Here is a 57,671-nt window from a genome sequence, read left to right on the forward strand (position 1 = left end):
CATTGGTATCGATGGCCGGTTCGCCATTGAAGCTGTCATCGGAGACATCGTCATTGTTGATCAACAGATCCATGATGATGCGGTTGTCAGGCGTGATCTGCGGCGTCACTTCCAGCGCCAGCACCGCTTCCTTGAACTCGATGTTGGTCGCACCGCTGGAGGTCGCCTCCTCGTAGGGAATTTCCTGCCCCTGCTTGATGACGGCCTTCTTCTGGTTGGCGGTGATGATCTTGGGCTGGGAGATGGTCTGGCTCTTGCCTTCGCTTTCCAGCGCCGAGAGCTCCAGGTCCAGCAGGATATCGCCGGACAGGTAACCGAAACTGAAGGTGCTTCCCGGACTGCTGTCATCACCCAGATCTACGCTCAGACCACCGTTGCTGGTCGTACCGGTCGACGCGCCTTCCAGGCCGAACTTGCCGTTGCTGCTGTTGGAAAGCCCCCAGTTGACACCGATCTCGCTGGAGACGCTGCTGCGCGCGATGACGATGCGCGCCTCGATCTGCACCTGACGCACCGGGATATCGAGATATTCCAGCGTGCCGCGAATGGACTCGAGCGTATCGCGGGTATCCTGGATCAGCATGGTGTTGGTGCGCTCATCGACCATCACGCGTCCCCGCTCGGACAGCAGACCGATACCGCCTTCACCGCGCAGCAACGCCGCCAGGTCCGCCGCCTTGGCATAACGCACCTGGATGTATTCGGTGGTCATCGGCGCCAGCTCCTTGACCTGCTGGTTCGCCTCGAGCTCCTTGCGCTCCAGTGCCGCCAGCTCTTCGGCCGGCGCGACCATCAGCACGTTGCCCATGCGACGACTGGCCAGACCGTTGGACTTGAGCACCAGATCCAGCGCCTGATCCCAGGGCACTTCCTTCAGGTTCAGGGTCACGTTGCCGGTGACGTTGTCACTGGCGACCAGATTGAGCCCCGTGAAGTCAGCGATGATCTGCAGCACGGAGCGCACTTCGATGTTCTGGAAGTTGAGCGAGATCTTCTTGCCGGTGTAGGGGAACTTGTCCTTGATGCGCTCCGCCTGCTCTTCGCGCGTCAGCGGCTTGACCTCGAGCACCAGCTCGTTGCCTGCCTGGGTGGCCAGCTGGGTGTAGTAGCCACTGGCATCCACCACCATGCGCACGCCATCACGGGTACGCTGCGGATCGATACGCGTCACCGGCGTGGCGAAATCGCCGACATCCAGCACCTGATTCATCTCCGGCGGCAGCTTCACGCCCTTGATGTCGACGTAGATCTTGCGCCCGCGCTCGGTGACGCGCGACTCGACGTTGGAGCGGTTGAAGTTGATCACGACGCGACCTTCACCGTCCGTGCCACGACGGAAATCGATGCCACTGACGGCCGGCTCGCTGGCCACTTCCAGGGCACGATTGTCCGGCGGCACGTTGGCGGCGTTCGCCTGGGAGGCAGCCGCAGGCTGAGCGCCCGGCGCACCGCCCTGCTCGCCGATGATGACGTAGAGGCTGTTGCCCTCGGTGCGCGTGACGTACGGCTTGGACTGGTTGAGCTTCATGACCAGACGCGTGCGCGAGCCGGCCTCCAGCGCCACCAGTTCGTCCACGCCGCTGAGCCCCAGATCGAAGCGACGCTTGTCGAGCTGGCTGCTGGTATCCAGGAGGTCGATGGTGATGCGCGGCGGCGTCTCGATACGGTAACCCTTGACCTCCGGCACTCCGCCGACGAAGTCGAGCTTGAGCTCCATACGGTCGCCCCCGAGGGCGGTGAAGTTGAGGTCCTGCAGCGACGATGCAGCCATCGCCACATTCGCCATCAGGCTACCGACTGCCGCCAGCCCCAGCAGACTCATTCGTTGCAATCGCGTCATGTTCCCTAGTCCCCTGTCTCGCCGTGGCTCCGTTCAACCGTCGGGCTGATCGCGCCTTATTCTTATCGAAGCGTTATGGTGTCGGTCGCCAACTCTTGCGGGTCGACCGTTCGTCTTCCGTGACAATATGGCTACTGCCAACGCCAGTGATCTCAACCACCTTGCGACACGGGCTCTTTCAGCGCCATGGCGCGAGACCGCTCTATCCAACCGCCCTGACCATTGGGCACGATTTCCACCATATCGATCTGCGTATCACCGATACGGGTGATCCTGCCGAAGTTGCTGCCCATATGGTTGCCGACCCGCACACGCTGGACTTCCTGCTCCGGCGTCAGAATCAACGCCGAACGCGCGCCATCGACATCCAGCGTCCCGACCATGCTGAGCTGCTCCATCGGCCAGGCTTCCAGGGGTTCACGAGGGCGATCGAGGTCCGGTCGCACACCGTTGTCGACGGCCGTCAACTCCTCTTCGGGCTCCGGCAGGCGTGACTGGAAAGGACTACGCGCATCCGCCATGTCATAGGTGACGGGATGATACTCGGGTTGCGGCGGCAACTCCTGCACCTTGCCGGAAGGACGCCCCCTCAAGGACTCGAGCTCCCCTTCCAGCGCGCCCAGCTGCGGATCCCCACAACCCGCCAGCAGAGTGACCAGCAACGCACTTCCCATCACGGTGTTTCGACGTGTCATCAGGCTCATTGCTTGCCTCCTGACGTTGCCGGGGTCTGGCGATAATTGTAGGTCTTGGCCAGTAGCGACAGCTCGAGATCATCGCTGTTGGCGACCGGCGTCAGCACGAAATCATGCAGCGTCACGATGCGTGAAAGCCCCGCGACCCCGGAGATGAAGGCTGCGATACGATGATAGTCGCCGCGCACCTTGATATCGAAAGGCTGCTCGACGTAGAAGTTGCGATTCTCCGCCGGCTTCAGACGAATGTATTCGACCGCCAGCTGGTTGTTGATCGCCGTCTCGCTGATGTCATCCAGCAGCGCCGGGACTTCCGCGTCGGTGGGCAGCATTTCCAGCAGCTGCCCCATGCGGGACTCCAGCTCCACCATCTGCTCGCGCATGGCCGGCAGGTTGGCGGCCTTGAACGCCTTGCTCTCGAATTGCTGAAGCAGCTGATTTTCCTGGGCACGCAGACGCTCGAGGTCTTCTGCCTTGGGCGCCGCAAGGAACCAATGGGACGCCCAGAACAGGGCGCCCAGCACGATAAGCGCCAGCACGGCCTGCAGCGTGACCGGCCAGATACCGGCTTCCTTCAGGTCAAGATCACGAAAATCCGTCGACTTGAGGCGGCGGATTTCAGCATCGATGAAACTCATCGCCGACCTCCTTTCTTGTCATTTTCCGCATCGGCAGCGCTCAGCGCCGACCCCATCGGGCGCTCCGGAATCATGATGTTGAAGCTGCGCTGATCGTCGTCATTGCTCTGCACATCGGAGAGCGTCGGGGTGCCGAAGGAATCCGACAAGGCAATGGCGCGCATCAGGCCGGAGACCTGACGCGTGCTTTCCGCCGTGCCATTCGCCTTGAGCTGGCGCCCGCTGCGACTGATGCTCTGATACCAGGCGCCGTCCACCAGAGACGTCACCAGCTGATTGAAGACCCGTACCGTTTCCGGACGCGAGAACTGCAGACTGCGGATCAGCTCTATCTGGTCGAGCATCTGGGTGCGGCGTGCCTCGATATCCTCGACTTCCTTGATGTCACGATTGAGGCGGGCCATTTCCTTCTCGATGAAGGCATGGCGCTGCTGCTGCGCCTCGAGCTGGCTCTGGTAATACTCGCTCATGCCATAGCCGCCACCGATACCGATGACAGCCGCCAGCGCCAGTATGCCCATGAAGCGCTTGCTGCGCTTCTCACGCCGGTCTTCACGCCAGGAAAGCAGGTTGATCTCGATGGTCATGAGCGCTTCCTCATCGCAAGACCGCAGGCCGTGAGCATCGCCGGGGCATCGCCCGCCAGCGCCTGGATGTCGACGCGCGGATTGACGCTCATGTGAGTGAAGGGGTTGGCCATGATCACTTCAAGCCCGGTGTGCTCCGCCAGGCCTTCACGCAGCCCGACGATGGCGGCCGTACCGCCCCCGAGCAGGATACGCTGCACCTCGCGGCGCTTGCCGGCGGTGTAATAGAGCTGCAGTGAGCGTGCGATCTGCTGGATGAGCGTCTCGCGGAACGGACCCAGCACTTCGCTGTCATAGGTATCCGGCAGACCGCCACGCTTCTTGGCCAGGCCCGCCTCATCATTGGAGAGATCGAAGCGATTCATGATCTCGTCCGTCAGCTGACGCCCACCGAAGACGGCGTCGCGACTGTAGACGATGCGGCCATTCTGGATGACGTGGAAGGCGGTCATCGTCGCACCGATATCGACGACGGCAACACACTCTTCGTTGTCGTAGGTCGGCGGCAACTGATGACGCAGCTCGCCGAAGGCGCGCTCGAGGGAGAAAGTCTCGACATCGACGGCAGCTGGCTCGAGGCCGGCCTGGGACAGTGCCGAGGTCAGCTGATCGACGTCCAGGCTGCGACACGCCACCAGCAGCAGATCCTGCTGATCGGGATTGCGCGGATTGACGCCCAGATGCTGGAAGTCGAACGCGACATCGTTCAGCGGAAAGGGAAAGTGCTTCTCGGACTCGAGCGCGATGCGCTGCTCGATCTCGTCATCGGCGAGATTGGCCGGGAAGCTCAGTGTCTTGGTGATGGCAGCGCTCGCGGGAACCGCGACCACGGCACGCTTCGAGCGCGGCTGTGCCTGCTCGACCGCGCGCTTGATGGCCAGCACGACTTCGTCCATGTCCCGTATACGTCGCTCGACGACTGCGCCTTCCTTGAGTGGACGCACCGCATAGCTATCGATCTGGTATCGATTTCCTTGCCTGGACAGCTCCAGGAGCTTCACCGTGGCCGACGTGATATCGACCCCGATGAGTCCCTTGCCGGCGGATTTGAGTCCCAGCAATTGGCGTTCCCCTGCTCTGATGACGATCTTGCCAGACTGGCTGGCCGCCGGTTCCCTGACGACGTTGCCGCGACACCCTCTATCATTCCAGGATGTTACATTATGTTTCCCAGAATAACACAACAGACGCGCAAGTCAGGGTTCAACGCTGGCCGCATCTGAACCCGCTACTTATAATGCCCCAGCAATGGAATTGCCAATCCCCGCGCAGCCACTCGCTTTTCTTACCCACGGACCCTGTCTTGCCCATGAAGCTATTGAGACGACTACTTTCGCCAGTGTTCTGGCTGCTGCTATCACTATGTGCCGCGGGACTTCTGGCCATCGTTGGCGCTTCGCTGTACTTCTCGCCGGGCCTGCCCGACGTCCATCAGCTTCAGGATACCAAGCTGCAGACGCCGCTGCGCATCTATACCCGCGATGGCAAGCTGATCGGCGAATACGGTGACCAGCGCCGCATCCCGGTCACCTACGACGAGATCCCCGAGACCTTCGTCGACGCCCTCCTCGCCGCCGAGGACAGCAACTTCTTCTCCCACCCGGGCATCGACCCCAAGGGGCTGGCGCGCGCGGCCGTGCAGCTGGCCTCCAGCGGCAGCATCCAGTCCGGTGGCAGCACCATCACCATGCAGGTGGCGCGCAACTATCTGCTGACGCTGGACCAGACCTTCACGCGCAAGATTCGCGAGATTCTGCTGTCGCTGCAGATGGAAGAGATCCTCTCCAAGCAGGAGATCATGGAGCTCTACGTCAACAAGATCTTCCTAGGCCATCGCGCCTACGGGATCGCCGCCGCTGCGCGCACCTACTACGACAAGTCCCTGGATGAGCTGACCCTGGCCGAGCAGGCCATGCTGGCCGGCCTGCCCAAGGCGCCGTCAAGCTTCAACCCGCTGACCAACCCGCAGCGCGCACTGATCCGTCGCAACTGGATCCTGCTGCGCATGAAGGAGCTGGGTTACATCGAGCCGCAGGCCTATGACGAAGCCGTCAAGGCACCGATCACCGCGGCACGCCACTACTCCCGGCCGGAAGTGCAGGCACCCTACGTCGCGGAAATGGCACGCAGCTTCGCCGTCGACCGCTTCGGCGACAAGGCCTACACCGACAACGTCCGCATCACCACGACGCTGGACAGCTCGCTGCAGCCAATGGCACGTGATGCGCTGATCAAGGGGCTGATCGCCTACGATACCCGCCACGGTTGGCGCGGGGTCGAGGAATCCGACATCGCCGCCTCCCTGGCGGAAGCCCAGGACCAGACCGATCAGGCCGGCCTCGAGGAAGAACTCTCCAAGTCACCGGAAGTGCTGGAAACCGCCAAGCAGGCGGCCCAGAAGAGCGAGAAGCGCATCGCCGGCATCGACCGTGATGTCTCGAACTGGCTGAAAGTGCTCGACCGCACCCCGGATTACGGCCCACTGAAGGCCGCCATCGTGGTCGAAAGCACCGGCAAGCAGATGAAGGCACTGCTGGCCGACGCCACGGTCGTGACCCTCGATTGGGACGGCCTGAAGTGGGCGCGTGAGTACAAGAGCGCCAAATGGCGTGGTGGCGTGCCGGGGTCGGCCGCCGAGATCGCCAAGGCCGGTGATCTGGTACGCGTGATCAAGCAGGACGACGGCTACCGCCTGGGCCAGCTGCCGGACGCGCAATCCGCCATCGTCTCGCTGGACCCGGAAAGTGGCGCCATCCTCGCCCTGCAAGGTGGCTTCAGCTATTCCGCCAGCAAGTTCAACCGCGCCATCCAGGCACGCCGTCAGGCAGGCTCGATCTTCAAGCCGTTCGTCTATCTGTCCGGGCTCGAACAGGCCGGCATGTCACCGGCGACCATCATCAACAACGCCCCCGTCGTGCTTCAGGATGGCGGCAAGGTGTGGCGTCCGGAAAATGCCGGCGGCAAGTTCACCGGCCCGACCCGTATCCGCGTTGGCCTGTATCGCTCGCTGAACCTGGTCTCCGTGCGTCTGCTGCAGACGGTCGGCCTCGACAAGACCCTCGACTTCCTGGTCAAGCTGGGCTTCCAGCGTGACGAGCTGCCCAATGGCCTGTCACTGGCCCTGGGCAGCGCCTCGCTGACCCCGCTGGAGATGGCACGCGGCTATGCCGTGCTCTCCAATGGCGGCTTCCGTGTCGAGCCCTGGTACATCGATACCATCACGCGTGGCGATGACGAGACCGACTATGAAGCGCATCCGCCGGTTGCCTGCGCCAACTGTGCGCCGGGTATGGTCACCGTCAATCGTGACGGTCGCCAGTACCCGCTGGCCGAGCGTGTCGCCTCCCCTGAAGCCATGTATCTGATCCGTGACATGATGCAGGATGTCATCAAGCGCGGTACTGGCCGTGGCGCCCTGGCGCTGGGTCGTGATGACCTGGCCGGCAAGACCGGCACCACCAACGACCAGCGTGATGCCTGGTTCTCCGGCTTCAACAGCAAGCTGGTGGCCACGGTCTGGGTCGGCAAGGACTCCAACGACACCCTGGCCGAGTATGGCGCCCAGGCCGCCCTGCCCATCTGGGTCGACTACATGCGCGGCGCCCTCAAGGGCATGCCGTCCTCCACCATGGAGCGTCCGGAAAACATCGTGACGGCGACCATCGACCCGGACTCTGGCAAGCGCCTGCGCAGCGGTCAGTCCGGCGGCATCAGTGAGCTGTTCCGCAAGGATAATCTGCCGCCCTACAAGGAACGCACCATCCGCAAGGAGCTGGAGCAGGAAAGCGGCTCGGAAGGTACCGGAACTTTCGAGGCCATCTTCTGATCTGATCTCCAGACCTCGCCTGCCAGCCTCATCGGCAGGGGGAGAGCCCAAGGAAGAGCGGCCGCTGGTCGCTCTTCTGCCATCTGAGCATTCGCAAGGCTCCCCCGTATCGCGATCCACTGGTAGCGTCCGGATGACGCGCCAGGCCGCCTCGCTCAGCAAGCGTCATCTCGCAAGCCACATTCCCGATGATGATGTCATGCCTCAAACATGCCGGAGTTCGCATGCTTCACCCATTGCCCACACTGCGCAGGACCGCGTTTCTGTGCCTGGCCCTGCTTCCCCTCGACACGGCTGTCGCAGACGACCTCTTCTATGCACCGCCACCCGCCAGCGAGGACTCTGAGCCCTTCAGCGGCCAGGCCGAGCTGGGCTTCACCAAGCTGTCGGGCAACTCGAACAGCGAGACCCTGCTGGGCAAGACCAGCCTCTCCTGGCACCTGAAGCCCTGGACCCACACCTTCCGTGTGGAGGCCAAACATGTCTCCAGCAGTGGCGAGACCACGACCGACAAGTACCTGGTCGGCCAGCGCGAGCGCTATGACCTCAGCGATGATCACTACGCCTTCGGGCTGCTGCGCTGGGAGAAGGAGCGCTTCTCCGGCTACAACCACCAGGTCACCTCCATCGTCGGTGAGGGCATCACGATACTGGATGGCCCCGAGCACAACCTCTCCCTCGAGGCCGGGCCGGGCTATCGCTTCGATGACATCACGGCGGGGGATCACGAGAACTACCTGCTGGGCTATGGCGCGATGGACTACCGCTGGCAGCTTTCCGACACCTCCAAGTTCGAGCAGCAGTTCTCGGCGGAGGCCACGCGCGAGAACGTGATCAGTCGCAGCTATACCGCGCTGACGGTCGCCATCAATGCAAGCCTCGCTCTCAAGCTCTCGCACGAGATCGAGAACAACACCAACCCGCCCGACGAGTCGGATGCCAAGACCGACACCACCACGGCGGCCTCCATCCTCTACAGCTTCTGAGCACAGGCCTGACGCCTGCCTGCCCAGGCGCTACTCGCTGGTGGCTCGTGGCTCGCGGTTCATGGCTCTAGGCTGAAAGCAGCCACCAACAAAAAGCCCTCGCCGGAATCTCCGACGAGGGCTTTTTCATGTCTTGCGTCGCTTCAGCGACGCCGCCAACCGGCCATTCGACCGCTGACGCTTAACCGTAGACCTGATCCGTGCTGGTCAGCGGGTAGTGCGCCGGGTACGGCTTGCGTGCGACACCGGAATCGATGGCCGCCTGGGCCACGGCGGCCGGCAGACGCTCGAGCAGACGCGAATCCATCGGCGTCGGGATGATGTAACCCGGGCCGAATTCGAGGCTGTCGATCTCGTAGGCATCCAGCACATCCTGGCTGACCGGCTCACGCGCCAGGTCTTTCAGGGCGTGAACGGCGGCCAGCTTCATCTCTTCATTGATGCGCGTCGCACGCACATCCAGCGCGCCACGGAAGATGAACGGGAAGCCCAGCACGTTGTTGACCTGGTTCGGGTAGTCGGAGCGACCTGTCGCCATGATGACATCCGGGCGTGCTTCGCGAGCGGTATCCGGATGAATTTCCGGATCCGGGTTGGAGCAGGCGAAGACGATCGGGTTGGCGGCCATCTTCTTGAGCTGCTCTGCCTTGAGCAGGTTCGGGCCGGACAGACCGACGAAGACGTCGGCGCCATCGATGGCGTCGTCCAGCGTGCGCAGCTCGGTCTCGGTGGCGAACATCGCCTTGTACTGGTTCAGGTCATCACGGCCGCTGTGGATCACGCCCTTGCGGTCGAGCATGAAGATGTTCTCGACCTTGGCACCACTGGCCACCAGCAGCTTCATGCAGGCGATGGCGGCAGCGCCGGCGCCCAGGCAGACGATACGCGCGTCTTCCAGCTTCTTGCCGGCGATATCCAGGGCGTTGAGCATGCCGGCCGCGGTGACGATGGCGGTACCGTGCTGGTCGTCATGGAAGACCGGGATGTTGCACTGCTCGATCAGCGCCTGCTCGACTTCAAAGCATTCCGGCGCCTTGATGTCTTCCAGGTTGATGCCACCGTAGGTGGTGTGGATGCGGCGCACGGTATCGATGAAGGCCTGCGGGCTTTCCGCATCCACTTCGACATCGACGGAGTTGATGCCAGCGAAGCGCTTGAACAGCACGCCCTTGCCTTCCATGACCGGCTTGGAAGCCAGCGGCCCCAGGTTGCCCAGGCCAAGGATGGCAGTCCCGTCAGAGATGACCGCGACCAGGTTGCCCTTGCCGGTGTACAGGTAGGCATTTTCCGGGTCGGCGGCGATTTCGCGGCACGGCTCGGCAACGCCCGGGCTGTAGGCCAGCGCCAGGTGCTTGGCGGTCTCGGTCGGCTTGGTCAGCTCGATGGAGAGCTTTCCGGGAATGGGTTCGGCGTGATATTGCAGTGCTGCTTTCTTCATGGCATCAGACATGCGTGTCATCCGGTATTTTGGCGGGGGGGTTGGCTGCTCCAGAATATAGAAAAAGACACCTCTGAACAACCGACGCAACTTGCTGTTATGCATGACTTTAAAACGATTGTTTAAAAAACATTTTAGCCATTCGTCTAACGTTATGGATGCCCTACCCAGCCATAAACCTTTCCTTATCGCTGACCGGCTTTTACGCCGATTTCGGCCCGAGATGACGCCACGATTCGCGCAAGATCCTCGATTTTCGACCTATCACTGACGCAACCCGCCATTCTGGCGCGCTTGATGCAGAGGCAGAGCAGAAAAAGTGCCAAATCGGAAACAATCTTTCCTTTCAGCAAGCGCAGCGCAGGGGTGACATCACCGCAAGGGCATCACGTCAGACCATCACGACCAGAACATCACGACAAGGGCATCCCGGGCCGGCTGGCGTGGTCGCGGCTCTCTTCAGAGCGGCCTGAACGACAGGCACAAAAAAACCCGCTCGTGAGCGGGTTTTTCGTCCATGACGCTGCAAGATGCGCAGCGCCATGAAAGCGACAAGCAGCTGAAGGTATCAGCGCTTGATGGCAGCACCGAAACGCTTGTTGAAGCGCTCGACGCGACCACCGGTGGTAGCCTGCTTCTGCTTGCCGGTGTAGAACGGGTGGCACTCGGAGCACACGTCAAGCGCGAAAGTCTGCTTGGAAGTGGTACCGATTTCGTGCTGCGCGCCGCAGGAGCAAGTTGCGGTCTGGCGCTGGTAGTCCGGATGGATACCCTGTTTCATGATGTGTAACCTCAGGTCGCTGTGCACCGCCACCTGATCACTTGCCAGGCACCGTACACGGGTTTTGGATTGAACCGGTCATTCCGCCGTTTCCGACGGAAGGCCGCACATTTTACCAGTCATCTGCCGCAAGACCAAACTTTGTGCCGTTTATTGCGGGCAACACTCTGTAGACTGCGTGCCACGGCATATCCTCGTTTTACTGAACGCCTCATATCACCTCATATCCGGATACCTTGCGTGCCTGACACTACCGACAAGACTGCGATTCACCTGCCGGGACGTGTGCTGGGCATCGCGATTCCCGGCCCGCTGCGCGATCTGTTCGACTACCTGCCATCCCGCCAGCCGCCACGCCACGGCTGGCAGGTGGGCCTGCGCGTGCGCGTCGAATTCGGGCGTCGCCAGCTGGTCGGGGTGATCGCCGAGCTGCGCAGCGACTCAAGTTTCCCCATCGACAAGCTCAAGCCTGTCAGCGAAGTCATCGATGACGAACCACTGCCGGCCGACTGGTTGTGGATATGTCAGTTTACCGCGCGCTATTACCAGCACTCGCTCGGCGACACCTTCGCCCAGGCGATGCCCTCGCTGCTGCGTCAGGGGCGCGCCCTGGAGGCGCGTACCCGTGAGCGCTGGACGCTGACCGACAAGGGCCGCGCCACCGAGCCGGCAAGCCTGGGGCGAGCCACCCGCCAGATCGCGTTGCTGGAGCTGCTCGCTCAGCATCGTCATGGCCTGGTGCACAGCGCCATCACCGCCCAGGGCTTCACCCGCCAGCAGCTGGAGACCCTGCGCGGTCGCGGCTACATCGAATCCCGTGAGGAGCCGGTGACCGGCACCACGCCGGAGCAGGCCAACAAGGGCGTGCTCGCCGCACCCGGCCTGGCCCTCAATGATGAGCAGGGCCGCGCCCTCTCGCGTCTGCATGAGGGCCTGAGCCGCTTCTCGCCCACGCTGCTGGAGGGCGTGACCGGTTCCGGCAAGACCGAGGTCTATCTGCAATTGATCGAGGCGGTGCTGGACCGCGGCGGCCAGGCGCTGGTGCTGGTGCCCGAGATCGGCCTGACGCCCCAGACACTGGAGCGCTTCCGCAGACGCTTCCGCGTGCCGCAGGTGATGCTGCACTCCGGCGTCAGCGATGGTGAACGCCTCGATGGCTTCGAAGCCGCCCGCAGCGGCCGGGCGCGCATCGTGATCGGTACCCGCTCCGCCATCTTCACGCCGATGGCCAGGCTCGGCGTGATCATCGTCGACGAGGAGCACGACGGCTCCTTCAAGCAACAGGACGGCCTGCGCTATCACGCCCGCGATCTGGCGCTGGTGCGCGGCAAGCAGGAAGGCATACCCGTGGTGCTCGGCAGCGCCACGCCGTCTCTTGAGAGCCTGCGCCATGCTCGCGAGGGCCGCTTCACGCATCTGCACCTGCATCAGCGCGCCGGACGCAGTCAGCCGGCCCGCCTGCACCCGGTCGACCTGCGCGGCCGCATGACGCTGGGCGGTCTCTCGACCCAGAGTCTGGAGGCGATCGAGAAGCGCCTCGCCCAGGGCGATCAGGTGCTGGTGTTCATCAATCGGCGCGGCTTCGCGCCGACCCTGACCTGCCATGCCTGCGGCTGGATCGCCGAATGCGACAACTGCGATGCCCGCATGACCCTGCATCGCCATCCGCCCCAGCTGACCTGCCACCACTGCGAGCGCACCCGCCCGCTGCCGGATGCCTGCCCGGCCTGTGGCAGCGGGGATGTACGCCCGCAGGGCGCGGGTACCGAGCGCACCGAAGAGCTGCTCGGCGAGAAATTCCCCGACGTGCCGGTGCTGCGCATCGACCGCGACAGCACCCAGCGCAAGGACGCCATGAGCGAGGCGCTGGCGGTGATCCGGCGTGGCGAGCCCTGCCTGCTGGTCGGCACCCAGATGCTGGCCAAGGGCCACCACTTCCCCCACGTCACCCTGGTGGTGGTGGTCAACGCCGACAGCGGCCTCTATGCCGCCGACTTCCGCGCACTTGAGCAATCCGCGCAGCTGCTGGTACAGGTCGCGGGGCGCGCCGGACGCGCCGAGCGCCCCGGCGAGGTATTGATCCAGACCCGCCACCCGGAAGACCCCAACCTGCTGACGCTGATTCAGGCCGGCTACCCGCAGCTGGCGGGGGAATTGCTCGAGGAGCGCCGCATTGCCCAGCTGCCGCCGTTCAGCCATCTGGCGCTGCTGCGCGCCGAGGCCAGCGACCAGCAGCAGGTCGAGCAGTGGCTATTGAAGGTCGGTGGCGCCCTGCGCCAGCACCTCGAGGCTGCCAATCTCAAGGTGGATTGCCTCGGTCCGGTACCCGCACCGATGGAGCGCCGCCAGAATCGCTATCACGCCCAATTGCTGTTGCGCTGTGCGAAACGCGGCCCATTGCATGAAGCGGCGGCCTGGCTGGTGACGCTCTGCGAGCAGGACCGCGACGCACGCCGCCTGCGCTGGTCGCTGGATGTCGATCCCATCGGCATGGCCTGAGTAATACGCAAGCGGCGTGACAGCCCTTCACGCCGCTTGCGATGAACTGACCACTATCCCTGCAGGGCGCGGAATGCGGCGCGATTGATCACGACGGTTTATGCAAGCCGCAGGATCGGTGATAATGCCCGCCATCGTGCAGCGACATCCGCACTCCCCCATTGCCCGCAGGCCTGATGCCTGCAACCGCCTGCTGTATGGCACGCGGTGCGACCCGAGCCGTGAAGAGACCGATATTCCATGAAAGAGACGATCATCGAACTGCTGGGCCAGGCCCTGGAAACCCTCAAGGCCGACGGCACCCTGCCCGCCGACGCCAGCCCGCAGATCAAGGTCGACCCGACCAAGGACAAGAGCCACGGCGACTACGCCAGCAATCTGGCGATGATGACGTCCAAGGCCGCCGGCATGAAGCCGCGCGATCTGGCCGAGAAGCTGATCGCGGCGCTGCCGGCCTCCGATGCCGTCTCCAAGGTCGAGATCGCCGGGCCCGGCTTCCTGAACTTCTTCGCTGATACCGGTGCGGTAGCCGACATCGTGCGTCGCGTCTTCAGCGAAAGCGACAGCTTCGGTCACAGCGACGTGGGTGCCGGCGAGAAGGCTCAGGTCGAGTTCGTCTCCGCCAACCCGACCGGCCCGCTGCACGTCGGTCACGGCCGCGGTGCCGCAGTCGGCGACGTGCTGTGCCGCCTGCTGGCCGCCACCGGCCACGACGTCACGCGCGAGTTCTACTACAACGACGCCGGCGCCCAGATCAACAATCTGGCGCTCTCCGTCCAGGCGCGCGCCAAGGGTCTGGGCCCGGACGATGCCAGCTGGCCGGCCGATGGCTATCGCGGTGACTACATCAGCGAACTGGCCGCCTCCTACATGGCCGGCGATACCGTCGAAGCCGATGGCAAGCAGGTGACCGGCGCCGCGGACCCCGATGACCTGGAGGCCATCCGCGTCTTCGCCGTCGCCTACCTGCGCCACGAGCAGGATCTCGACCTCAAGGCCTTCGGCGTCGAATTCGATGTCTACTTCCTCGAGTCCTCGCTCTACAGCGACGGCAAGGTCGAGGAGACCGTCAAGCGCCTGGTCGACAACGGCTACACCTATGAAGACGACGGTGCCCTGTGGCTGCGTACCACCGACTTCGGTGATGACAAGGACCGCGTGATGCGCAAGCGTGACGGCGGTTACACCTACTTCCTGCCCGACGTCGCCTACCACCTCGACAAGTGGCAGCGTGGCTTCACCCAGGTCATCAACGAGCAGGGCGCCGATCACCACTCCACCGTGACCCGCGTGCGTGCCGGTCTGCAGGCTCTGCAGGCCGACATCCCCAAGGGCTGGCCGGACTACGTGCTGCACCAGATGGTCACCGTGATGCGCTCCGGCGAGGAAGTGAAGCTGTCCAAGCGTGCCGGCAGCTACGTGACCCTGCGCGACCTGATCGAGGAAGTCGGCCGCGACGCGACCCGCTACTTCCTGGCCGCACGTCGCGCCGACTCCCAGCTGACCTTCGACATCGACCTGGCGCGCTCCCAGTCCAATGACAACCCGGTCTACTACATCCAGTACGCTCACGCCCGCGTGCACAGCGTGCTGCGCAAGGCCAGCCGCGAAGAGAAGCCCTTCGACGAAGCCCTGGCCATGGCGCAGCTCTCCCTGCTGACCAGCGACCAGGAAAAGGCCGTGATGAATCGCATGGCGCAGTTCCCGGACGTCGTCGCCCACGCCGCCAAGGTGCGCGAGCCGCAGCAGGTCGCCCAGTACCTGCAGGACCTCTCCTCCGACTTCCACACCTGCTACAACGCGGTGAAGGTGATGGTCGAGGACGACGCGACCCGCAATGCGCGCATGGCGCTGGGTCTGGCGACCGCTCAGGTCATCCGCAACGGCCTGGCCCTGCTGGGTGTCAGCGCTCCCGAGGAGATGTAAGCCATGGCTGCTCGCCGCCCCGCCAACAAGAAGCCCGCCTCCCGCCAGGGGGCGAGCCCCCGTCGGCAACCCGCTGCCAGCCAGAGTCGTGGTCTGCCCGGCTGGCTGTGGGGCATCATCGGTCTGATCGCCGGCTTCGCTCTCGCGCAGTACTTCGAGAAACAGGCCCCGCGTCTGCCGGTCGCGGCCATCGTGCCCAAGGCCAACACGCAGCAGAACGGACAGCAGAACGGGCAGCAGGCCGCCAAGCAGGGCAACCAGCAGCAGAAGGAAGCCCCCGAAGAGTCCGCCGGCAACATGCCGACCTTCGAGTTCTACACCCTGCTGCCGGAAACCGAGGTGATCGCGCCCAAGGTGGATGAGTACAAGTCCACGCCGCGTCCGGGCAGCGCCGAGAGCACCAAGAAGTCCGAGGCCTCGCTGACCAACTACATGTTGCAGGCCGCGTCCTTCCGCGAGATGAGCGATGCCAAGAAGCTGGCCGGCAAGCTCAAGGACCTTGGCCTGCTGGCCAAGGTCAGTGACGTCAATGCCTCTGGCGGTACCGTCTGGCACCGGGTGCAGGTCGGTCCCTACAAGGACACCCGCGAGCTCAATCGCGCCCAGGACCTGATGAACACCCAAGGCATCGAGCCCCTGTTGATCAAGCTGCAGTAAGCCAGGCGTGAGCCTTGCGACAGACGGGCCCGCTCATTTTTGAGCGGGCCCGTTGCATGAGGGCACAGACCAGGGCCGATCACAGTCAACGCTGAGTCGCCGATGACTTGAAACCCGTATCGGCGCCCCCATCTACAGCATTCCGGTGAGATATCAGGCCCGCGTGCCGCCCATCAGGCGGTGCAGGATCGCGGCAAGCAGTGGCAAGCGCCAGGCTGACGATCACCACCCGTTTTACGCGACGAGGCCACGGCCTCGTCTGCCCAGAAATGCCATGCCCGGCCCCGTTCACCTTATTCCAATCGCCGGCATGCTCTCTCAGGAGTTATCCATGACCACGATCGTCTCCGTGCGTCGCAACGGCCAGGTCGCCCTGGCTGGTGACGGCCAGGTATCCCTTGGCAACACAGTCATGAAAGGCAACGCCGCCAAGGTGCGTCGTCTGTATCGCAATCAGGTACTGGCCGGTTTCGCCGGTGGTACCGCCGATGCCTTCACGCTGTTCGAACGCTTCGAAGCGCAGCTCGAGAAGTATCAGGGCCAGCTGGTGAAGTCCGCCGTGGAGCTTGCCAAGGAGTGGCGCTCAGACCGCGCCCTGCGCAAGCTTGAAGCCATGCTGGTGGTCGCCGACAAGCATGCCTCCTTGATCATCACCGGCAACGGCGACGTGGTCGAGCCCGAGCACGGCGTGCTGGCCATCGGCTCCGGCGGCAACTATGCCGAGGCCGCTGCCCGCGCCCTGATCGAGAATACCGAACTTTCTGCCCGCGAGATCACCGAGAAGTCCATCTCCATCGCGGCCGATATCTGCGTCTTCACCAACCACAATGCCATCATCGAGGAGCTGTCCTGAGATGTCCCAGATGACCCCGAAGGAAATCGTCAACGCCCTCGATCAGCACATCGTCGGCCAGCCTGAAGCCAAGCGCGCCGTGGCGGTTGCCATGCGCAACCGCTGGCGCCGCATGCAGCTCGATGATGATCTGCGCCCGGAAGTCACGCCGAAGAACATCCTGATGATCGGCCCGACCGGTGTCGGCAAGACCGAGATCGCCCGTCGTCTGGCCAAGCTGGCCGGCGCGCCCTTCCTCAAGATCGAGGCGACCAAGTTCACCGAGGTCGGCTATGTCGGCCGTGACGTGGAATCCATCATCCGCGACCTGGTCGAGGTCGCGATGAAGCTGGTGCGCGAAGACGCCATGAAGGAAGTGCGCGACAAGGCCGAAGATGCCGCCGAAGAGCGCATCCTCGACGCCCTGCTGCCGCGTGTGCGTGGTGAAGAGTACGACGCTGCCGCCAACAACAGCAGCACGCGCCAGATGTTCCGCAAGAAGCTGCGCGAAGGTCAGCTGGATGACAAGGAAATCGACATCGAGCTGAGCCCGGCCAGCCAGAGTCTCGATTTCGCCACCCCGCCGGGGATGGAAGAGATGACCAGCCAGCTGCAGTCCATGTTCTCCAACATGGGCAAGCAGCAGAAAGAGAGCCGTCGCATCACCGTCAAGGAAGCGCTCAAGCTGGTTCACGAGGAAGAAGCGGCCAGAATGGTCAGCGATGAAGACCTCAAGAGCCGTGCCATCGAGGCCGTCGAACAGAACGGCATCGTCTTCCTCGACGAGATCGACAAGGTCGCCAAGCGCGGCGAATCCGGCAGTGGCGGCGATGTGTCCCGCGAAGGCGTGCAGCGCGATCTGCTGCCGCTGATCGAGGGTTCCACCGTGTCCACCAAGCACGGCATGGTCAAGACCGACCACATCCTGTTCATCGCCTCCGGTGCCTTCCACCTGTCCAAGCCGTCGGACATGATTCCGGAGCTGCAGGGCCGTCTGCCGATCCGTGTCGAACTCAACGCCCTGACGCCGGAAGACTTCAAGCGCATCCTGACCGAGCCGTCCGCCGCCCTGATCCGTCAGTACAAGGCATTGCTGGCGACCGAAGGCGTCGAGCTGAGCTTCGCGGATGACGCCATCGAGCGCATCGCCCAGATCGCCTATCAGGTCAACGAAGGCACCGAGAACATCGGCGCCCGTCGTCTGCACACCGTGATGGAGCGTCTGCTGGAAGAGATCTCCTACGAGGGTGGCGATCAGCCCGGCGAACTCAAGGTCGATGCCGCCTACGTCGATGCCCGTCTGGGTGATCTGGCGCGTGATGAAGACCTGTCGCGCTACATCCTCTGACGACACGCTCACGCGCCTGACAGCCCCTCATGGAAGCCAGTCCCGTTCCTGAGGGGACTTCTGACGCCCGATCCGGCTTGGCCCGGATCGGGCGTCAGTGCATCATGCGCACAAGACACATCGACCGGCCAAGCGCCGCGCTCGACGCCTATCTGCCTTCGCCATGCCGCCCTGCGCCCTACGCCGCCGCGCGGCATGCAAGCCCGAGGATGCCCCGATGAGCCACGACACTCCCAAGGACGCCGCCGCGTCCCACGACGCTGATACCAGCGGTCAGCAGCGCGACTACCGCCTCAATGAGCGCCATGCCCGCGATGGCGAAGAGGCCCCGGTGCCGACGCGCGTGCACTACCACAAGTCAGAGCGCGAACTGGAACTGGGCTACGCCGATGGCCAGAGCTTCCGCCTGAGCACCGAATTCCTGCGCGTGATGTCGCCGTCGGCGGAAGTGCGTGGCCACGGTGTCGGCCAGGAAACCCTGCAGGTCGGCATGCGCTACGTCGGGCTGACCAACATCACCCAGAGCGGCCGCTACGCGCTGAAGCTGCACTTCGATGATGGCCATGACAGCGGCCTGTATACCTGGGAATACCTGTGGGAACTGGCCAATCGCCGCGACGCCATGTGGGCCTACTACCTGCGTCAGCTGGAAGAGGCCGGTGCCTCGCGCGAACCACTGGGCATTCCGCTCAACCAGCTGTAAGCCACTGATGCCACTGGGCGCGGCAAGATGTCCGAGTCGACGTCTTGCCAAAAGACAGCCCGCTGGCTAGCGGTTACAATCGAGCCACTGCGAAAGCTCACCATATTGTGCTGACGTCGCCACGGCGGCGTCACAACAGGGGAAGTCATGGACAAGCGTACGACTCACTTCGGTTATCAGGAAGTTGCCGTGGACGAGAAGGCAGGCCGCGTCGCGGATGTCTTCCACAGTGTCGCCGCCAAGTACGACGTGATGAATGACCTGATGTCGTTCGGCATCCACCGTCTGTGGAAGCGCATCACCCTGGAGCGTGCCGGCGCCCGTCCCGGCCAGTCGGTGCTGGACATCGCCGGCGGCACCGGTGACCTGACGCTGAAGTTCTCGCGTCTGGTCGGCCCGAAAGGCCGCGTGGTGCTCGCCGACATCAATGCCTCGATGCTCAACGTCGGCCGCGACAAGCTGCTCGACCGTGGCGTCGGCGGCAACGTCGAATACGTGCAGGCCAATGCCGAGGCCCTGCCCTTCCCGGACAACACCTTCGACATCATCACCATCGCCTTCGGGCTGCGCAACGTCACCGACCAGGCCAAGGCCCTGCGCTCCATGCAGCGCATCCTCAAGCCGGGCGGCCGTCTGCTGGTGCTGGAATTCTCCAAGCCGGTCAATCCGCTGCTCTCCACCGCCTATGACCAGTACAGCTTCCGGCTGCTGCCCAAGATGGGCGAGATGGTCGCCGGCGACGCCGACTCCTACCGCTACCTGGCCGAGTCCATCCGCATGCACCCCGACCAGAAGACGTTGGCCGGCATGATGGAAGAGGCCGGTCTCGAGCGCGTCGAGTACACCAACCTGACGGGCGGCATCGTCGCGTTGCACCGCGGTATCAAGCTCTGAGGCTGTCATGGCATTGCTGACCCCCCTGCTGTTGGCGACCGCTGAGCGGACGCTGAATCAGCTGCTTGCTCGCGACCCGGCCTCGACGTCGCGCCTGAATGCACTGGCAGGCCGACGCCTGCTGGTGCGTGTCGAACGCCCCGCCTTTGACCTACTGGTGCATTTCGACCTGCAGGGCCTGCACCTGTTGCGCCTGCCCCAGGCCAACGAGAGCGATGGCGATGTGGTGGTGGAGCTCGACATGGAGACCGCCGCCGCCCTGCTGTCCGGTGAATCCATCGAGCGCCTGATGTTCGAGGGCCGCCTCGCCGTGCGTGGCCGTATCCATCTGCTGGAAAGCGCCCGTGACCTGGTGATGGACCTCGACCTGGACTGGGAAGGCGCGCTCAGTGAGTGGTTCGGCGAAGCCCCCGGCCATAGCCTGGCCAGCGGCCTGCGCAGCCTCGGGCGTTTCGGCCTGATCAGCCGCCGTGAGCTGGAGCTGGACCTGCGCGAGTACCTCACCGAGGAGGCGCGCTGGCTGCCCGGTCAGGCGCAGATGCGCGTCGCCCGCGACGAGCTGACCGAGCTGACCCAGTGTCTGGATCGCACCGAAGCGCGGCTGGCGCGACTGCGCCGTCACCTCGAGGCCGCCACCTCTCATCAACCTGCCGAGCGGGAGTGCCAGCCGTCGTGAGACTCTATCGCCTGCTGAGCATTCTGTGGGTCATCGCCCGCTACCGCCTCGACGACCTGGTGCCGCCGGGGCGCGTGCCGGCTCTGCTTCGCCCGCTGCTCAAGCTGTCGCCGCTGCGTCTGTTCCCCATCGGCAGACGCACGCGCGGCGAGCGTCTGCGTCTCGCGCTCGAGGCCCTCGGCCCGATCTTCATCAAGTTCGGCCAGATGCTCTCGACGCGCCGCGACCTGCTGCCGCCGGACATCGCCGACGAACTCAAGCGCCTGCAGGATCAGGTGCCGCCGTTCGAGAACCAGGTCGCGCGGGAGCTGGTCGAGCAGGAACTCGAGATGTCGGTCGAGGAAGCCTTTGCCGAATTCGAGGCCCAGCCTCTGGCCTCCGCCTCCATCGCCCAGGTACATGCCGCACGCCTGCACGATGGCTCGGACGTGGTGGTCAAGGTCATCCGGCCGCGCATCGAGGAAGTGATGCGCAAGGACATCGGCCTGCTCTACATGTTCGCGCGCCTGTTGATGAAGGTCTCGCCGGAAGCCCGTCGCCTGCGCCCGGTCGAGGTCGTCGCCGACTACGAGGCGACGCTGTTCGACGAGCTCGACATGCACAAGGAGGCCGCCAACACCTCTCAGCTCAAGCGCAACTTCCTCGACTCGCCGCTGCTCTACGTCCCGGCCATCCACTGGCCACTGACGCGCCGCCGCGTGATGGTGCAGGAACGCATCCGCGGCATTCCGGTCGCCGATATCGAGGAGCTGACGGCGCAGGGCACCGACCTCAGGAAGCTGGCCGAGCGCGGCGTGGAGATCTTCTTCACCCAGGTATTCCGCGACAACTTCTTCCACGCCGACATGCACCCCGGCAATATCTTCGTCTCGCGCGAGAACCCGCACGACCCGCAGTTCATCGCCATCGACTGCGGCATCGTCGGCAGCCTGACCCGCGAGGACCAGGACTATCTGGCGCGCAACCTGCTGGCCTTCTTCCGCCAGGATTACTACGAGGTCGCGGCGCTGCACATCGAGTCCGGCTGGGTCGGCGAAGGCACGCGCGCCAACGAGTTTGCCGCCGCCATCCGCGCCGTCTGCGAGCCGATTCTCGAGAAGCCGCTCAAGGACATCAGTTTCGGCCAGGTCCTGCTGGGGCTGTTCCAGACCGCGCGCCGCTTCAACATGGAAGTCCAGCCACAGCTGGTGTTGCTGCAGAAGACCCTGCTCAACATCGAGGGCCTCGGCCGCCAGCTGTATCCGGACCTCGACCTGTGGGCCACCGCCCGCCCCTATCTGGAGCGCTGGATGAAGGAGCGCGCCGGTCCCAAGGCGTTCTGGGCCGAGATGGTCAAGCAGGCACCGGAGCTGTCGCATCAGCTGCCACAGCTGCCGGCGATGGCCTTCCAGGCCATGGAGCGCATCGAGGACGAGCATCGCGCCCGTCAACGCCAGACAGAAGCCATCACCACGCTGCGCGACCGGGTCAATCACGCCTCCAGCACCAGCTGGCGACTGCGTGCGGGCTTGCTGCTGGTGGCCGGCGCGTTCGGTTGGCAGCCCCTGATGGCCTGGGCGGAGACCCAGCCCGTGGCGGTACTGGTGGGCGCAGGACTGGGAATCGTGTTATTGCTGTGGCGCTAGCCGCAGGCAGACATGATGGCCTGACTGGCCCGGCGCGCAACGACACTTGCCGCCCCATGGGACGCAGTGCAATATGAATGACATATAACACTTGCATCCTGAGTCGCCTGCCCACGCCGTGCCGTTTGCCGTGCAAGGTGTGCCGTCAGCGCAGAACTCGATGACTTAACGCAAGACCCAAGCTTTCAGGAATGATGATTCATGAGTGATATTCTCAACCGTCTGTCAGTGGTACTGGCAGAACGGCGCGACGCTGACCCGACCTCCTCCTATGTCGCGAGCCTGCATCACAAGGGCCTCAACAAGGTACTGGAGAAGATTGGCGAAGAGGCGACCGAAACCGTACTGGCCGCCAAGGATTTCGCTCACGACGACGTGGACTCGCAGCGTGCCGTGATCGGTGAGACCGCTGACCTGTGGTTCCATTCACTGGTCATGCTGTCGCACCTGGGGCTGGATCATCAGGAAGTGCTGGATGAGCTGGCACGCCGCTTCGGTGTTTCCGGCCATGATGAAAAGGCCGCTCGCGGCCAGTGAAGGACCCGTATTCTTCCGGCGCAAGTCGGCTTTCCGGCAGCGGTGCCAGCACCCTGCAAGTCTCAAGGCCCAATGACCCGGTGTCAGCGGCCCAAATGGAGAATTTCCCATGTTAGGTGGCATCAGTATCTGGCAGCTTCTCATCGTGCTCGGCATCATCATCCTGATCTTCGGGACCAAGAAGCTGCGCAACGTCGGCTCTGATCTCGGCGGTGCCGTGAAGGGCTTCAAGGGCGCGATGAAGGAAGAAGAGAAGAAGAGCGACGAGCCGACTGCCCAGCAGAAGGTCGCGCATGAGGAAAAGCGTGGCGACACCATCGATGTCGAGGCCGAGAGCCGCGATACCGCTGACAAGCGCTCGTAACCCGCATGTTCGATATCGGCTTTTTTGAACTGGCATTGATCGCGCTGCTGGCGCTGATCGTGCTCGGCCCGGAGCGTCTGCCCCGGGCCGCCCGCACTGCGGGTCTGTGGCTGGGACGCATCAAGCGCAGTGTCTCGGGCATTCAGCAGGAAATCAGTGCCCAGCTGGAAGCCGAGGAACTGCGTCAGACGCTCAACGAGCAGAAGAAGCAGCTCGATGAGACGCTCGCTCATGCGCGCAACGAGGCACGCGATGTCGAGCGCGGCATCACCGAGTCCAGCACGTCCCGCGATGCAGGCGCCTCCGGCGCCGAGACCAGCCCCCGCCCTGCCGAGAATGGTGCGCCGGCCACCGAGCCGAGCACTGCTTCCGACACCCGTGAATCACGAGAGCCACGTTCCTGATGAGTGATCCACATGCCTCACCGTCAGGTGGTCAGGGCGACGCCGCACATGCGCCGCTCATCGAGCACCTGATCGAGCTACGCTCGCGCTTGCTGCGCGCCACCCTGGTGGTGCTGGTGGTTTTCGCCGCGCTGTACGGCTTCTCCAACCAGATCTATCTGTATGTCGCCGAACCGCTGATGGCATTGCTGCCACCGGGTTCGCAGATGATCGCCACCGAAGTGGCCTCGCCCTTCCTGGCGCCCTTCAAGCTGACATTGGTGGTGGCGCTGTTCCTGGCGATTCCCGCCGTGCTCTATCAGGCCTGGGCGTTCATCGCGCCGGGCCTCTATGAGAACGAGAAGGCGTTGGCCCTGCCGCTGCTGGCCTCCAGCATCCTGCTGTTCTATGCCGGTGCGGCCTTCGCCTACTACGTGGTGTTCCCGCTGCTGTTCCAGTTCTTCACCACCACGGGCCCCGAGAATGTGGCGATCATGACGGACATCAATCAGTACCTGAATTTTGTCCTCAAGCTGTTCTTCGCCTTCGGGGTCGCCTTCGAGATTCCCATCGCCACCTTCCTGCTGATCTGGACCGGTGCGACCACGGTAGAGGCACTGAGCAAGAAGCGCCCCTATATCGTGATCGCCTGCTTCGTGGTCGGCATGCTGCTGACACCGCCGGACGTGATCTCGCAGTCGCTGCTGGCGATCCCGATGTGGCTGCTGTTCGAGGTCGGCATTCTGGCCTCGCGCCTCTTCAAGCGCCGGCGTGCGGCCTCAGACGATGAGGCATCGCAGGACACGCCCTGAACGAGGCTGCCAGTAGTCGGGCATCAGAATCAGAGCATCAAAACAGAAAGCCCCGCCGAGTCACCGGCGGGGCTTTCTGTTTCTGGGGGCTTTGTGTTTCCAGGGAACTTGCTCACACCAGCCACGTGCTATCACGCCAGACGCACAGGCGTGTCGAGATCAGTCCTGCTCGGCGGCACGCGCCTTGTCGTCCTCGATCCAGCTATCGATGCGCTCGACCAGCTTGAAGATGCCCTGGGCCGCTTCGCTGATGCGCTCCGCCAGCAGGTAGGCCGGGGTGGTGACGACACGGTTGGCGGCGTCGACGACGATGTCCGTCACCTCGCAGCTCTTGTGCAGGCCGCCCTGGGCGCTGATCGCCCCGGAGACACTGGCATCGTTGCCGATGGTGACCGAGATGCCCTCCCCCAGCAGCTTGGGCACCATCACCGGCGCGATGCACATCACGCCGATCGGCTTGCCGGCCGCGTGGAAGGGCTGCACCGCGTCCTGCAGGCCCGCGACGAGCTCGAGGTCCTCACCCTTGACGGCAAAGTCACACAGATTCTTGGCGGCGCCGAAGCCACCGGGCAGGATCAGTGCATCGAAGTCGTCCGCTGACAGCTCTTCCAGCGGGCGCACCTTGCCACGTGCCAGACGCGCGGACTCGACCAGCACGTTGCGGGTCTCCTTCATCTCGTCGCCAGTGCCGTGATTGATCACGTGGTGCTGCGCGACATCCGGTGCAAAGCACTCATAGGCAATGCCCAGCTGATCGAGACGCAGCAGCGTCAGGGTAGTTTCATAGATCTCGGAGCCATCAAAGACACCGCAACCGGAAAGGATCAGGGCTACCTGCTTGGTCATGGGTTACTCCATTGACGATGAGCTGTGCGCGGCGATTGCCGGACAGGTCAGAAAAGACTAATACAAGCGCGTGACTGATTCGAATGCCGAGCCTGATTTCATGCCCAGCGTCATGCCCGGCGTCATGCCAGGCGCGAGACGCTTCAGCGGCACCGAAGCTGCGCGACCACCACGCGGCAGACAGTGACAGGCGTGCAGGCGAGGCATGTCACTGCGCATCCTCTCAAGACTATGGGCGGCCCCGGCACAACTCAAGTGCTGCTCCTCGTCCACTCGTATGCCATCAAGGCTCTGGTGCCGGAGGCTTGCCGCGGTGTCCGGACTCGTCTTGCAGCCCCACACACCCGCCCCATACGGGGTGTGCATGAGGCGCGACACCGCGACACATCTCCTGCGCCTGTGGCCACAAGTCAACGCTGATATACTGGATTGACCCTGCCACAGGGACGACGGCTCCCGTCACGGGCCACCCACTTGCAGGCCGCAAGCCAGGCCTTCTCGTCGCCCGACAGACGCCTTGTCGTCATGTTCAGCCCTTGCTGGCACCTCACGTGACCGGCCTTGCCCCATGACCGCTGGCATCACTGTAATATTAATGAAATATTATAGACCTAGACTGCCTGCGACCATCACGGGAGCGGACCACCCGACCCGGAGAATGTCTCTTGACCCAACGTAGCCCGCGCCAGTTTCCTGCAACCCGTATGCGCCGCATGCGCAAGGACGACTTCTCTCGCCGCCTGATGCGTGAAAACCAGCTGACGACCGATGACCTCATCCTGCCGGTCTTCGTGCTGGAAGGCGCTCAGCGTCGTGAAGCCGTGACCAGCATGCCCGGTGTCGAGCGTCGCTCCATCGATCTGCTGGTGGAAGAGTGTCGTGAAGTGCATGCCCTGGGCGTGCCGGCCATCGCGCTCTTCCCGGTGATAGACGCAGAGGCCAAGAGCCTGCTGGCCGAGGAGTCCTACAATGCCAATGGGCTGGTGCAGCGTGCGGTACGCGCACTCAAGGAAGCCATCCCGACGTTGGGTGTGATCACGGATGTCGCGCTCGACCCTTACACCGTGCACGGCCAGGACGGCATTCTTGACGAAGAAGGCTATGTGCTCAACGACCGCACCGTGGACACCCTGATCAAACAGGCGCTGTCACACGCGGAAGCCGGCGCCGATGTCATCGCGCCCTCCGACATGATGGATGGCCGCATCGGCTCCATCCGCGCCATGCTGGAACAGGAAGGCCTGATCAACACGCGCATCATGGCCTACTCGGCCAAGTACGCCTCCAACTACTACGGCCCGTTCCGTGACGCGCTCGGTTCGAGCGGCAATCTGGGCAAGGCCGACAAGCAGACCTACCAGATGGACCCCGCCAACAGCGATGAAGCGCTGCACGAAGTGGCCATGGATATCACCGAAGGCGCTGACATGGTGATGGTCAAGCCGGGCATGCCCTATCTTGATGTGGTAACGCGTGTGAAGCGCGAGCTGGAAGTGCCGACCTTCGCCTATCAGGTCAGCGGTGAGTACGCCATGCACATGGCGGCTTTCCAGAACGGTTGGCTGGATGCCGACAAGGTCATTCTCGAGTCGCTGATGTGCTTCAAGCGTGCGGGTGCCGACGGCATCCTCACCTATTTTGCTCGCCAGGCGGCCGAATTGCTGGCGCAGAAAAACCGCCTTTGACAACCCCGGCCATTGCGGATGCGGCTGACCGGGATCATGGAGTTGATGATGGAACAGACGCCCAAGCAAGACACCGACAACAACACGGCGACCCTGCCGGAAGTCGCTGACAGTCGCGACAAGGATGCTGCCCCCAAGGCAGCATCCACCCCACGGGAAGGCGAGATCGAGCTGGCGGCGGATGAGCCGCCGGCTCAGGAACCGCTGCCCCTGCGCGTCAACCGGACGCGTACCGGTATCCATGCCAAGGCCACCCCCTCCCCCGAGGCTGATCTCGCTGATCCGGCGCTGTACTTCAATCGCGAGCTGTCCAACCTGCAGTTCAACATCCGCGTACTCGAGCAGGCCAAGGATACCTCGCATCCGCTGCTCAACCGCTTGATGTTCCTGCTGATCTTCACGTCCAACATGGACGAGTTCTTCGAGATTCGCGTGGCGGGTCTCAAGCATCAGATCGCCTTCGATCGCACCGACCCCGGCTGTGACGGCATGCTGCCGAGCAAGGTGCTCGATGAGGTCTCCCGCATCACGCATGAGCAGGTCGAACGCCAGTACCGCATGCTCAACGAGGACCTGATCCCCGCGCTGGAAGAGCAGCACATCCGCTTCCGTCGCCGCAATCAGTGGAACGATGCCCAGAAGGCCTGGGTGCGCGATTACTTCGAGGAAGAGATCCAGCCGGTCATCAGCCCGATCGGTCTCGACCCGTCGCACCCGTTCCCGCGCCTGGTCAACAAGAGCCTCAACTTCATCGTCGAGCTGGAAGGCAAGGATGCCTTCGGTCGTGAAGGTGGCCTGGCCATCCTGCCGGCCCCGCGCTCGCTGCCGCGTCTGATCCGCATCCCGGATGGCCTCGTCGAGCAGGGGTACACCGAATACGTCTTCCTGTCCTCGATGATTCACGCTCACGCCCAGGAGCTGTTCCCGGGCATGAAGATCAAGGGCTGCTATCAGTTCCGCCTGACCCGCAACGCCGATCTCTCGGTGGATGCCGAGGATGTCTCCGACCTGGCTTCCGCGCTGCGTGGCGAGCTGCTGGCACGCCGCTACGGCGACGGGGTGCGTCTCGAGGTGGCCGACAACTGCCCGGAAGCCCTCTACACCTTCCTGCTCAAGCAGTTCGATCTGGAAACGCGCGACCTCTATCAGGTCAAGGGCCCGGTCAACCTCAACCGCCTGATGGAAGTCATCGGCGACGTCGGCCGCGAGGACCTGCTCTACGCCCCGTTCACTCCGGGCATCCCCAAGGCACTCAAGGGCGACAACAGCCTGTTCGATGCGATCCGTCGCGAGGACATCCTGCTGCATCACCCCTTCCAGTCCTTCTCCCCGGTCGAGAACCTGCTCGCCGAGGCGGCGCGTGACCCGAACGTGCTGGCCATCAAGCAGACCCTCTATCGCACCGGCGCCGACTCCAACATCGTCTCCTCGCTGGTGGAAGCCGCACGTCAGGGCAAGGAGATCACCGTGGTGATCGAGCTGCGGGCGCGCTTCGATGAGGCCGACAACCTGCAGCTGGCCTCACGCCTGCAGGAAGCCGGCGCCATCGTCATCTACGGCGTGATGGCCTACAAGACCCACGCCAAGATGCTGCATATCGTGCGACGTGAACACGGCGAGCTGCGTCACTACGCGCACCTGGGCACCGGTAACTACCATGCCAAGACGGCGCGTCTGTATACCGATTACAGCCTGCTGACCGCCAACGAGACACTTTGCGAGGACGTCCACAAGGTCTTCCAGCAACTGACCGGCATGGGCAAGCAGCGCAATATCGAGAAGCTGCTGCACGCGCCCTTCACGCTGCATGAGCGCATGGTGGAGATGATCGACCGTGAAGCGCGCAACGCCGAGAAAGGCAAGCGCGCCCACATCATCATCAAATGCAATTCACTGACCGAGCCCAAGCTGATTCGCGCCCTCTACCGCGCCTCGCGGGCTGGCGTGCAGTGTGACCTGATCATCCGCGGCGTCTGCTGTCTGCGCCCGGGCGTGCCGGGGATTTCCGACAACATCCGCGTACGCTCGGTGATCGGTCGCTTCCTCGAGCACACGCGCACCTTCCACTTCCACAATGCCGGTCAGCCGGAGACCTGGTGCTCCAGCGCGGATTACATGGAGCGCAACATGTTCCACCGCGTCGAGACCTGCTTCCCGCTGCTCGACAAGAAGCTGGCCCAGCGTATCCGCAAGGACCTGGACACCTATCTGGTCGACAACTGCCAGAGCTGGCGTCTGGAAAGCGATGGCCACTACACCCAGCTGGATGCCGGCGACGCGGAACCGATCAGCGTGCAGGAAACCCTGCTGTTCGCCTACGCCGCCAAGGCCTGATCGCGCTCGACGAGGTCAGGACAGAACAAAGCTCATGAACTCTCGGCCCTCACGCTTGCGTGGGGGCCGTTGTCGTTGGTCCTCTCCTTTCTTTTGACAGACGAGCGCCCTCAAGCGAAGCGGGGCCAGGTTCAGGCGTATGAAAAAGCCCCCGTATCATCGATACGGGGGCTTCGCGTTCACACCTGACGCGCGGCTTTCATCAGACGCCGATCTGGCCGCCATCTTCGCGCTGGATGACCACGGTCGCGGCGCGGGCACGCACGCTGCCATCGGTCTCGGCGGTGGCATCATCGCTCTGCGGCCAGTTGGCCGGGTGCTGGATGTTGATGAACATCGCGGTCTTGTCCGGGGTGGTGAAGATCCCGGTGACTTCACAGCCGTTCGGGCCCACCGCGAAGCGCTTGAGCTGCGCCTGGTTGTCGGCACCGATCACGGCCGCGTCTCCCTCGGCCTGCTCGAGACCTGCCGGCACGACCGCCAGCAGCTGGTCATTGGTGACCTCGGTGATGCCTTCGTAGCCGTTGTCTGTCTGGATCCACAGGATGCTGTCCTGTCCTTCGCGGCCATCGAAGTAGAGGCCATCGGGACTGGCGAACTCGTTCATCTCGGTCAGGCCGGACAGGTTGTCGGCATCGCTGGCCGCTGCGCCGAACACGAAGATCTCCCAATCGAAGGCCTTGTGATCGCCCGCTTCACGCCAGCGGATGATCTGACCCGCTTCGTTGTTGCCACGCGGATTGGCCGCGTTGGTTGGCGCCGTCTTGTAACCGACACCCGGCTCCTCGATGGCGGTGCCATCGTTGGTGAAGGCGGCGTCAGTGCCTTCCTCGGTGCGCTTGGAGTTGTTGGTCAGCGTCATGTAGACCTCACCGGACACCGGGTCCACCGCGCCCCACTCCGGGCGGTCCATCGGGGTCGCGCCCATCAGGTCAGCCGCATCGGTGGTGTGGATGATGATGCCAGCCAGGTCATCGGCCGCCAGCCCCAGTGCTTCGGCCAGGGTGCGGCCATCCTTGGTCACGGCGTCCGGCGTCAGCTTGAGCCACGTGCCGGTGCCATCGGCGGAGAACTGGGCGACATACAGCGTGCCCTTGTCCAGGTACTTGTCGCCGATCGCCAGGCGGTCCTTGAAGTCACCGGCGCCACGGGCATCAGCGGCGTCCCACTTGGCGTCCGACACGAACTTGTAGATGTACTCGTTGCGCGAATCGTGACCGGAGTAGAAGACCACCGGCTCACCCTCGACCAGCTTGCCCGGCCAGCAACCTTCGTGACGGAAGCGGCCCAGCGCGGTGCGCTTGATGGCCTGCTCGCCGGTGTAGGGGTCGATCTCGACGATATAGCCGAAGGTGCGCGGTTCGTTGCGGTAATCCTTGTCGGCGCTGTCTGCCGTCGGCGTGTTGTCGAAACGCGCGAACTCGCCATCGACTTCACTGGCATCTCCGGCGGCGGTTTCCCAGCCATAGCGGCCACGCTCGGTCTCGATGCCGATGCGGTTGTCATCGAGCTGACGATCGCTGCGCTTGACGAAGTAACCCGGCCAGTTCTCTTCACAGGTCAGGTAGGTGCCCCACGGGGTGTAGCCGTTGGCGCAGTTGTTGTTGGTACCACGGGTGCGCATGCCATCCGGCGAGAAGGCCGTCTTGACGTAATCGCTGCCCGCTACCGGGCCGCTCAGCTTCATTTCGCTGGCGCTGGTGTAGCGGCGGTTGTAGCGCGAATCGCCCACCACTTCCCACTTGCCGTTGCTGGCCTTCTTGACCTCGACGATGGTCACGCCATGGGCATTGATCTCGGTGCGCACTTCATCGGCCGGACGCTTGCCGGAATCCGCATTGGTCGCGCCGCCCTTGGGTGCCCACAGCGCATCCTGATCGATGTATTCGTTGTTCATGACCAGCAGGAAGTTGCTGGAGGCCGTGTCGTCGCTCAAGGCGAAGTTGTGCATGCCATCGTGATGCATGCCGACGGTGTTGAGCTGGATCTCCGGCGTCATCGCCAAATCCTTGCTCCACTTGGGTGCCTTGGCATTGAGCGGCGTGCCCCACGGCGCCAGCACCTGTGCGGTATACCCCTTGGGAACCACGACTGCATCCGTGCGTGACCCCTTGATCGATTCGAAGGCCAGTGCCAGAGTCGTCTTCTCACCCGCAGCGTTGCTGGCGGCGTTGGCCGTGGTGCTCAGCCCCGCAAGACCGAAACCACCCAGCATGCTGGCAGCCGCCATGCCCAGGCCGCCCTGCAGGACACGACGACGCGAGATGTGTCGTTCGATGACGGATGAGAACGTCTCGTTGCTGCTGGGATTAAGCAGGCGATGGTCTTCGATTTCCTTGCTCATGTCGCTTCCCCGTAGTCAGGTTTCGGGTTGTTCTGTTCAGGCACGCCCCTTGAGGGCATGCCGAAGGCAACAAGAGTGATACGCGAGCCCGATGACAATTCCGTGACGAACGGGCAACAAAGGCAAGAGACGACAGCGCCCAACGGCCTTTCGACCGTTGGGCGCTGGGGATTTCAGGACAAGCCGACAAATTCAGCAAACATCAGGCAAGCGCGACGTCATCCTCCCATCGAGGCGCGAGTCTGGCGTTTGATCTCAGGCCTCGCGCAAGCGCTCGGCGGCCAGGCTCAGCAGGTGCTCGGTGGTTTCCCAGCCAAGGCATGCATCGGTGACGGACACGCCATGACGCAGCTGGGAGAGCTTCTCCGCTGCCGGCAAGGCCTGCTTGCCTTCATTGAGGTGACTCTCGAGCATCACGCCGATCAAGGCGTCATCCCCCGCCAGGCGCTGAGAGAGCACATCCAGCATCACTTCGCTCTGGCGGCGGTGGTCCTTGCGGGAATTGGCGTGGCTGCAATCGACCATCAGACGCGGCGTCAGGCCAGCGCCTTCCAGCTCACGCCGGCAGGCGGCCACCGAGGCGGCGTCATAGTTGGGCTGGCCATGGCCGCCGCGCAGCACCACATGGGTATGCGGGTTGCCCGCGGTCTCGATCAGCGCCGGACGTCCGCTGTCATCCATGCCGAAGTGGCGATGCCCATGCGCCGCCGCCCCGATGGCCTGCACGGCGACCTCGACGCCTCCGTCAGTGCCGTTCTTGAAGCCCACCACACAGCCGAGGCCGGAGGCCATCTCGCGATGGATCTGCGACTCGGTGGTGCGGGCGCCGATGGCCGCCCAGCCGAGCAGGTCTTCCAGGTAGGCGGCGGTCAGCGGCTGCAGCAGCTCCGTCGCCACCGGCAGGCCCAGCTGGTTGATCTCGCGCATCAGCTCGCGTGCCTGACGCAGGCCGGTGGCCATGTCATCGCTGCCATCCAGATGCGGATCATAGGCCAGCCCCTTCCAGCCCACCGTGGTGCGCGGCTTCTCGACATAGACACGCATCACCAGCTTGAGGCGATCACGTACCTGCGGCTCGATCACCGCCAGGCGCTGGGCGTACTCACGCGCGGCCTTGAGATCATGGATGGAGCACGGCCCGACCACCACCAGCAGACGATCATCGTCGCCGGCGAGAATGGCGTTGATCTCATCGCGATGCTGGCGAATCTGGCCGGCCAGGTCGGCGTCCACCGGCAGCTGCTCGCGCAATTCGCTGGCGCTGGGCAGGGCTTCACGACTGATGCGTCCGGGTGTGGTCGGTGTCTGGGCGGCATCAGAGCGGGTCACGGTGGCGTTCTCGGCAGTCAAGGGGTCAACAGTGGCGTCGGCAGTGTGCGGGTTGGCGGTCAACACGCGTTCAAGGCTGGCGTTCATGGTCTTCTCTCCTGTGATGAAGCCTCGGCTCCATCACGCAATATTCATTCTGACAGACAGGGACTTCGCGAATCGTCACCCCGGTGTTGCTCGCCCTGCCCCGCGGTGACAGCGGAAAGAGGCAGGACGCCGCTAAATCGCCAGCGCCAATAACCATGCACGACCCGAGCGGAGGCAAGAGAAAAGCGGGTAGTCAGGAAAGTGGTGCGCATGGTCATTCCTCTCGTCATTCATGCTGCAATCATTGTCGGCACGTTAGGGTGACATGCCTCTCGTCATGGATTTCGCAAGGCCCGAAACGCAAGAACCCCCGGCCGTGGCTGCGACCGGGGGTTCTTCAAGGTGGTGGCAGCCCGTACGAGACAGGCGCGCCGTAACCTCAGGCGCGCCCCTGTGTAAACCAATACCAATAGCCGGCCGCACACGCCGCCGTCACGACCTGGCCCGAAGGGCAGGCAGCGACAGTGAACGGGCGGTGGCTGGTGGTCTGGTTCATGGGTCGGGCCGGTATCCAGTAGTGACGATGAAAATGGTGATAGGCCTATCCTTGCACTCCAGATCGTCCTGCGCAAGCGTGAACCGGCAACAAACCGTTGCCCGCACGCATAAAGAAGGGCTATCAGCCTGAAGTGGCATCAGTATAATCTTTGGTTGTCGAGCAACATGATCGGCAACACGCATTCGTCCAGCGGTGCCTGACACCGCGCCCACAGCTTGGAATGCATGCATGCAGGATTCCCGAAATGATGCACTGATTGAGTATCTGTCGGGATGCGCCCGGCAGGATGCCAAGGCACTGGATCAGCTCTATCGAGCGACCAGTGCGCATCTATACGCTCAGTTGCTGCGTATCTTGAGACATGAGGCATCCGCGCAGGATTGTCTTCAGCAGGTCTACATCCGGGTATGGGCCGCCGCCGCCCAGTATGACGCCGGCCGCGCCCGCCCGATGACCTGGCTCGGCACCATGACCCGCAACATCGCCATCGACTGGATACGTCGACAGCGACCCAGCGAGCATGACAGCGATGAATTGATCGCCGCCATGCCGGGGCGGAGTGATATCGAGGCAGATGTCGACCTGGCCCAGCACAGTGGTGAGCTCCACCAGTGCCTGGCCGAGCTGAATGACGATCAACGCCGCGCCCTGGAACTGGCCTACTTCGAAGGCCTCACCCACCAGGATCTGGCCAATCAACTGGACCAGCCCTTGGGCACCGTCAAGAGCTGGGTCCGTCGTGGACTCGAGAGGTTGAAGACATGCATGAGTCATTTGATCTGAGCGACCCGGAACTGCGCGAAGCCGCAGCGGGCGAATATGCGCTCGGCACATTGACACGCGACGAGCGCGCGGCATTCGAGTCACTGCTGGCCGTCAGCCACGACCTGCAACGTGATGTGGAGCGCTGGCGCGAGCATCTCAACGTGTTCAATGAACAGCTTCCCCCCGTCACGCCACCGGCCCATGTCTGGCAAGGCATCGCCGAGGCGACGGGCACCGCCCGTCAGCCCTGGTGGCGTCGCCTGGGCCTGTGGCAGGGCATGACTGCCACGGCGTTCAGCCTGGCACTGGCGGTCACCCTGACCTTCAGCCTGGGGCACAACGCGGGCATGGAGAGCGACTACGTGTTCGTGGTCAACAACTCTGACAGCAGCCCCGGCTGGATCGTCAACGCGTCCCACTCGGGCGAGATGATGGTGCAGGCAGTCAGGCCCGAAGCGCCGGCCCCCGGCAAGGTCTGCGAGCTGTGGCTGATGGCCAAGGATGGCAAGGAGCCGATGTCACTGGGCATCCTGCCGCACTCCGGTACCATGAAGGTCGAGGTGCCCAAGGAGTATCTGGCCGCCTTCCCTGACAGCGACCTGGTGATCACGCTGGAAAGCCCGCAGGGCGCTCCCTCCGGCAACCAGATGGGCCCGACCCTCAAGAAAGGTCAGCTGACGCCGGTCGAAGGCCGCCATATCCTGTAAGCGCTTCAGTAGTGCAGGATGTAGTAGCAACGATCGCAACAACGATCGCAATAACGGTCGCAGCAACGAAAAAAAAGCCCCCGCTTTTCAGCGGGGGCTTTTTTTGTGCAGTGCTCAGGTCTCGAATGTCACGCCTCGGAAGTCGAAAGCGATAACCGAAAGATCACTGACAGAAGCTATCAGCGCAGATGGCGGCCACCATCCACCGGCAGGGTCGTGCCCGTGACATAGGGACTATCCAGCAGATAGCGCAGCGCCTGCCAGATGACGCCTGGCCCCGGTACCTGCTGCATCAACGACTTGGCGCGCGCACGCTCGGCATAGTCGTCGTCATCGTCCGGACGCAGCATGATCAGCGCCGGCGCGATGGTGTTGACCTGGATGCGTGGCGCGAACATCGACGCGAACGACAAGGTCAGGTTCTCGAGCCCCGCCTTGCTGGCCGCGTAGGCCGCATGCTTGCGCGAGCCCTTCTGGACCACGAAGTCACTCATGTGGACGATGTCCGCCTGCGTCTCGACTCCGGCTTCCAGCAGATCGCGCAGCGCCAGATTGATCAGGTACGGCGCCTGCATGTGGACACGGAACAGGTGCTCGAACAGCTCGCCCTGCCCCTCGCCGTCGCCATCCGGCGCCCAGTCGCCGGCATTGTGCACGATGGCCCGCAATGTCGGAGTCAGCTCACGAATCGCCGCGATGAAGGCCTGGATGCCTGCCTCGCTGGAGAAATCCGCCTGCACGGTGCGAATGCCCAGCGCGCGCAGGGCGTCGAGCTCTTCCCGCTCGCGTCGATAACTGATGATGACCGGATGACCATCATCGATCAGTCGCTCGGCACAATAGCGCCCCAGACGCTGGGCGCCGCCCGTGATCAGTATCGGGGACTGGCTCATTCACTCGACTCCTTCAGGCAATGTCAGGCGGCTTCAAGCAATGTCAGGCGGCTTCAGGCAGAGACCAGCGCCGGGTCCAGCAGCGGCTCGCGTGGCGCATAGCTGAACACATCGGAGCTCAGCGCGCTGGCCTCGACACCCAATGGCGTCAGCGCATCGACACAGGCATAGACCATGCCCGGCGAGCCGGACAGATAGACGCGCTTGCCCGCCATGCTGCCCGCGTGCTTGCGCAGCGCCTCATCGATACGCCCCAGATGGCCATTGAAAGCGGCCTCGACACCGGCCGCTTCCAGCGCGCGATGGTGGGCATCACCGACTTCCGGCGCTTCTTCCAGCACCGGGAAATAACGGAAGTTGGGCTGACTGGCGGCCCAGTTGAGCGCCGCGCTCTCCAGGTACAGATCACGCCGCTCACGCGCCGCCCACCACAGCTCGATGGGCTGGGTCAGGCCACGCGCAAACGCCGCCTGCAGCATGGCGTGCATCTGCGAGAACCCGGTGCCGGCACAGATCAGCACGATGGGGCTGGGGTCGTCGAGGTCCAGCACGCACTCGCCACTGGGCAGACGCAGCTCTAGTTGATTGGCCGCGACCAGCAGGCTGCGCAGACGCGCGGAATTACTGCGCTCCGGCCAATGCTGGATATGCAGCTCGAGCACGCCATCATCACTGGCGGCATTGGCGATGGAGAACGGTACCCAGGTGGTGTCATCGAGCTTCATCTCGAGATACTGGCCCGGCGCGTGCGCCAGGGCCTCGGGACGTGCGGCGAAGCGCACACGAAACACGTCCGGGGTCAGATCTTCCACACTCTCGACATGACAGGTCAGGGTCCGCGCCGTCATCGTATCCTCTTGTTATCTGATGCCTGCCGCCAGCGCGCCGCGCAACGACAGGGTAAATGCATGGGTGTTGATGGTCTGTCGCGGAATCAGTCCAGAATGCCCAGACTGTCCCAGCGTTCATCGACACGGGATGTGATCTCTTCGCTCATCACGATGGGCTCGCCCCACTCGCGGTCCGTCTCGCCGGGCCACTTGTTGGTCGCGTCCATGCCCATCTTGGAGCCAAGACCCGCCGTTGGCGAGGCGAAGTCCAGATAATCGATCGGCGTATTGTCGACCAGAACGGTATCACGGCTCGGGTCCATGCGCGTGGTGATGGCCCAGATGACATCTTCCCACTTACGGGCATCGACATCATCATCCAGCACGATCACGAACTTGGTGTACATGAACTGACGCAGGAAGCTCCAGACCCCCATCATCACGCGCTTGGCGTGGCCGGGGTACTGCTTCTTCATCGTCACCACCGCCATGCGGTAGGAGCAGCCTTCCGGCGGCAGATAGAAGTCGACGATCTCCGGGAACTGCTTGCGCAGAATCGGCACGAAGACTTCATTGAGCGCCAGGCCGAGAATCGCCGGCTCATCCGGCGGACGCCCGGTATAGGTGGAGTGATAGATCGGGTCGCGCCGATGAGTGATGCGCTCGATGGTGAAGACGGGGAAGGTCTCCACCTCGTTGTAATAGCCGGTGTGATCGCCGTAGGGGCCTTCCGGTGCCACGTCATCCGGATACAGATAGCCTTCCAGGATGATCTCGGCGCTGGCCGGGACTTCGAGATCCGACAGGCCGCATTTGACCAGCTCGGTGCGCGAGCCGCGCAGCAGGCCGGCAAAGGCATACTCGGAGAGTGAATCCGGTACCGGCGTGACAGCGCCGAGGATGGTGGCCGGATCGGCACCCAGAGCCACCGCGACCGGGAAGGGCTCGCCCGGGTGGGCCTTCTGCCACTCGCGGAAGTCCAGTGCGCCGCCACGGTGTGCCAGCCAGCGCATGATCAGGCGATTCTTGCCGAGCTTCTGCTGACGATAGATGCCGAGGTTCTGGCGCTCCTTGTGCGGACCACGGGTGATCACTAGCGGCCAGGTCACCAGCGGTGCGGCATCTCCGGGCCAGCAGTGCTGGATCGGAATCATGTCGAGATCGACATCCTCCCCTTCCAGCACGATCTCCTGACAGGGCGCACGCTTGACCTTCTTCGGCCCCATGCTCATCACCTGCTTGAAGATCGGCAACTTGTCCCAGGCATCCCGGAAGCCCTTGGGCGGCTCCGGCTCCTTGAGGAAGGCCAGCAGCTCGCCGACTTCGCGCAGCGCCTCGACGGATTCCTGGCCCATGCCCAGCGCCACGCGCCGCGGCGTGCCGAACAGATTGCCCAGCACCGGCATGCTGTGGCCCTTGACGTTCTCGAACAGCAACGCCGGACCTCCCGCCTTCAGGGTGCGATCGCAGATCTCGGTCATCTCCAGATAGGGGTCCACCTCGGCACGAATGCGCTTGAGTTCGCCCTTCTCTTCCAGCGCCGCGATGAAATCGCGTAAGTCTCGATACTGCATGGGAGTTTCCGCTCGGCTTGATCAAGTCCCGAGCATACCATTGCCAGCCGGCACTCGGCAGGTCAGCAACGCAAGACGCCCACTTCCCGGGTGGGAAGTGGGCGTCCTGGCAAGCACCTGTCGAGAACATGGCCAGCCAACCGGCTGGGCCAGTGTCGATCAGCGGCGCTTCATGGCCTCGAAGAACTCGAGATTGGTCTTGGTATCTTTCAGGCGATCGATCAGGAACTCGGTGGCCGCCACATCTTCCATCGGGTTGAGCAGCTTGCGCAGGATCCACATGCGCTGCATTTCATCCTCGGACGCGATCAGGTCTTCACGACGCGTGCCGGAGCGACGGATGTTGAGGGCCGGGAAGACGCGACGCTCGGCCAGCTTGCGGTCGAGGTGAGCTTCCATGTTACCGGTGCCCTTGAATTCCTCGAAGATGACTTCGTCCATCTTGGAACCGGTATCGACCAGCGCCGTGGCGAGGATGGTCAGGCTGCCGCCTTCTTCGATGTTACGCGCGGCACCGAAGAAGCGCTTCGGCTTCTCGAGGGCGTGAGCGTCGACACCACCGGTCAGCACCTTGCCGGAGGACGGCACCACGGTGTTGTAGGCACGCGCCAGACGGGTCACGGAATCGAGCAGGATGACGACATCCTTCTTGTGCTCGACCAGACGCTTGGCCTTCTCGATCACCATCTCGGCGACCTGGACGTGACGGGCCGGCGGCTCATCGAAGGTGGAAGCCACGACTTCGCCACGCACGGTGCGCGACATCTCGGTAACTTCCTCGGGACGCTCATCGATCAGCAGCACGATGAGGTGACATTCGGGGTTGTTGCGCGTGATGGAGGCGGCGATGTTCTGCAGCATCATCGTCTTGCCCGCCTTGGGCGGCGAGACGATCAGGCCACGCTGGCCCTTGCCGATCGGTGCGGTCAGATCAAGGATGCGCGAGGTGATGTCTTCGGTGGAACCGTTGCCGATTTCCATCAGCAGGCGCGACTGCGGGAACAGCGGCGTCAGGTTCTCGAACAGGATCTTGTGCTTGGCATTCTCGGGGCGGTCAAAGTTGATCTGATTGACCTTGAGCAGCGCGAAGTAACGCTCCCCTTCCTTCGGCGGACGAATCTTGCCGGAGATGGTGTCGCCCTTGCGCAGATTGAAGCGACGGATCTGGGACGGTGAAACGTAGATGTCATCAGGGCCCGCGAGGTAGGAAGAGTCTGCACTGCGAAGGAAGCCGAAGCCGTCCTGCAGGATTTCCAGAACGCCGTCGCCGTAGATGTCCTCACCGCTTTTCGCGTGCTTCTTGAGGATGGCGAAGATGATGTCCTGCTTGCGCGAACGTGCCAGATTATCGATGCCCATCGTCTGGGCAAGTTCCAGCAGTTCGGGGACAGTATTTTGCTTGAGTTGGGTAAGATTCATCGGCTTTGTTTGAACGTGGCTCAGGTCAGCAGGGCTGATAGATAAGAAGGGAATCGAGAAGACGGGCAGAAGGCAAGGACCGGCACTGCAAAGGTGCAGACAGAACTCGACAGCATTCCCGGAGGCAAGCGCCTGAGCTGGATGAAGACAGGTGCCAAAAGTTCAGGAAAGATCACTCACCACGGCCGAACTATGAATTCAGCAACGGAGTGTCGAGCTACGGATGTCCAGCGACGACGGACCGGTCGAAGGGACACGGAGCGTCATGCTTCCTGACAGAAAAGTCTTCTCGATATGGAATCTAGCGGTATGAATCGCCTGGTGGCTGGCCGGCGTGTTGCGGGCAGCATTACCAGAGGGCTGGCTGACAACTGGGGGACCGTGGGACGGTCGACATGACGCAATCAGAGAGCGTGTAATCAGGCGAACGCCTCGATGGTAGTCAAGCCGGCCCCTGAACGCAAGCCCCGGCGGCCTGGTGGCGCTCCCGGCGCTGCCTGAAGCGCTCGCTAGCGGCCAGTCAGCGCTGCGATAGCCGCCGCTGACGTGGCGCTTTCACTGACGGCTCAAGGCACCTGGCGGCGGCAAGGCCCGATTCACAGATTGGCATCCAGAAAGGCTGCCAGCTGCGCGCGCGGCATGGCGCCCACCTTGCTGGCTTCGACATTGCCGCCCACAAACAGCATCAATGTCGGCACACCGCGCACGCCGAAGCGGGCGGCGAGTTCAGGGGCTTCATCGACATCGACCTTGACGATCTTGAGCTGCCCTTCGTATTCCTCGGCCAGGGATTCCAGCGTCGGTGCCACGCTCTTGCACGGCCCGCACCAGGAAGCCCAGAAATCCACCAGCACCGGATGCTCGCTCTCCAGCACCACGGATTCGAAGTCCCTTTCTGCAATCGGTACCACACGTTCGCTCATCGCGACGTTATCTCCCAGACCCGGTTGGTCTTGCTGATTGTGCTGCGTGATGGCTTGCGACTCATTGAGCGTGATGATGACCCGCGACTTCGTCGTTCTGTCATATCACGCCGCTAGAATAGCATGCCCCATGCGCTGAATGTGCCGCCAGCCCCTCGTGGTGATGGCGCCGTATGTGCCACCGGTTTGACACCTCTGGCCAGTCGCCGCAATCTTGCGAGAGTCGCCGCCGCGACCTGCTGCCAGCGTCATCTTCCCGCAGCAGGCTCGCGTCCGGTGGCCGCCCACGCTCACGACAACTTCATTGCGCCATGGTCGCCACGCAAGGAAGCCGTCGCAGGAGTTGGCGTGAAGGAGGCAGTGCATGATGCCTGCCATGAATGACCCGCCGTAAAGGACTCCGCCCTTGAGTGAATCAGCACCCTCCCAGCACCCGCAACCCACCGCCTCTGATGAAGGCAGTGCCGGCAATGAGGCCCCGCTGCTGAAGCTGGCCGCCATCGATCTGGGTTCCAACAGCTTCCACCTGCTGCTGGCCAACCACCAGGCGGGGCAATTGCAGGTCGTGGCCAAGCAGGGTGAGAAGGTCCAGCTGGCGGCAGGGCTGGACGAAGACGGCATGCTCAGCGAGGAAGCCATGGAGCGCGCCCTCAACTGCCTCGCCCAGTTCGCGCCCTTCATCGATGGCATCGAGGCCGACCATCTGCGGGTCGTGGGCACCAACGCCCTGCGCGCCGCGCATAACAGTGAAGAACTGATCGAGCGTGCCGAGGCTCTGTTGGGGCATCCCATCGAGATCATCGCCGGGCGCGAAGAAGCCCGCCTCATCTATCTGGGCGCGGCGCATGCGCTGGCCGATGTGCACGGCAAGCGCCTGATCGTCGATATCGGCGGCGGTTCCACCGAGTTCATCATCGGCGAGCAGTTCGAGCCCCAGCTGCTGGAAAGCCTGCACATGGGCTGCGTCGCCTATACCAAGGCCTTCTTCCAGGACGGCGAGATCAGCGAGAAGCGCATGCGCCGCGCCGAGCTGGCCGCACGCTCGGAACTGGCCAGCATCCAGCGCACCTATCGCGAGATGGGCTGGGATGACCCGGTCGGCTCCTCCGGCACCATCAAGGCCGCCGCCAACGTGCTGGAAGCGCACGGCTGGGCCCCGCATGGCGTGGTCACACGTGAGGGGCTGCACAAGCTGCGCGCGGCGCTATTGGAGTTCAAGCGCCTCGACAAGGTCAGCCTGCCGGGCCTGAAGAGCGATCGCGCCAGCGTCTTCCCAGCGGGCATCGCCATCCTGTGCGGTGTCTTCGAGGCACTGGGGCTGGAGCAGATGCGCTACTCCGACGGTGCGCTGCGTGAAGGCGTACTGTTCGATCTGATCGGGCGCAACACGCCGGAGGATTCGCGTCTGTCCGCCATCGAGTCGCTGCAGCGTCGCTACGGCATCGATACCCGCCACGCCAGCAATGTGCGCGACACCGCCCTGCAGCTGTTCGATCAGGTCGCCGGCGACTGGGCGCTGGGGGCGACGTCACGTCAGCTGCTGAGCTGGGCCGCTGACCTCCACGAAGTCGGCCAGGCGGTTTCCCACAGCCAGTTCCATCGCCATGGCGCCTACCTGCTCGAGCATTCCGACCTGCTCGGCTTCTCGCGTCCGGAACAGCGCGCGCTGGCCTTCCTGGTCCGCGCCCACCGTCGCAAGTTCCCCAAGAACGAACTGGCGGCGCTGCCGGAGCCGCAGCAACCGCGTCTGGCGCGTCTGGCACGCCTGCTGCGCATGGCGGTGATGCTCAACCATTCACGCTCGGAAGCGCCGGTGCTCGGCATGCATCTCAGCGCCGAAGGCGACGACCTGACGCTCAACCTGACCGAGGAATATCGCGATCACAGCCTGATCAACGATGACCTCAGTCAGGAAAGCGAGCTGCAGAAAGCCGCCGGCATGACGCTGACACTGGCCGATGCCTGAGCGAGCACTGCGCAAGACATCGGCGAGACCGCCCGCTGGCCTCACTGCTGTGTGAGTACGGCCAGTAGCCACCAGCCCCGCGAGGGATGCCACAGCCCCGCGACAGTCCCGTCGTGCATGCGTGCCACACGCAACTGGTCACGCTGCCACGGCGGGATATTGGCTTCCTGCAGCAAGCGCTTGAGATCGCGCCGCCCCCGCCCTGCCACTCGCAGTACATCTCCCGGCTGACGTGAGGTGAAGGCAACATGCTGCTCATCCCTTCCCAGCGCCCGCCATGCCTTGCGCGCCTCAGCATCCCACTCAGAGGGTGGCGTCTCGCCAGGTTGGCGACCACTTCCCGCACAGCCGGTATCGCCTTGTCGATGACGCACACCCTGCTCAATAACGGTATCTGACACCTGCCACCACAGCTGGCCGCGCCACGCGCGCACGCTGACGGTGTATTCGGCGTTGGCCCAGTGCACCTCGGCCACCGAGTCGGGCGGCGTGGCGATCAACTGCTGCAGGCTCATCAAGCGACCCCGCGGCGGCACCGGCCAGCCACGCGACTGGCATAGATGGCGCAGGACCAACCGCTGACGTGACTCACTCAAGCCTGCCAGCTCCGCCAGTGACAACTGCGTCTCGTGCGCCCGCCCCTGATCCAGGCCCTGATTAAGCCTCTGATTCAGTCCCTGCTCCTGCTCCTGCTCCTGTCCCTGCTCATGTCCTTGAGCTTCGCGCTCCGCGCCTGACACCTGAATCTTCGCCAGCAGCTCGGCCGCTAGCTCATCAAGCAGTGACTGCTCTTCCTGCAACTGTTGCGCCGAACGCGCCAGGCTGGCCACGGCCTGCGGCCAGCGCGCCTGCAGCAGCGGCACGACACTGTGGCGCAGGTAGTTGCGATCAAACTGCTGATCGACATTGCTGGGGTCTTCGCACCAGTCGCGCCCGGCCTGCAAACCCTGCTGGCTCGCCAATGTCAGGATTTCATGGCGCGGGATGCCCAACAGCGGCCGGAGTAGTCGTGCCCGCTCATTGGCGAGCTGGTCTTGCCCGGGAGACGCTTCGCCCACGGCCAGCGCCCGCTCAGGCGGCATGGCCGCCAGCCCGCGCCCGCCACTGCCACGCAGCGCGTTGAGCAACAGCGTCTCGGCCTGATCATCCTGATGCTGCGCCAGCCACAGGCTATCCCCCGCCGCCAGACAGGCGCTCAGTGCCGCCAGCCGCCCTTCGCGCGCTGCCGCCTCCAGTCCTCGCGACTTGAGTGCTGTCTCCGCCAGCGCCAGATGACGCACGCTCAGCGGCAGCCCGAGGCGCGAGGCCAGCCTGCGCGCCAGCTGCTCGAAATCATCGTTGGCCGCCTGCAGGCCGTGATGCACATGCACCAGCCGCAGTCGACGCGGGCAGTCCTTGACCGCGCGAGCCGCCAGCCGCGCCAGCATCACCGAATCCAGCCCGCCCGAGAGCGCGATCCACACCGTGCGCCTGGCATCGCTGGCCTCGAGCGCTTCGCGCACGGCGACGAGTGCGCGCGACTCCGCCATCTCGCTCAGCGGTTGAGCGCGCAGGCACAGCGAATCCAGTGAGGGGGACAGAGACATGTCGGGCTCCTGTCGCGAAGCGGATGAAGTAAGTGGTGGAGAAAAGGAAGTGGAGAAGAAAACGCCGGCCCTGAACGCAAGAACGCCCCCGGAAGAATCCGGAGGCGTCCTGGTCACGCGGGCATGAGCCGATCGCGCTTCACGCGAGAGGCACCGGGATCATGCCGGGGCGCCGTAGCTCATCAGGCGCTGGTAACGACGCTCCAGCAGGGCATCAGTATCCAGGGCGCCAAGACGCTCCAGACCTTCGCCCAGCGCGGCCTTGATGCTGTCGGCAGCGGACTGCGGGTTGCGGTGTGCACCACCCAGCGGCTCCTTGATCAGGTTGTCGACGAAGCCCAGCTCCTTGAGGCGCGAGGCAGTGATGCCCATCGCATCAGCGGCATCGGCGGCACGCTCGGCGCTCTTCCACAGGATGGAGGCGCAACCTTCCGGCGAGATCACCGAGTAGGTGGAGTACTGCAGCATGTTCAGCTCGTCACACACGCCGATGGCCAGTGCGCCGCCGGAACCACCCTCACCGATGACGGTGGAGATGATCGGCGTCTTGAGGCGAGACATCACCGCCAGGTTGTAGGCGATGGCCTCGGACTGACCGCGCTCCTCGGCACCGATGCCCGGATAGGCACCCGGGGTGTCGATGAAGGTCAGGATCGGCATCTTGAAACGCTCGGCCATCTCCATCAGACGGCAGGCCTTGCGGTAGCCTTCCGGACGCGGCATGCCGAAGTTGCGACGCACCTTTTCCTTCACGTCGCGGCCTTTCTGGTGACCGATCACCATCACCGGCTTGTCGTCGAGACGCGCGATACCGCCGACCAGCGCTTCGTCGTCCGCGTAGTGACGGTCGCCGTGCAGCTCATCGAAATCCGTGAACAGATTCTCGAGGTAGTCGAGGGTATACGGGCGCTGCGGGTGACGTGCCAGCTGAGATACCTGCCAGGCGCCGAGGTCCTTGAAGATGGACTCGGTGAGCTTGGTGCTCTTTTCCTGCAGGCGAGCGATCTCGTCAGACAGGTTGACCTGGGAGTCGTTACCGACCAGACGGAGTTCCTCGATCTTGGCCTGCAGCTCGGCGATCGGCTGTTCAAAGTCCAGATAATTGGGATTCATAAGGCGTTTCGTTCGTCGTCTCGGGCAGCCAGGAAAGCGAGTCGGCCGGGTCACTCCCCCTGAGCACACGCTCAGGCGATCTGTGGCTCGCGGCGGTCACAGTCGGCATGGAATTGGGTACGGAAAAGATGGACAGGCATTATCGCACCCTGTTCGACAGGTGCAAACCTTGCCCGCCTGTTAGGCGTGGATTAACTCTGCGCCCACGCCGCTCATCTCGCTGCTACGCCTGCCCCGCCGCTTGGCGAGGCAGGCACCATCCGGTGGGCCAGCACCTCAGTCACGGTACTTGAGGCGCACACCGCGCTGGCCTTCCACCTCACCCAGCTGAATCAACAACTCATCACTGGGCGCAACGCGCCATTGCTCGCCCAGCTCCAGCCAGGCCTCCGCCGCGGCGTTGCGATAACGCAGGCGCATCGGCAGGCCTTCACTGGCCAGGTGTGGCGTCAGCAAGGTGGTCAGCTGCTGGGTGAAGCGACCGCCGATGTCCTCGGCGGCGATACTCATCTCGACCGCCTCACCGAAGCGCGCCCGCGCATCGATGATCGGCGTGACGTCCTTGCCGCGCAGACGCAGGCCACCGGAATAGTCATCCTGGCTGACCTCGCCCTCGACGATCACCACGCTGTCAGGCACCAGCTTGTTGCGCACCTGATCATAGAGCTCACCGAACATCGAGGCCTCGATGCGTCCGGTGCGGTCATCCAGGGTCACGAAGGCCATGGTGTCGCCCCGCTTGGACTTCATGGTGCGCATGGCGATCACCAGCCCGGCGATGCGCTGCGGCTCACGCGACGGCTTGAGGTCACTGATGCGCGCATTGATGAAGCGCTTGAGCTCACCCTCATACTCATCGATGGGATGGCCGGTCAGATAGAGCCCCAGCGTGTCCTTCTCGCCGGTGAGGCGCTCCTTGTCGGTCCACTCGCGCGCCTTGCGATAGCCGGCGTAGACATCGGTTTCCGGCTCGCTGAAGGCATCGCCGAACATGTCGGTGATGCCGACATCGTTGTTGGCGTGATTCTGGGAGGCAGCCTTGAGCGCATCTTCCACCGCCAGCATCAGCACCGCACGCGACGGGCCGATGTTGTCCAGCGCGCCGGAGCGGATCAGCGCCTCCAGGGTGCGCTTGTTGATCTTCTTGGCGTCGATGCGCTTGCAGAAATCGAAGATGTCGCTGAACGGGCCACCCTCGGCGCGCGCGCTGACGATAGCATCGATCGGGCCCTCGCCGACGCCACGGATGGCGCCCAGGCCGTAGACGACGCGCCCTTCCAGGTCGACGGTGAACTTGTAGCCGCCGATGTTCACATCCGGCGGCGTGACCGTCAGACCGATATGACGGCACTCCTCGATCAGCGGCACCACCTTCTCGATGGTCTGCATCTCGGTCGAGATTACCGCGGCCATGAACGGCCCCGGATAGTGCGCCTTCAGCCAGCCTGTCTGATAGGAGACGAGGCCATAGGCCGCCGAGTGCGACTTGTTGAAGCCGTAACCGGCGAACTTCTCCACCAGGTCGAAGATGTTGCCGGCCAGGTCCTTGTCGATGCCCTTGCCCGCACAGCCTTCCATGAAGCCGGCGCGCTGCTTGGCCATCTCTTCCGGCTTCTTCTTGCCCATCGCGCGGCGCAGCATGTCGGCCTGACCCAGCGTATAGCCGGCCAGCACCTGCGCGATCTGCATGACCTGCTCCTGGTACAGGATGATGCCGTAGGTCGGCTCCAGTACCGGCTTGAGCAGCTCATGCTGGTAATCCGGGTGTGGATAAGACACTTCCGAACGACCGTGCTTGCGGTTGATGAAGTCATCCACCATGCCGGACTGCAGCGGGCCGGGACGGAACAGGGCCACCAGGGCGATCATGTCTTCCAAGCAGTCGGGCTTGAGCTTCTTGATCAGCTCCTTCATGCCGCGGGATTCCAGCTGGAAGACAGCCGTCGTCTCCGCCTTCTGCAGCATGTCGAAGGTCTTGGCATCATCCAGCGGGATGTCATCGATATCCAGCGGCGCCAGCCCTTCCCGCTCACGGATCTTGTCGACCATCTCGGTCGCCCAGTCGATGATGGTCAGGGTGCGCAGACCCAGGAAGTCGAACTTGACCAGCCCGGCCTCCTCGACGTCGTTCTTGTCGAACTGGACCACCAGACCGCTGCCATCTTCATCACACAGCAGCGGCGCGAAGTCGGTCAGCTTGGTCGGCGCGATCACCACGCCCCCGGCGTGCTTGCCGGTGCCGCGCGTGGTGCCCTCGAGCTTGAGCGCCATCTCCCAGATTTCCTGGGCTTCCTCGTCGTTGTCGATGAATTCCTTGAGCTGCGGCTCCTGCTCGATGGCCTTCTCGAGCGTGATGCCGACCTCGAAGGGAATCAGCTTGGAGAGCTTGTCACCCAGCGAGTAAGGCTTGCCCTGGGCACGCGCCACGTCACGCACCACGGCCTTGGCGGCCATGGTGCCGAAGGTGACGATCTGCGAGACCGCGTTGCGCCCATAGCGCTCGGCCACGTAATCGATCACGCGGTCACGCTTCTCCATGCAGAAATCGACGTCAAAGTCGGGCATCGAGACACGTTCCGGGTTCAGGAAGCGCTCGAACAGCAGGTCATATTCCAGCGGGTCCAGATCGGTTATCTTCTGGGCGTAGGCCACCAGCGAGCCGGCACCGGAACCACGCCCCGGACCGACCGGCACGCCGTTGTCCTTGCCCCACTGGATGAAGTCCATGACGATCAGGAAGTAACCGGGGAAGCCCATCTGCAGGATGATGTCGAGCTCGAAATCCAGTCGCGTGCGGTAGCGCTGCTCGATCTCGGCCCAGGCCTCGCTGTCACGCGGATGCCGGGCGTGCGGATACAGCTTGTCGAGGCGCTCCGTCAGGCCATCATGCGAGACCTTGCGGAAGAACTGGTCCATCGTCATGCCTTCCGGCACAGGGAACTCGGGCAGGAAGTAGGTGCCCAGCTGCACGGTCACCGAGCAGCGCGCCGCGATCAGCACACTGTTCTCGAGCGCTTCGGGAATGTCGGAGAACAGCTCGCTCATCTCCTCGGCGCTCTTCAGGTACTGCTCATCGCTGTAGCGGGTCTCGCGCCGCGGGTCATCCAGCGCCTTGCCTTCGCCGATGGAGACGCGCGTCTCGTGGGCCCAGTAGTCCTCGCGCTTGAGGAAGCGCACATCATTGGTGGCGACCACCGGCGTATCGGTGGCCTCGGCCAGCGCTACCGACAGGTGCAAGCACTCTTCCTCGTACTGACGCTGAGTGCGGGTCAGCTCCAGATAGAAGCGATCCCCGAACACCGCCTTCCACTCACCGAGCAGTGCCCGGGCGCTGTCTTCGTGGTCCGACAGCAGATGACGGCCGATCTCGCCTTCACGGCCACCGGACAGCACGATCAGGCCCTCGGCCTGCTCGAAGATCCACTGTTTCTCGAGGTAGGCGCGGTCCTGCTTCTGGCCATCGGTCCAGCCGCGCGAGATCAGCTCGGTGAGGTTGCGATAGCCGGTGTCGTTCATCGCCAGCAGCGTGAGGCGATACGGGCGCGTGGCATCCTGGGGATTGATCAGCCACATGTCGGCACCGATGATCGGCTTGATGCCGGCAGCGCGCGCATTGGAGTAGAACTTGACCAGCCCGAACAGGTTGGCCTCGTCAGTCACCGCGACAGCCGGCTGGCCCGCCGCGGCGGTCGCCTTGATCAGCGGCTTGACGCCGGGCAGACCATCGACGAGGGAGAACTCGGTGTGAACGCGCAGGTGAACAAAGGGCGTGGTCATGGAATCGGCTCGTGAAGTCGGCGTGACGGTGAAGGATTCGGTTGCGGCGGGTGCTGTCGTCGCTGCGGGTGCCGGCGGCGGCTGCGAGGCTGAAGGCTCGGGCTTCAAGGATAGCCTGTCAGCGCCATCGTCTGAAGGCATAGCATCTGAAGGCGCAGCATCCGCCCGGGCAGGCTCGACTGACGGGGATGCCGTGGTCTCACTGGCATCAGTCAGACCACGGCTGGCGGCTTTTTTGCCGTGGGCTGCTGGCTCGGCTCGCTTGCCTCGCTCAACGTCACGCTCGGCTCTGGCGTCGCTGCCTGCGGGGCCGGAAGCGCAATCAGCGCGTCCGGCGGCACGGCCTGTGGCACGTGCCCCGACATGAACAGTCGCTTGACCGGCCCGAAGCTCTTGCGATGCAAGGTGAGGATGCCATGTTCCTCGATGGCGGCCTGATGCTCGCGGGTCGGGTAGCCCTTGTGACGCGCGAAGCCATAGGCGGGGAAGTGTGAATCCAGCGCCGCCATCTGGGCATCACGATGCACCTTGGCCAGAATCGAAGCCGCGCCGATGGCAGCGTGGCGCAGGTCGCCCTTCACCACCGCCATGCCGGGGATGTCGTGTCCCGGCAGGCGATTGCCATCCACCAGCAGGTATTCCGGGCGCACGCCCAGTGCATCGATGGCGCGCCGCATGGCCAGGTGCGTGGCCTGATAGATGTTCAGCTCATCGATCTCGTCGCTGGTGGCCTCGGCGATCGCCCACGCCCAGGCACGGGCCCGAATCTGCTCGTAGAGGGCCAGACGCTTCTTCTCGCTGAGCTTCTTGGAGTCCGTGATGCCCTCGATGGGGTCATTCGGGTCCAGAATCACCGCTGCCGCCACCACCGGGCCGACCAGCGGCCCACGCCCGACCTCATCGATACCGGCCAGCAACTGCCCCTGATAGGGAATCACCAGCGGCGGAAAATCATCGGCGGGTTTACGCTTGCGCGCAGAAGGCGTGGTGACGTGGCTGTCGGCAGAGTCGGTCATGATATCTCGAGGCGTAAGACAACAGGCAGAGCGCCAATGCGATCTGCCTGTCGAGGTGATTCAATCAAGGGTAGCGCAATGTCTGGCGGCGACACGCGGGATCAGCGTCCGGCCAGTTCACCGATGGCGATGGCGGCCGCGGCGCTGGCATCACAGGTCAGTTCACGATGCATGGCGGTGAAACGCTCACGCAGTTCTCGTTGGCGGGCGACGTCACCGGCGGCACGCGACAGCAATGGCGCAAGGCTTTCCTCGATGGACTCCGGCGTGGCGGCGTCCTGGATCAGCTCCGGCACCAGCGTCTCGCGGGCGATCAGATTGGGCAGGGAAATCCACTCGGTCTTGACCATATGCCGCGCGATGCGATGCGTCATCGGCGCCATGCGATAGGCCACCACCATCGGACGATGACAGAGCAGGCATTCGAGCGCCGCCGTGCCGGATGCCAGCAGCACGGCATCGGCGGCGGTCATCGCTTCACGCGATTGGCCATCCACCAGATGGATGCGGCTGCGATCCAGCCCTGCGCGCTCCGCCATCAGGGACTCGAGCTCGGTGCGCCGCAGCGGCGTGGCCGCCGGGATCACCACCTCAAGGCCGGGATAACGCTGACAGAGACGCTCGATGGCGGCCAGGAAGGTCTCGCCGAGAAAGCGGATCTCGTTGGCGCGGGAGCCCGGCAACACCGCCAGCAGCTGCACTTCCGGGTCGATCCCCAACTGTCCACGGGCAGCAGCGCGATCATCCTCGAGCGGCAACTCATCGGCCAGCGGATGACCGACGAAGGTCACCGGCACCTGATGCTCACGATAGAAGGCGGCCTCGAAGGGCAGGAAGGTCAGCATGCGATCGACGGCGCGCCGAATGGTCTTCACGCGCCCCTGACGCCAGGCCCACACGGAGGGGCTGACGTAGTGCGCGGTGGTGATGCCCTGCTTGCGCAGGCGCAGCTCGAGCCCCAGATTGAAGTCCGGGGCATCGATGCCGATCATCACGTCGGGTTGCCACTCAAGGGCGTCGCGCAACAGATGGCGACGCACCTTGATCAGCGCCGGCAGATGCTTGAGCACCTCGACCAGCCCCATCACCGACAGCGTTTCCAGCGGATAGAGGCTGTCGAAGCCCTCGGCCTGCATGCGCGGGCCGCCGATGCCACGGAACTCGACATCGGGATAGCGCGCCTTGAGCGCGTGCATCAGGCTGGCACCGAGGATGTCACCGGAGAGCTCACCGGCTACCAGGTAGATGCGCATGCTCAGCGAGTCAGACCGCGAGTGGACGCCTTGAGCGAGGCGATGAAGACATCGCGCTCGGCCAGCGGCGGCTCGGCTTCCAGCTGCTCGAGGGCCTGGGCCAGCGTCAGACCCTGACGGAAGACCGTCTTGTAGGCCGTGTTCAGCGCGGAGATGGTCTCGCGGCTGAAACCACGACGCTTGAGGCCGACGCTGTTGAGGCCATGCGCTTCCGCCGGATGGCCATTGACCATCACGAAGGCCGCGATGTCCTTGGTGATGATGGAGCCACCACCCGCCATGGCATGTTCGCCGATATGGCAGAACTGATGCACCGCCGACAGGCCACCCAGAATGACGTGGTTGCCGAGATGGACATGGCCACCCAGCGTCGCCTGATTGGCCATGATGCAGTCGTCACCGATGATGCAGTCATGGCCGACATGCGAGTAGGCCATGAACAGGTTGCGACTGCCGATACGCGTGAGACTGGCATCCTGGACGGTGCCGCGATGCAGGGTCACGCCCTCGCGGATGACGTTGTCATCCCCGATTTCCAGACGCGTCGGCTCACCGGCGTACTTCTTGTCCTGACAGTCCTCGCCCACTGACGCGAACTGGAAGATACGGTTGCGCTCACCGATGACGGTGGTGCCCTTGATGACGACATGCGGCCCCACCACCGTGCCAGCGCCGATCTCGACATCAGCCCCGATCACGCAGAACGGGCCGACCTCGACATCATCGGCCAGGCGGGCGCCGGGATCGACAATGGCAGTAGGATGTATCAAGCGACCTTCCTCTCGGCACAGATGATTTCGGCCTCGCAGACCAGATCGCCGTCGACCTTGGCCTGACAGGCGAATTTCCAGATGCCACGCTTCTCGCGCAGCACGCGGGCGCTGATCTCGAGCTGGTCACCCGGCATCACCGGGCGCTTGAAGCGCACATTGTCGCTTCCGACGAGATAATAGATGTAGCCATCGGCGGGACGTTTGTCGACGGTCTTGAAGCCGAGAATACCCGCCGCCTGAGCCATGGCTTCCACGATCAGAACGCCCGGCATGATCGGGTGCTCCGGGAAGTGACCATTGAAGAACGGCTCATTGATGCTGACGTTCTTGCGCGCGACGATGAACTCGCCAAGGGTCAGGTCCATGACACGATCGATCAGCAGGAAAGGATAGCGGTGCGGGAGATACTCACGGATCTCGTTGACGTCCATAACCATTGGCTTGCAACCTCTGAAATAACGAAATGCCTGCCGCTCGCGGGCAGGCATGTAATGACGGTCCGGACCGCCGTTCGGGCAATGGCGCGCATTATAGCGTCCTTGCGCGTGGCTGGCAGCCGCTCATTGCCCGACAGTGCGCCAAGCAGGTGCGAGACTCTGCTCTGGACAGGTACTACCCGGGCTTGCAGTACTACTTGTCCTTCAAACTCTTCTCGACCTGATTCAAGCGTCGCGCCAACTGATCCAACTGCTTGAAACGTACGGCATTTCTGCGCCACAGGCCGTTGTCCATCGCGCCAGTGCCGGAGGAATAGACGCCCGGCTTGGTGATGGAGTTGGTCACCAGACTCATGCCGGTCACCTGCACGCCATCGGCGATCTCCAGGTGGCCCGCCAGACCCACACCGCCGCCCATCAGACAGTAGCGACCGACCTTGGTGGAGCCGGCGATGCCGACACAGCCCGCCAGCGCCGAGTGGTCACCGATCTGCACGTTGTGCGCGATCTGGACCTGGGAGTCGATCTTGACGTCATTGCCGATGATGGTGTCGCCGAGCGCGCCACGATCGATGCTGGTGCAGCTGCCGACTTCGACATCATCGCCGATCAGCACGCCGCCGAGCTGGGCGATCTTGTGCCAGCCCTTGCCATCGTGGGCAAAGCCGAAGCCATCGGCGCCGATCACGCAGCTGCTGTGGAGTACCGCACGCGCCCCGATCACCACGCCATGATAGAGCGTGACATTGGGGTGCAGCAGACAGCCCTCGCCCAGCATGCTGTCAGCCCCGATCACGCAACCCGCGTGAATGCGCGTGTTGTCGCCGATGCTGACGCCCGGGCCGATAACGACCTGCGGGCCGACCTCGACATTGGCCCCCAGGGTTGCGGTCTCGTCGATGACGGCACTGGCGTGCACGCTCGCCTGAGGCTCGACCGCCAGCGGATCGAACAGACGCGACAGCTCAGCGTAGGCCAGATACGGATTGTCCAGCACGAGGGCATTGCCCTTGCACTCTTCAAGATGGCTTTCATGCAGCAGCACGGCAGTCGCGGCGGTTTCCCCGAGATACTTGAGGTAGGCGCGATTGGCGAGGAAGGCGATATCGCCGGGCTCAGCATCGACCAGCGTCGACAGGCCGGTGACCCGGACAGCCGGGTCACCGACGAGACGAGCGCCCAGCCGCTGAGCCAGATCCTCGAGAGTGTAAGAGAATTGTCGCTTTTTCATTCTGTCTCTGGGCGCTGAGCGCCTCTGGCTCGCATTCGCGTTGGCATGCTCGGATGCAACACATCCCGCACGCTTGCGCGCGCGGGATGCACTCAGTTGAGCGAGTTGAACACCTGAGTCACTTCATTGGTCAGGTCCATACCGTCCTTGCTGTAGACCGTCGCATTGCGGTCGACCAGCAGCTCGATGCCATGCTTGTCGACGACCTGCTGGATGGCCTTGTCGAGCTTCGGCTTGGACTGCTTGAGGAAGGTCTGCTCCGCCTGTTGCTGCTGCTGCTGGACCTGGCCACGCAGCTGCTGGAACTGGCCGCCCTTCTGGCGCAGCTGCTGCTGCACGGACTGACGCTCGGAATCGGACATCACGGCGCCGTCCTTCTGCAGCTTGGCCTGCAGGGATTCCAGTTCCTTGGCGAGTGCCTTGGCCTGGTCCTGCTTGCCGGCCAGCTGATTCTTGAGCTGGTTCATGGAAATCTTGGCCGAGTCGGAACTCAACAGCGCCTGGCGCCAGTCGAGGACCGCGACTTCGGTGGCCTGTGCCAGCATCGGAGTCGCCATGGCGGCAAGGCCACCAGCCAGACACAGGGCGCGGGTCAATTTACGCATCACACAAACTCCTTGTAGGCCTGTTGTTCAGTCACTGATGACTCAGCGACCGACGGTGCGAGGACCGGCGACGGAACAGGGACAGCGCCGCCGGTGGTCGTGACGAAGGCCGCACCGGCTCAAGCGGGTGCGGCCTCGTACGGCCTTAGAAGGTCTGGCCCAGCGAGAACTGGAAGATCTCGGTGTCATCATCGTCATCGTCACCGATCGGCTGGGCGACACTGAAGGTCAGCGGGCCCACCGGCGTGATCCACGACAGGCCGATACCGGCACTGTAATTCAGCTCGCCCAGGTCGACACCGCTTTCACAGCTGCTGGTGTCACTGGAGCTCACGTCGTAGCACGACGTCAGATAGGTGTTACCGGCATCGACGAAGAACGACGGCTGCACAGAGCGCTTGTCCTTGATGAAGGGCATCGGGAAGATCAGGTCCACCCCACCTTCGATCAGGATGTTGCCGCCGATGGTATCGTCGTCACCATCGTTCTGTTCGGTGGTGGCCTGCCCCAGGGTATTGGAGCTGTAGCCACGCACGCTGCCCAGACCGCCGGCATAGAAGTTCTTGAAGAACGGATAGGTATCGCCGGAGAACGAGTTGGCATAGCCCAGCTCGGTACGGAACTTGAGTGACCAGTCCTGACTCAGCTCGAAGAACTTGGACCCCTTGTAGCGGAGCTTGTAGTAATCCGCATCGGAGCCCGGCACCGCCACTTCCAACGACAGCAGCTGAGAGCTGCCCGCCGTGGGCAGGATGCCACGGTTGAGGTTGTTGCGAGACCAGCTGGCCGTCAGCTTGTAGAGATTGAAGTCTTCGCCTTCATCCTCGATGAACTGGGTGACCTCCGCCGGGCTGTCGTCGAAGTCCTTGACGCGCACGAACTCGTAACCGCCGCCGAAGTTCAGACGTGACAGCTCGTTGATCGGGTAACCGAAGTTGATCCCGCCACCGAAGCTGTCGGTCGCGTAGCTGGCGACGTCGTCATCATCGTCGTAGTCCACCTTGCGGTAGAACATGTTGTAGCCGCGCGAGATGCCATCCAGCGTCCAGTACGGGTCGGTATAGCCGAAGCTGACGTTGGTGTAGTCATCCGATTTCTGGGCGTTGATGTTGACTTCGTTACCGGTACCCAGGAAGTTCTTCTGCGACAGGCCCACCCCGTAGATGACACCGTCACCCTGGGAGAAACCGACCGACGCCGAGATCGAGCCTGACGGCTGCTCCTCGACGTTGTAGTTGACGTCCAGCTGGTCCGGCTCGCCGGCGACAGGACGCGTGTCGACATCGACCTGCTTGAAGAAGCCGAGGCGCTCAAGCTTCTGCTTGGACTGCTTGATCTTGTCGGTGGAGGCCGGTGCACCTTCCAGCTGGGTCATCTCACGACGCAGCACTTCGTCTGCAGTGGTGGTGTTGCCCTTGAAGTTGATGCGACGCACGTAGGCCCGCTTGCCGGGGTCGACCGCGAAGGTCAGATCGACGGTGTCGCTCTCTTCGTTGACCTCCGGCACCGCGTTGACCTTGGCGAAGGCGAAGCCGTCGGCACCCAGTGCCTGGCGCAGCGCCTCGCTGGAAGCAGTCACATCACGCTGGGAATAGAGGGCATCCGGGGCGAGCTTGACCAGATCGCGGGCGCGCTCTTCCTTCATCTTCAGGTCACCGGCAAAGCCGATATTGCCGATCTTGTACGGCTTGCCTTCATCGACGTTGATGGTGACGAAGATCTCGGACTTGTCCGGCGAGATGGACACCTGGGTAGAGCGCACCTGGAAGTTGACGTAACCACGATCGAGATACCAGGACTTGAGGGTCTCGATATCGCCGGTCAGCTTCTCCCGCGAGTATTCATCATCGGAGAACCAGCCGAAGAACCAGCTCGGCTTGTCTTCCAGCTCCAGCTGTTCGCGCAGGGTCTCGTCATCGAAGGCATCGTTGCCGACGATGTTGATCTGATGAATCTTGGCGATCGCGCCTTCCTTGACGTCGATGTTGACCTGTACGCGGTTGCGCTCGAGTTCCTCGACGGAGGTCTCGATACGCGCGCTGTAGCGGCCCTGAGCCTGGTAGACACGCTCGAGCTCACGCTGCATCTCTTCCAGCGTGGAGCGCTGCAGAACCTGACCCTCGGCCAGCCCTGCTTCCTTGAGGCCCTTGCGCAGGTCTTCGTCGGGAATCTGCGAGTTGCCGTCAATCTCGATCTTGGAGATCGTCGGACGCTCGACCACATCGATGATCAGGACATCGCCATCACGCTTGAGGCGGATGTCGTCGAACAGGCCCGTATCGAACAGCTGACGCGCAGCCGAGGACAGGTCCTCTTCTTCCACATTCTGATCCGCGGAGACGGGGAAGGCGTTGAAGACGGTGCCCGCAGACACGCGCTGGAGGCCCTCTACCCGGATGTCCGAAATTTTAAAAGATGCGGCCAAGGCGCCCTGACTGGCCCCGAGCAGCGCAGCTGCCAATCCAATGGTCTTGAGTTTCATGCAGTCGCTTCGCTTCTCTGGATTCCGCCCGCTTGGGTGAACAGGCACCTTATACACAACCCCCTGCAACTGACAAGACAGCTACGAGTGAGGATCGGCAATCGGGGCCGAAGTCGTGTGGGCATGATGACGGGAGTTGATCGCATTGACCAGCCCGTGCAATGAATTGACCCCCATGGGCATCGACAGTTCAGATTCGGTTCATCCTGCGGGAGCCATCACGTGCTGATGACTCCCCGAATCCGTCACCAAAGACGCATGAGATCGAAGTAGATGGCCATCAGCATGAGGGAACCGACCAGCGCCATGCCGATCTTCAGCCCCGCATTCTGGACCTCTTGCGAAAGTGGTTTGCCGCGCACGGCTTCCACCAGATAGAACAGCAGGTGACCGCCATCCAGCACCGGAATCGGCAGCAGGTTGAGGACACCCAGGCTGATGGAGAGATAGGCCATGAAGCCGAGGAAGGCCTCGAGGCCGGAGCGCGCCGTGTCGCCGGCGATACGCGCGATGGTGATCGGGCCAGACAGATTGGACGGTGCGATCAGACCGACCAGCATCTTGCGGATCGAATCCAGCGTCAGCACCGTCATCTCGCCGGTCTTGCCGACGGCCTGCCCGACGGCCGCCAGCGGCCCGAAGCTGAGCTCGCGCTGATACTGCTCGGGCCAGCTGACGTTCTCGACGCCGGCACCGACCTGCCCCACCACACGCCCGTCATCGAGCGAATTGCTGGCAGGTGTCAGTGACAGTGTCTCTTCCTTACCATCACGTGCCACCAGTACCGACAGCGTCTCACCCGGCGCACCGCGCACACGCTCGACGAAATCGATCCAGTCGACCACCAGGGTGCCATCGATGCTGACGATGCGGTCACCGGCCTGCAGGCCTGCCGCCTGGGCGGCACCACCGTCCAGCACCCGCCCCAGCACCGCCGGCAACTGAGGACGCCAGGCCGTGATGCCCAGCGTCACCAGCGGACGCGGCGGGTCCTGATCGACCAGGAAGCGTGTCACGTCGAGGGACTGCTCACGCGTGGCGCTGGCACCCTCGGCACGTGTGGTGAGCGTCAGGCTGTCATCGCCGATCGCACCGATCAAGCGCAGGTTGACCTCATCCCACGAGGGAGTGGCCTGACCATTGATGGCGA

General features: G+C 63.5%; 45 protein-coding genes and 1 pseudogene (2 of these 46 cut by a window edge). 20 read left to right on the forward strand and 26 right to left on the reverse strand.

Features of this window, described 5'->3' with window-relative positions; genetic code table 11:
• From LCW13_RS15330 to pilM, 5 genes are all read right to left on the reverse strand, one after another.
• On the reverse strand, positions 1–1,840 hold the 5' portion of the coding sequence (locus LCW13_RS15330; RefSeq protein WP_153636590.1) for a type IV pilus secretin PilQ. 218 nt of this gene lie to the left of the window's left edge; the window shows 1,840 of its 2,058 coding nt (coding positions 1–1,840); the start codon lies at positions 1,838–1,840; its stop codon lies off the left edge, out of view.
• A 152-nt stretch (positions 1,841–1,992) separates the two neighbouring features.
• Complete coding sequence (locus tag LCW13_RS15335) at positions 1,993–2,544, reverse strand: pilus assembly protein PilP (protein ID WP_107335934.1); 552 nt, start codon at positions 2,542–2,544, stop codon at positions 1,993–1,995.
• Entirely contained in the window at positions 2,541–3,173 is a 633-nt protein-coding gene (locus LCW13_RS15340; RefSeq protein ID WP_153636591.1) for a type IV pilus inner membrane component PilO, read from the reverse strand. Before LCW13_RS15340 ends, LCW13_RS15335 begins: the two co-directional genes overlap by 4 nt.
• Positions 3,170–3,760 carry a PilN domain-containing protein gene (locus LCW13_RS15345; protein ID WP_153636592.1) on the reverse strand — a complete coding sequence of 197 codons (591 nt, stop codon included), beginning with the start codon at positions 3,758–3,760 and terminating at the stop codon, positions 3,170–3,172. The genes LCW13_RS15340 and LCW13_RS15345 overlap by 4 nt, the downstream gene beginning before the upstream one ends.
• Positions 3,757–4,821, reverse strand: coding sequence for a type IV pilus assembly protein PilM (gene pilM / locus LCW13_RS15350; RefSeq protein WP_107335932.1), 1,065 nt, complete (start codon positions 4,819–4,821; stop codon positions 3,757–3,759). Before pilM ends, LCW13_RS15345 begins: the two co-directional genes overlap by 4 nt.
• 248 nt (positions 4,822–5,069) lie before the next feature.
• Between pilM and LCW13_RS15355 the strand changes: the two genes are divergently transcribed.
• Together LCW13_RS15355 and LCW13_RS15360 are read left to right on the forward strand one after the other, a co-directional pair.
• Positions 5,070–7,586 (forward strand): penicillin-binding protein 1A, encoded by a 2,517-nt coding sequence (locus tag LCW13_RS15355; RefSeq protein WP_153636593.1) that lies wholly within the window; start codon positions 5,070–5,072, stop codon positions 7,584–7,586.
• Between the two features lie 224 nt (positions 7,587–7,810).
• Complete coding sequence (locus tag LCW13_RS15360) at positions 7,811–8,572, forward strand: DUF481 domain-containing protein (RefSeq protein WP_043332961.1); 762 nt, start codon at positions 7,811–7,813, stop codon at positions 8,570–8,572.
• Between the two features lie 181 nt (positions 8,573–8,753).
• Here the strand turns inward: LCW13_RS15360 and LCW13_RS15365 are convergent, their stop codons facing one another.
• Together LCW13_RS15365 and rpmE are read right to left on the reverse strand one after the other, a co-directional pair.
• The gene (locus tag LCW13_RS15365) at positions 8,754–10,022 is read right to left on the reverse strand and encodes a malic enzyme-like NAD(P)-binding protein (RefSeq protein WP_054556560.1); all 1,269 of its coding nucleotides are present in this window, start codon (positions 10,020–10,022) and stop codon (positions 8,754–8,756) included.
• A 556-nt stretch (positions 10,023–10,578) separates the two neighbouring features.
• On the reverse strand, positions 10,579–10,791 hold the full coding sequence (gene rpmE / locus LCW13_RS15370) for a 50S ribosomal protein L31 (RefSeq protein WP_054556509.1): 213 nt from the start codon (positions 10,789–10,791) through the stop codon (positions 10,579–10,581).
• A gap of 240 nt (positions 10,792–11,031) precedes the next feature.
• Here rpmE and LCW13_RS15375 point away from each other — a divergent pair, with 240 nt between their 5' ends.
• The 13 genes from LCW13_RS15375 to tatC all read left to right on the forward strand — a co-directional run bounded on the left by LCW13_RS15375 (position 11,032) and on the right by tatC (position 24,047).
• Positions 11,032–13,290, forward strand: a complete 2,259-nt coding sequence (locus LCW13_RS15375; protein ID WP_225347334.1) for a primosomal protein N' — start codon at positions 11,032–11,034, stop codon at positions 13,288–13,290.
• Between the two features lie 240 nt (positions 13,291–13,530).
• A complete protein-coding gene (gene argS / locus LCW13_RS15380) occupies positions 13,531–15,216 on the forward strand; it encodes an arginine--tRNA ligase (RefSeq protein ID WP_225347335.1) in 1,686 nt (561 codons plus the stop codon).
• A gap of 3 nt (positions 15,217–15,219) precedes the next feature.
• Positions 15,220–15,873, forward strand: a complete 654-nt coding sequence (locus LCW13_RS15385; RefSeq protein WP_043332968.1) for an SPOR domain-containing protein — start codon at positions 15,220–15,222, stop codon at positions 15,871–15,873.
• Positions 15,874–16,204: 331 nt separating this feature from the next.
• Entirely contained in the window at positions 16,205–16,726 is a 522-nt protein-coding gene (gene hslV / locus LCW13_RS15390) for an ATP-dependent protease subunit HslV (protein ID WP_043332970.1), read from the forward strand.
• Between the two features lies 1 nt (position 16,727).
• Positions 16,728–18,053 (forward strand): ATP-dependent protease ATPase subunit HslU, encoded by a 1,326-nt coding sequence (gene hslU, locus LCW13_RS15395; protein ID WP_043332972.1) that lies wholly within the window; start codon positions 16,728–16,730, stop codon positions 18,051–18,053.
• A gap of 331 nt (positions 18,054–18,384) precedes the next feature.
• Positions 18,385–18,756 (forward strand): gamma-butyrobetaine hydroxylase-like domain-containing protein, encoded by a 372-nt coding sequence (locus tag LCW13_RS15400; RefSeq protein WP_225348182.1) that lies wholly within the window; start codon positions 18,385–18,387, stop codon positions 18,754–18,756.
• Between the two features lie 147 nt (positions 18,757–18,903).
• Positions 18,904–19,650, forward strand: a complete 747-nt coding sequence (gene ubiE / locus LCW13_RS15405) for a bifunctional demethylmenaquinone methyltransferase/2-methoxy-6-polyprenyl-1,4-benzoquinol methylase UbiE (RefSeq protein WP_043332974.1) — start codon at positions 18,904–18,906, stop codon at positions 19,648–19,650.
• A 7-nt stretch (positions 19,651–19,657) separates the two neighbouring features.
• Positions 19,658–20,326, forward strand: coding sequence for a ubiquinone biosynthesis accessory factor UbiJ (locus LCW13_RS15410; protein ID WP_131432768.1), 669 nt, complete (start codon positions 19,658–19,660; stop codon positions 20,324–20,326).
• A complete protein-coding gene (ubiB, locus tag LCW13_RS15415) occupies positions 20,323–21,951 on the forward strand; it encodes a ubiquinone biosynthesis regulatory protein kinase UbiB (RefSeq protein ID WP_043332979.1) in 1,629 nt (542 codons plus the stop codon). Before LCW13_RS15410 ends, ubiB begins: the two co-directional genes overlap by 4 nt.
• A gap of 201 nt (positions 21,952–22,152) precedes the next feature.
• Positions 22,153–22,488 (forward strand): phosphoribosyl-ATP diphosphatase, encoded by a 336-nt coding sequence (locus tag LCW13_RS15420; RefSeq protein ID WP_043332980.1) that lies wholly within the window; start codon positions 22,153–22,155, stop codon positions 22,486–22,488.
• Positions 22,489–22,597: 109 nt separating this feature from the next.
• On the forward strand, positions 22,598–22,852 hold the full coding sequence (gene tatA / locus LCW13_RS15425) for a Sec-independent protein translocase subunit TatA (protein WP_043332981.1): 255 nt from the start codon (positions 22,598–22,600) through the stop codon (positions 22,850–22,852).
• Positions 22,853–22,857: 5 nt separating this feature from the next.
• On the forward strand, positions 22,858–23,256 hold the full coding sequence (gene tatB, locus LCW13_RS15430) for a Sec-independent protein translocase protein TatB (RefSeq protein WP_043332982.1): 399 nt from the start codon (positions 22,858–22,860) through the stop codon (positions 23,254–23,256).
• Entirely contained in the window at positions 23,256–24,047 is a 792-nt protein-coding gene (gene tatC / locus LCW13_RS15435) for a twin-arginine translocase subunit TatC (RefSeq protein ID WP_131432770.1), read from the forward strand. Before tatB ends, tatC begins: the two co-directional genes overlap by 1 nt.
• Before the next feature lie 159 nt (positions 24,048–24,206).
• Here the strand turns inward: tatC and elbB are convergent, their stop codons facing one another.
• Positions 24,207–24,893 carry an isoprenoid biosynthesis glyoxalase ElbB gene (gene elbB, locus LCW13_RS15440; protein WP_225347336.1) on the reverse strand — a complete coding sequence of 229 codons (687 nt, stop codon included), beginning with the start codon at positions 24,891–24,893 and terminating at the stop codon, positions 24,207–24,209.
• A gap of 665 nt (positions 24,894–25,558) precedes the next feature.
• Here elbB and hemB point away from each other — a divergent pair.
• Positions 25,559–26,578: a porphobilinogen synthase gene (hemB, locus tag LCW13_RS15445; protein WP_225347337.1), complete on the forward strand. Its 1,020-nt coding sequence runs from the start codon at positions 25,559–25,561 to the stop codon at positions 26,576–26,578.
• 48 nt (positions 26,579–26,626) lie between these two features.
• Positions 26,627–28,912 (forward strand): polyphosphate kinase 1, encoded by a 2,286-nt coding sequence (gene ppk1 / locus LCW13_RS15450; RefSeq protein WP_153636599.1) that lies wholly within the window; start codon positions 26,627–26,629, stop codon positions 28,910–28,912.
• 202 nt (positions 28,913–29,114) lie between these two features.
• Here ppk1 and LCW13_RS15455 read toward each other — a convergent pair whose 3' ends face one another.
• Positions 29,115–31,256 (reverse strand): PhoX family protein, encoded by a 2,142-nt coding sequence (locus LCW13_RS15455; protein WP_225347338.1) that lies wholly within the window; start codon positions 31,254–31,256, stop codon positions 29,115–29,117.
• 255 nt (positions 31,257–31,511) lie between these two features.
• On the reverse strand, positions 31,512–32,672 hold the full coding sequence (locus tag LCW13_RS15460) for a 3-deoxy-7-phosphoheptulonate synthase (protein WP_225347339.1): 1,161 nt from the start codon (positions 32,670–32,672) through the stop codon (positions 31,512–31,514).
• Positions 32,673–33,399: 727 nt separating this feature from the next.
• Between LCW13_RS15460 and LCW13_RS15465 the strand changes: the two genes are divergently transcribed.
• A complete protein-coding gene (locus LCW13_RS15465; protein WP_043332989.1) occupies positions 33,400–33,954 on the forward strand; it encodes a sigma-70 family RNA polymerase sigma factor in 555 nt (184 codons plus the stop codon).
• Positions 33,933–34,643, forward strand: a complete 711-nt coding sequence (locus tag LCW13_RS15470; protein WP_107335921.1) for an anti-sigma factor — start codon at positions 33,933–33,935, stop codon at positions 34,641–34,643. The genes LCW13_RS15465 and LCW13_RS15470 overlap by 22 nt, the downstream gene beginning before the upstream one ends.
• 179 nt (positions 34,644–34,822) lie before the next feature.
• Here LCW13_RS15470 and folM read toward each other — a convergent pair whose 3' ends face one another.
• The 5 genes from folM to trxA form a co-directional block, all read right to left on the reverse strand.
• Entirely contained in the window at positions 34,823–35,536 is a 714-nt protein-coding gene (folM, locus tag LCW13_RS15475; protein WP_043332992.1) for a dihydromonapterin reductase, read from the reverse strand.
• 53 nt (positions 35,537–35,589) lie between these two features.
• Positions 35,590–36,384: an FAD-binding oxidoreductase gene (locus LCW13_RS15480; protein ID WP_043332993.1), complete on the reverse strand. Its 795-nt coding sequence runs from the start codon at positions 36,382–36,384 to the stop codon at positions 35,590–35,592.
• 86 nt (positions 36,385–36,470) lie between these two features.
• The gene (gene ubiD / locus LCW13_RS15485) at positions 36,471–37,940 is read right to left on the reverse strand and encodes a 4-hydroxy-3-polyprenylbenzoate decarboxylase (protein WP_175089660.1); all 1,470 of its coding nucleotides are present in this window, start codon (positions 37,938–37,940) and stop codon (positions 36,471–36,473) included.
• 159 nt (positions 37,941–38,099) lie between these two features.
• Positions 38,100–39,359, reverse strand: a complete 1,260-nt coding sequence (gene rho / locus LCW13_RS15490) for a transcription termination factor Rho (RefSeq protein ID WP_043332997.1) — start codon at positions 39,357–39,359, stop codon at positions 38,100–38,102.
• A gap of 596 nt (positions 39,360–39,955) precedes the next feature.
• A complete protein-coding gene (gene trxA / locus LCW13_RS15495; protein WP_043332999.1) occupies positions 39,956–40,282 on the reverse strand; it encodes a thioredoxin in 327 nt (108 codons plus the stop codon).
• Positions 40,283–40,688: 406 nt separating this feature from the next.
• Here trxA and ppx point away from each other — a divergent pair, with 406 nt between their 5' ends.
• On the forward strand, positions 40,689–42,248 hold the full coding sequence (gene ppx, locus LCW13_RS15500; RefSeq protein WP_404813636.1) for an exopolyphosphatase: 1,560 nt from the start codon (positions 40,689–40,691) through the stop codon (positions 42,246–42,248).
• 41 nt (positions 42,249–42,289) lie between these two features.
• On the opposite strand, the gene tilS is transcribed toward ppx, so the two are convergent.
• The 11 genes and pseudogenes from tilS to rseP all read right to left on the reverse strand — a co-directional run.
• Positions 42,290–43,834: a tRNA lysidine(34) synthetase TilS gene (tilS, locus tag LCW13_RS15505; RefSeq protein ID WP_225347340.1), complete on the reverse strand. Its 1,545-nt coding sequence runs from the start codon at positions 43,832–43,834 to the stop codon at positions 42,290–42,292.
• A gap of 159 nt (positions 43,835–43,993) precedes the next feature.
• Positions 43,994–44,947 carry an acetyl-CoA carboxylase carboxyl transferase subunit alpha gene (gene accA / locus LCW13_RS15510; protein WP_043333001.1) on the reverse strand — a complete coding sequence of 318 codons (954 nt, stop codon included), beginning with the start codon at positions 44,945–44,947 and terminating at the stop codon, positions 43,994–43,996.
• A 276-nt stretch (positions 44,948–45,223) separates the two neighbouring features.
• Positions 45,224–48,724 carry a DNA polymerase III subunit alpha gene (gene dnaE, locus LCW13_RS15515; RefSeq protein WP_054556522.1) on the reverse strand — a complete coding sequence of 1,167 codons (3,501 nt, stop codon included), beginning with the start codon at positions 48,722–48,724 and terminating at the stop codon, positions 45,224–45,226.
• Between the two features lie 371 nt (positions 48,725–49,095).
• Positions 49,096–49,740: pseudogene (rnhB, locus tag LCW13_RS15520) on the reverse strand (ribonuclease HII); the annotation flags it as partial.
• Positions 49,741–49,841: 101 nt separating this feature from the next.
• Positions 49,842–50,993, reverse strand: a complete 1,152-nt coding sequence (lpxB, locus tag LCW13_RS15525) for a lipid-A-disaccharide synthase (protein ID WP_225347341.1) — start codon at positions 50,991–50,993, stop codon at positions 49,842–49,844.
• A 2-nt stretch (positions 50,994–50,995) separates the two neighbouring features.
• Positions 50,996–51,763 carry an acyl-ACP--UDP-N-acetylglucosamine O-acyltransferase gene (lpxA, locus tag LCW13_RS15530; RefSeq protein ID WP_043333008.1) on the reverse strand — a complete coding sequence of 256 codons (768 nt, stop codon included), beginning with the start codon at positions 51,761–51,763 and terminating at the stop codon, positions 50,996–50,998.
• Positions 51,760–52,203: a 3-hydroxyacyl-ACP dehydratase FabZ gene (gene fabZ / locus LCW13_RS15535; RefSeq protein ID WP_043333010.1), complete on the reverse strand. Its 444-nt coding sequence runs from the start codon at positions 52,201–52,203 to the stop codon at positions 51,760–51,762. The genes lpxA and fabZ overlap by 4 nt, the downstream gene beginning before the upstream one ends.
• Before the next feature lie 193 nt (positions 52,204–52,396).
• Positions 52,397–53,434 carry a UDP-3-O-(3-hydroxymyristoyl)glucosamine N-acyltransferase gene (gene lpxD, locus LCW13_RS15540; protein WP_225347342.1) on the reverse strand — a complete coding sequence of 346 codons (1,038 nt, stop codon included), beginning with the start codon at positions 53,432–53,434 and terminating at the stop codon, positions 52,397–52,399.
• A gap of 92 nt (positions 53,435–53,526) precedes the next feature.
• Complete coding sequence (locus LCW13_RS15545; protein ID WP_043333014.1) at positions 53,527–54,039, reverse strand: OmpH family outer membrane protein; 513 nt, start codon at positions 54,037–54,039, stop codon at positions 53,527–53,529.
• Positions 54,040–54,184: 145 nt separating this feature from the next.
• The gene (bamA, locus tag LCW13_RS15550) at positions 54,185–56,521 is read right to left on the reverse strand and encodes an outer membrane protein assembly factor BamA (protein WP_172978726.1); all 2,337 of its coding nucleotides are present in this window, start codon (positions 56,519–56,521) and stop codon (positions 54,185–54,187) included.
• 245 nt (positions 56,522–56,766) lie between these two features.
• Positions 56,767–57,671, reverse strand: partial view of a sigma E protease regulator RseP gene (gene rseP / locus LCW13_RS15555; protein WP_043333016.1) — the 3' portion only. Its footprint extends 451 nt past the window's final position; 905 of the gene's 1,356 nt are visible here — the last part of the coding sequence; its start codon lies off the right edge, out of view; its stop codon occupies positions 56,767–56,769.

This window comes from Cobetia amphilecti, from assembly GCF_020217465.1.
Taxonomy (GTDB): domain Bacteria; phylum Pseudomonadota; class Gammaproteobacteria; order Pseudomonadales; family Halomonadaceae; genus Cobetia; species Cobetia amphilecti.

Bases quoted from the DNA above. Each gene is read 5' to 3' on its own strand.
- LCW13_RS15335 (WP_107335934.1), bottom strand. From the start codon at position 2,544: ATGAGCCTGATGACACGTCGAAACACCGTGATGGGAAGTGCGTTGCTG.
- LCW13_RS15340 (WP_153636591.1), bottom strand. From the start codon at position 3,173: ATGAGTTTCATCGATGCTGAAATCCGCCGCCTCAAGTCGACGGATTTT.
- LCW13_RS15345 (WP_153636592.1), bottom strand. From the start codon at position 3,760: ATGACCATCGAGATCAACCTGCTTTCCTGGCGTGAAGACCGGCGTGAG.
- LCW13_RS15355 (WP_153636593.1), top strand. From the start codon at position 5,070: ATGAAGCTATTGAGACGACTACTTTCGCCAGTGTTCTGGCTGCTGCTA.
- LCW13_RS15360 (WP_043332961.1), top strand. From the start codon at position 7,811: ATGCTTCACCCATTGCCCACACTGCGCAGGACCGCGTTTCTGTGCCTG.
- LCW13_RS15365 (WP_054556560.1), bottom strand. From the start codon at position 10,022: ATGTCTGATGCCATGAAGAAAGCAGCACTGCAATATCACGCCGAACCC.
- rpmE (WP_054556509.1), bottom strand. From the start codon at position 10,791: ATGAAACAGGGTATCCATCCGGACTACCAGCGCCAGACCGCAACTTGC.
- argS (WP_225347335.1), top strand. From the start codon at position 13,531: ATGAAAGAGACGATCATCGAACTGCTGGGCCAGGCCCTGGAAACCCTC.
- LCW13_RS15385 (WP_043332968.1), top strand. From the start codon at position 15,220: ATGGCTGCTCGCCGCCCCGCCAACAAGAAGCCCGCCTCCCGCCAGGGG.
- hslV (WP_043332970.1), top strand. From the start codon at position 16,205: ATGACCACGATCGTCTCCGTGCGTCGCAACGGCCAGGTCGCCCTGGCT.
- hslU (WP_043332972.1), top strand. From the start codon at position 16,728: ATGTCCCAGATGACCCCGAAGGAAATCGTCAACGCCCTCGATCAGCAC.
- ubiE (WP_043332974.1), top strand. From the start codon at position 18,904: ATGGACAAGCGTACGACTCACTTCGGTTATCAGGAAGTTGCCGTGGAC.
- LCW13_RS15410 (WP_131432768.1), top strand. From the start codon at position 19,658: ATGGCATTGCTGACCCCCCTGCTGTTGGCGACCGCTGAGCGGACGCTG.
- LCW13_RS15420 (WP_043332980.1), top strand. From the start codon at position 22,153: ATGAGTGATATTCTCAACCGTCTGTCAGTGGTACTGGCAGAACGGCGC.
- tatA (WP_043332981.1), top strand. From the start codon at position 22,598: ATGTTAGGTGGCATCAGTATCTGGCAGCTTCTCATCGTGCTCGGCATC.
- tatB (WP_043332982.1), top strand. From the start codon at position 22,858: ATGTTCGATATCGGCTTTTTTGAACTGGCATTGATCGCGCTGCTGGCG.
- tatC (WP_131432770.1), top strand. From the start codon at position 23,256: ATGAGTGATCCACATGCCTCACCGTCAGGTGGTCAGGGCGACGCCGCA.
- elbB (WP_225347336.1), bottom strand. From the start codon at position 24,893: ATGACCAAGCAGGTAGCCCTGATCCTTTCCGGTTGCGGTGTCTTTGAT.
- ppk1 (WP_153636599.1), top strand. From the start codon at position 26,627: ATGGAACAGACGCCCAAGCAAGACACCGACAACAACACGGCGACCCTG.
- LCW13_RS15455 (WP_225347338.1), bottom strand. From the start codon at position 31,256: ATGAGCAAGGAAATCGAAGACCATCGCCTGCTTAATCCCAGCAGCAAC.
- LCW13_RS15460 (WP_225347339.1), bottom strand. From the start codon at position 32,672: ATGAACGCCAGCCTTGAACGCGTGTTGACCGCCAACCCGCACACTGCC.
- LCW13_RS15465 (WP_043332989.1), top strand. From the start codon at position 33,400: ATGCAGGATTCCCGAAATGATGCACTGATTGAGTATCTGTCGGGATGC.
- LCW13_RS15470 (WP_107335921.1), top strand. From the start codon at position 33,933: ATGCATGAGTCATTTGATCTGAGCGACCCGGAACTGCGCGAAGCCGCA.
- folM (WP_043332992.1), bottom strand. From the start codon at position 35,536: ATGAGCCAGTCCCCGATACTGATCACGGGCGGCGCCCAGCGTCTGGGG.
- LCW13_RS15480 (WP_043332993.1), bottom strand. From the start codon at position 36,384: ATGACGGCGCGGACCCTGACCTGTCATGTCGAGAGTGTGGAAGATCTG.
- ubiD (WP_175089660.1), bottom strand. From the start codon at position 37,940: ATGCAGTATCGAGACTTACGCGATTTCATCGCGGCGCTGGAAGAGAAG.
- rho (WP_043332997.1), bottom strand. From the start codon at position 39,359: ATGAATCTTACCCAACTCAAGCAAAATACTGTCCCCGAACTGCTGGAA.
- trxA (WP_043332999.1), bottom strand. From the start codon at position 40,282: ATGAGCGAACGTGTGGTACCGATTGCAGAAAGGGACTTCGAATCCGTG.
- tilS (WP_225347340.1), bottom strand. From the start codon at position 43,834: ATGTCTCTGTCCCCCTCACTGGATTCGCTGTGCCTGCGCGCTCAACCG.
- accA (WP_043333001.1), bottom strand. From the start codon at position 44,947: ATGAATCCCAATTATCTGGACTTTGAACAGCCGATCGCCGAGCTGCAG.
- dnaE (WP_054556522.1), bottom strand. From the start codon at position 48,724: ATGACCACGCCCTTTGTTCACCTGCGCGTTCACACCGAGTTCTCCCTC.
- lpxB (WP_225347341.1), bottom strand. From the start codon at position 50,993: ATGCGCATCTACCTGGTAGCCGGTGAGCTCTCCGGTGACATCCTCGGT.
- fabZ (WP_043333010.1), bottom strand. From the start codon at position 52,203: ATGGTTATGGACGTCAACGAGATCCGTGAGTATCTCCCGCACCGCTAT.
- lpxD (WP_225347342.1), bottom strand. From the start codon at position 53,434: ATGAAAAAGCGACAATTCTCTTACACTCTCGAGGATCTGGCTCAGCGG.
- LCW13_RS15545 (WP_043333014.1), bottom strand. From the start codon at position 54,039: ATGCGTAAATTGACCCGCGCCCTGTGTCTGGCTGGTGGCCTTGCCGCC.
- bamA (WP_172978726.1), bottom strand. From the start codon at position 56,521: ATGAAACTCAAGACCATTGGATTGGCAGCTGCGCTGCTCGGGGCCAGT.